The 56,448-nt window shown below is 56.2% G+C and carries 60 protein-coding genes, 1 other RNA gene and 1 pseudogene (1 of these 62 only partly in view); 43 read left to right on the top strand and 19 right to left on the bottom strand.

Annotated elements, in window-relative coordinates; all coding sequences use genetic code 11:
• The 20 genes from FTE24_RS20675 to FTE24_RS20580 all read left to right on the top strand — a co-directional run.
• A protein-coding gene (locus tag FTE24_RS20675) for a CapA family protein (protein WP_237401872.1) crosses the window boundary here: on the top strand, positions 1–705 show its 3' portion. Its footprint begins 744 nt before the window's first position; 705 of the gene's 1,449 nt are visible here — the last part of the coding sequence; its start codon lies beyond the left edge, outside the window; it ends in the stop codon at positions 703–705.
• Between the two features lie 177 nt (positions 706–882).
• A complete protein-coding gene (locus FTE24_RS20670) occupies positions 883–1,659 on the top strand; it encodes a glycerophosphodiester phosphodiesterase (protein WP_150231225.1) in 777 nt (258 codons plus the stop codon).
• Positions 1,660–1,718: 59 nt separating this feature from the next.
• Positions 1,719–2,339, top strand: coding sequence for a fumarylacetoacetate hydrolase family protein (locus FTE24_RS20665; RefSeq protein WP_150231223.1), 621 nt, complete (start codon positions 1,719–1,721; stop codon positions 2,337–2,339).
• Between the two features lie 40 nt (positions 2,340–2,379).
• Positions 2,380–3,201 (top strand): DUF92 domain-containing protein, encoded by an 822-nt coding sequence (locus FTE24_RS20660; protein ID WP_150231221.1) that lies wholly within the window; start codon positions 2,380–2,382, stop codon positions 3,199–3,201.
• The gene (locus FTE24_RS20655; protein WP_150231219.1) at positions 3,198–3,773 is read left to right on the top strand and encodes a TetR/AcrR family transcriptional regulator; all 576 of its coding nucleotides are present in this window, start codon (positions 3,198–3,200) and stop codon (positions 3,771–3,773) included. Before FTE24_RS20660 ends, FTE24_RS20655 begins: the two co-directional genes overlap by 4 nt.
• Before the next feature lie 86 nt (positions 3,774–3,859).
• On the top strand, positions 3,860–5,830 hold the full coding sequence (locus FTE24_RS20650) for an ABC-F family ATP-binding cassette domain-containing protein (RefSeq protein ID WP_150231217.1): 1,971 nt from the start codon (positions 3,860–3,862) through the stop codon (positions 5,828–5,830).
• 301 nt (positions 5,831–6,131) lie between these two features.
• Positions 6,132–6,620: an NUDIX hydrolase gene (locus FTE24_RS20645; protein ID WP_150231215.1), complete on the top strand. Its 489-nt coding sequence runs from the start codon at positions 6,132–6,134 to the stop codon at positions 6,618–6,620.
• Positions 6,621–6,762: 142 nt separating this feature from the next.
• Entirely contained in the window at positions 6,763–7,203 is a 441-nt protein-coding gene (locus FTE24_RS20640; protein WP_150231213.1) for a hypothetical protein, read from the top strand.
• A 137-nt stretch (positions 7,204–7,340) separates the two neighbouring features.
• Positions 7,341–7,814 (top strand): hypothetical protein, encoded by a 474-nt coding sequence (locus FTE24_RS20635; protein WP_150231212.1) that lies wholly within the window; start codon positions 7,341–7,343, stop codon positions 7,812–7,814.
• A gap of 173 nt (positions 7,815–7,987) precedes the next feature.
• Positions 7,988–8,317, top strand: a complete 330-nt coding sequence (locus FTE24_RS20630) for a hypothetical protein (RefSeq protein ID WP_150231210.1) — start codon at positions 7,988–7,990, stop codon at positions 8,315–8,317.
• Between the two features lie 314 nt (positions 8,318–8,631).
• Positions 8,632–9,039 (top strand): hypothetical protein, encoded by a 408-nt coding sequence (locus FTE24_RS20625; protein WP_150231208.1) that lies wholly within the window; start codon positions 8,632–8,634, stop codon positions 9,037–9,039.
• A 246-nt stretch (positions 9,040–9,285) separates the two neighbouring features.
• On the top strand, positions 9,286–9,531 hold the full coding sequence (locus FTE24_RS20620) for a hypothetical protein (RefSeq protein ID WP_150231206.1): 246 nt from the start codon (positions 9,286–9,288) through the stop codon (positions 9,529–9,531).
• Between the two features lie 186 nt (positions 9,532–9,717).
• Positions 9,718–10,341, top strand: coding sequence for a DUF3885 domain-containing protein (locus tag FTE24_RS20615; protein ID WP_150231204.1), 624 nt, complete (start codon positions 9,718–9,720; stop codon positions 10,339–10,341).
• A gap of 137 nt (positions 10,342–10,478) precedes the next feature.
• Positions 10,479–10,937, top strand: coding sequence for a CDI toxin immunity protein (locus FTE24_RS20610; protein WP_150231202.1), 459 nt, complete (start codon positions 10,479–10,481; stop codon positions 10,935–10,937).
• Positions 10,938–11,121: 184 nt separating this feature from the next.
• Positions 11,122–11,643: a GNAT family N-acetyltransferase gene (locus FTE24_RS20605; RefSeq protein WP_150231201.1), complete on the top strand. Its 522-nt coding sequence runs from the start codon at positions 11,122–11,124 to the stop codon at positions 11,641–11,643.
• A 167-nt stretch (positions 11,644–11,810) separates the two neighbouring features.
• Positions 11,811–12,263 carry a hypothetical protein gene (locus tag FTE24_RS20600; RefSeq protein WP_150231199.1) on the top strand — a complete coding sequence of 151 codons (453 nt, stop codon included), beginning with the start codon at positions 11,811–11,813 and terminating at the stop codon, positions 12,261–12,263.
• Between the two features lie 29 nt (positions 12,264–12,292).
• The gene (locus FTE24_RS20595) at positions 12,293–12,946 is read left to right on the top strand and encodes a hypothetical protein (RefSeq protein WP_150231197.1); all 654 of its coding nucleotides are present in this window, start codon (positions 12,293–12,295) and stop codon (positions 12,944–12,946) included.
• Between the two features lie 175 nt (positions 12,947–13,121).
• Entirely contained in the window at positions 13,122–13,871 is a 750-nt protein-coding gene (locus FTE24_RS20590) for a hypothetical protein (protein ID WP_150231195.1), read from the top strand.
• Positions 13,872–13,895: 24 nt separating this feature from the next.
• Positions 13,896–14,342, top strand: coding sequence for a hypothetical protein (locus tag FTE24_RS20585; RefSeq protein ID WP_202111944.1), 447 nt, complete (start codon positions 13,896–13,898; stop codon positions 14,340–14,342).
• Entirely contained in the window at positions 14,339–14,905 is a 567-nt protein-coding gene (locus tag FTE24_RS20580; RefSeq protein ID WP_150231193.1) for a GNAT family N-acetyltransferase, read from the top strand. The genes FTE24_RS20585 and FTE24_RS20580 overlap by 4 nt, the downstream gene beginning before the upstream one ends.
• A 345-nt stretch (positions 14,906–15,250) precedes the next feature.
• Here FTE24_RS20580 and FTE24_RS20575 read toward each other — a convergent pair whose 3' ends face one another.
• A complete protein-coding gene (locus FTE24_RS20575; RefSeq protein WP_150231191.1) occupies positions 15,251–16,102 on the bottom strand; it encodes an aldo/keto reductase in 852 nt (283 codons plus the stop codon).
• Between the two features lie 181 nt (positions 16,103–16,283).
• On the opposite strand from FTE24_RS20575, the pseudogene FTE24_RS20570 reads away from it, so the two are divergent.
• The 4 genes and pseudogenes from FTE24_RS20570 (at position 16,284) to FTE24_RS20555 (ending at position 17,897) form a co-directional block, all read left to right on the top strand.
• Positions 16,284–16,744 (top strand): annotated as a pseudogene (locus tag FTE24_RS20570) (MerR family transcriptional regulator).
• Entirely contained in the window at positions 16,701–17,009 is a 309-nt protein-coding gene (locus FTE24_RS20565) for a hypothetical protein (protein WP_150231189.1), read from the top strand. The pseudogene FTE24_RS20570 and the gene FTE24_RS20565 overlap by 44 nt, the downstream one beginning before the upstream one ends.
• A 40-nt stretch (positions 17,010–17,049) precedes the next feature.
• Positions 17,050–17,580 carry a hypothetical protein gene (locus FTE24_RS20560; RefSeq protein WP_150231186.1) on the top strand — a complete coding sequence of 177 codons (531 nt, stop codon included), beginning with the start codon at positions 17,050–17,052 and terminating at the stop codon, positions 17,578–17,580.
• Positions 17,581–17,582: 2 nt separating this feature from the next.
• Positions 17,583–17,897: a type II toxin-antitoxin system HicB family antitoxin gene (locus FTE24_RS20555; protein ID WP_337190074.1), complete on the top strand. Its 315-nt coding sequence runs from the start codon at positions 17,583–17,585 to the stop codon at positions 17,895–17,897.
• A gap of 110 nt (positions 17,898–18,007) precedes the next feature.
• On the opposite strand, the gene FTE24_RS20550 is transcribed toward FTE24_RS20555, so the two are convergent.
• From FTE24_RS20550 to FTE24_RS20525, 6 genes are all read right to left on the bottom strand, one after another.
• Complete coding sequence (locus FTE24_RS20550) at positions 18,008–18,895, bottom strand: hypothetical protein (protein ID WP_237401871.1); 888 nt, start codon at positions 18,893–18,895, stop codon at positions 18,008–18,010.
• The gene (locus tag FTE24_RS20545) at positions 18,882–19,919 is read right to left on the bottom strand and encodes a M42 family metallopeptidase (RefSeq protein WP_150231184.1); all 1,038 of its coding nucleotides are present in this window, start codon (positions 19,917–19,919) and stop codon (positions 18,882–18,884) included. Before FTE24_RS20545 ends, FTE24_RS20550 begins: the two co-directional genes overlap by 14 nt.
• Positions 19,920–20,154: 235 nt before the next feature.
• Complete coding sequence (locus FTE24_RS20540) at positions 20,155–20,562, bottom strand: LapA family protein (RefSeq protein ID WP_150231182.1); 408 nt, start codon at positions 20,560–20,562, stop codon at positions 20,155–20,157.
• Positions 20,563–20,644: 82 nt separating this feature from the next.
• Positions 20,645–22,447, bottom strand: a complete 1,803-nt coding sequence (gene pepF / locus FTE24_RS20535; RefSeq protein WP_150231180.1) for an oligoendopeptidase F — start codon at positions 22,445–22,447, stop codon at positions 20,645–20,647.
• 87 nt (positions 22,448–22,534) lie between these two features.
• Complete coding sequence (locus FTE24_RS20530) at positions 22,535–22,714, bottom strand: hypothetical protein (RefSeq protein ID WP_141449209.1); 180 nt, start codon at positions 22,712–22,714, stop codon at positions 22,535–22,537.
• Between the two features lie 6 nt (positions 22,715–22,720).
• Positions 22,721–22,954: a hypothetical protein gene (locus FTE24_RS20525; protein ID WP_150231178.1), complete on the bottom strand. Its 234-nt coding sequence runs from the start codon at positions 22,952–22,954 to the stop codon at positions 22,721–22,723.
• Between the two features lie 199 nt (positions 22,955–23,153).
• Here FTE24_RS20525 and FTE24_RS20520 point away from each other — a divergent pair, with 199 nt between their 5' ends.
• Positions 23,154–23,351 (top strand): cold shock domain-containing protein, encoded by a 198-nt coding sequence (locus tag FTE24_RS20520; protein WP_018975236.1) that lies wholly within the window; start codon positions 23,154–23,156, stop codon positions 23,349–23,351.
• A 115-nt stretch (positions 23,352–23,466) separates the two neighbouring features.
• On the opposite strand, the gene FTE24_RS20515 is transcribed toward FTE24_RS20520, so the two are convergent.
• A complete protein-coding gene (locus tag FTE24_RS20515) occupies positions 23,467–24,780 on the bottom strand; it encodes a multi antimicrobial extrusion protein MatE (RefSeq protein ID WP_150231176.1) in 1,314 nt (437 codons plus the stop codon).
• A 398-nt stretch (positions 24,781–25,178) separates the two neighbouring features.
• Between FTE24_RS20515 and FTE24_RS20510 the strand changes: the two genes are divergently transcribed.
• The 3 genes from FTE24_RS20510 to FTE24_RS20500 all read left to right on the top strand — a co-directional run bounded on the left by FTE24_RS20510 (position 25,179) and on the right by FTE24_RS20500 (position 28,259).
• Complete coding sequence (locus FTE24_RS20510; RefSeq protein ID WP_415663152.1) at positions 25,179–26,261, top strand: tetraprenyl-beta-curcumene synthase family protein; 1,083 nt, start codon at positions 25,179–25,181, stop codon at positions 26,259–26,261.
• A gap of 15 nt (positions 26,262–26,276) precedes the next feature.
• Positions 26,277–27,248, top strand: coding sequence for a 6-phosphofructokinase (pfkA, locus tag FTE24_RS20505; protein ID WP_150231172.1), 972 nt, complete (start codon positions 26,277–26,279; stop codon positions 27,246–27,248).
• Positions 27,249–27,395: 147 nt separating this feature from the next.
• Positions 27,396–28,259: a DUF72 domain-containing protein gene (locus tag FTE24_RS20500; RefSeq protein WP_150231170.1), complete on the top strand. Its 864-nt coding sequence runs from the start codon at positions 27,396–27,398 to the stop codon at positions 28,257–28,259.
• 167 nt (positions 28,260–28,426) lie between these two features.
• On the opposite strand, the gene FTE24_RS20495 is transcribed toward FTE24_RS20500, so the two are convergent.
• The 4 genes from FTE24_RS20495 to FTE24_RS20480 form a co-directional block, all read right to left on the bottom strand.
• Positions 28,427–29,800: an MATE family efflux transporter gene (locus FTE24_RS20495; RefSeq protein ID WP_150231168.1), complete on the bottom strand. Its 1,374-nt coding sequence runs from the start codon at positions 29,798–29,800 to the stop codon at positions 28,427–28,429.
• A 141-nt stretch (positions 29,801–29,941) separates the two neighbouring features.
• A complete protein-coding gene (locus FTE24_RS20490) occupies positions 29,942–31,144 on the bottom strand; it encodes a putative glycoside hydrolase (RefSeq protein WP_141449216.1) in 1,203 nt (400 codons plus the stop codon).
• A gap of 259 nt (positions 31,145–31,403) precedes the next feature.
• Positions 31,404–31,598, bottom strand: a complete 195-nt coding sequence (locus FTE24_RS20485) for a hypothetical protein (protein ID WP_141450535.1) — start codon at positions 31,596–31,598, stop codon at positions 31,404–31,406.
• Positions 31,599–32,036: 438 nt separating this feature from the next.
• Positions 32,037–32,852: a YitT family protein gene (locus FTE24_RS20480; protein WP_141450536.1), complete on the bottom strand. Its 816-nt coding sequence runs from the start codon at positions 32,850–32,852 to the stop codon at positions 32,037–32,039.
• A gap of 424 nt (positions 32,853–33,276) precedes the next feature.
• Between FTE24_RS20480 and FTE24_RS20475 the strand changes: the two genes are divergently transcribed.
• The 4 genes from FTE24_RS20475 (at position 33,277) to FTE24_RS20460 (ending at position 36,732) form a co-directional block, all read left to right on the top strand.
• Entirely contained in the window at positions 33,277–34,860 is a 1,584-nt protein-coding gene (locus FTE24_RS20475) for a DEAD/DEAH box helicase (RefSeq protein WP_150231166.1), read from the top strand.
• Between the two features lie 267 nt (positions 34,861–35,127).
• Positions 35,128–35,925 carry a YesL family protein gene (locus FTE24_RS20470; protein WP_141449218.1) on the top strand — a complete coding sequence of 266 codons (798 nt, stop codon included), beginning with the start codon at positions 35,128–35,130 and terminating at the stop codon, positions 35,923–35,925.
• Positions 35,926–35,961: 36 nt separating this feature from the next.
• Positions 35,962–36,151, top strand: a non-coding RNA gene (ssrS, locus tag FTE24_RS20465) — 6S RNA.
• A gap of 188 nt (positions 36,152–36,339) precedes the next feature.
• On the top strand, positions 36,340–36,732 hold the full coding sequence (locus FTE24_RS20460) for a DUF1499 domain-containing protein (protein WP_141450537.1): 393 nt from the start codon (positions 36,340–36,342) through the stop codon (positions 36,730–36,732).
• Between the two features lie 88 nt (positions 36,733–36,820).
• Here the strand turns inward: FTE24_RS20460 and tpx are convergent, their stop codons facing one another.
• Complete coding sequence (tpx, locus tag FTE24_RS20455; protein ID WP_141449219.1) at positions 36,821–37,339, bottom strand: thiol peroxidase; 519 nt, start codon at positions 37,337–37,339, stop codon at positions 36,821–36,823.
• A gap of 122 nt (positions 37,340–37,461) precedes the next feature.
• On the opposite strand from tpx, the gene FTE24_RS20450 reads away from it, so the two are divergent.
• Complete coding sequence (locus FTE24_RS20450; RefSeq protein ID WP_150231164.1) at positions 37,462–38,112, top strand: rhomboid family intramembrane serine protease; 651 nt, start codon at positions 37,462–37,464, stop codon at positions 38,110–38,112.
• A 167-nt stretch (positions 38,113–38,279) separates the two neighbouring features.
• Here FTE24_RS20450 and FTE24_RS20445 read toward each other — a convergent pair whose 3' ends face one another.
• The 4 genes from FTE24_RS20445 to FTE24_RS20430 all read right to left on the bottom strand — a co-directional run bounded on the left by FTE24_RS20445 (position 38,280) and on the right by FTE24_RS20430 (position 43,513).
• Positions 38,280–40,223 (bottom strand): serine hydrolase domain-containing protein, encoded by a 1,944-nt coding sequence (locus tag FTE24_RS20445; protein ID WP_150231162.1) that lies wholly within the window; start codon positions 40,221–40,223, stop codon positions 38,280–38,282.
• Positions 40,224–40,421: 198 nt separating this feature from the next.
• Positions 40,422–42,107 (bottom strand): histidine kinase N-terminal 7TM domain-containing diguanylate cyclase, encoded by a 1,686-nt coding sequence (locus FTE24_RS20440; protein ID WP_337190073.1) that lies wholly within the window; start codon positions 42,105–42,107, stop codon positions 40,422–40,424.
• A gap of 263 nt (positions 42,108–42,370) precedes the next feature.
• Entirely contained in the window at positions 42,371–43,051 is a 681-nt protein-coding gene (locus FTE24_RS20435; protein ID WP_150231161.1) for a zinc metallopeptidase, read from the bottom strand.
• Positions 43,052–43,081: 30 nt separating this feature from the next.
• On the bottom strand, positions 43,082–43,513 hold the full coding sequence (locus tag FTE24_RS20430) for a MerR family transcriptional regulator (RefSeq protein WP_141449223.1): 432 nt from the start codon (positions 43,511–43,513) through the stop codon (positions 43,082–43,084).
• Between the two features lie 296 nt (positions 43,514–43,809).
• On the opposite strand from FTE24_RS20430, the gene FTE24_RS20425 reads away from it, so the two are divergent.
• The 3 genes from FTE24_RS20425 to FTE24_RS20415 are packed head-to-tail and all read left to right on the top strand — an operon-like array spanning position 43,810 to position 47,097.
• Positions 43,810–45,237, top strand: coding sequence for an ammonium transporter (locus FTE24_RS20425; RefSeq protein WP_150231160.1), 1,428 nt, complete (start codon positions 43,810–43,812; stop codon positions 45,235–45,237).
• 31 nt (positions 45,238–45,268) lie between these two features.
• Positions 45,269–46,363 (top strand): DUF294 nucleotidyltransferase-like domain-containing protein, encoded by a 1,095-nt coding sequence (locus tag FTE24_RS20420; RefSeq protein ID WP_415663153.1) that lies wholly within the window; start codon positions 45,269–45,271, stop codon positions 46,361–46,363.
• Positions 46,360–47,097: an exonuclease domain-containing protein gene (locus FTE24_RS20415; protein WP_150231158.1), complete on the top strand. Its 738-nt coding sequence runs from the start codon at positions 46,360–46,362 to the stop codon at positions 47,095–47,097. Before FTE24_RS20420 ends, FTE24_RS20415 begins: the two co-directional genes overlap by 4 nt.
• 327 nt (positions 47,098–47,424) lie before the next feature.
• Here the strand turns inward: FTE24_RS20415 and cimA are convergent, their stop codons facing one another.
• Entirely contained in the window at positions 47,425–49,041 is a 1,617-nt protein-coding gene (gene cimA / locus FTE24_RS20410) for a citramalate synthase (RefSeq protein ID WP_150231156.1), read from the bottom strand.
• A gap of 202 nt (positions 49,042–49,243) precedes the next feature.
• Here cimA and FTE24_RS20405 point away from each other — a divergent pair, with 202 nt between their 5' ends.
• From FTE24_RS20405 to FTE24_RS20395, 3 genes are all read left to right on the top strand, one after another.
• Positions 49,244–50,485 carry a DNA polymerase IV gene (locus tag FTE24_RS20405; protein ID WP_237401876.1) on the top strand — a complete coding sequence of 414 codons (1,242 nt, stop codon included), beginning with the start codon at positions 49,244–49,246 and terminating at the stop codon, positions 50,483–50,485.
• Positions 50,486–50,628: 143 nt separating this feature from the next.
• Entirely contained in the window at positions 50,629–50,871 is a 243-nt protein-coding gene (locus tag FTE24_RS20400) for a ferredoxin (RefSeq protein WP_150231153.1), read from the top strand.
• Positions 50,872–51,003: 132 nt separating this feature from the next.
• A complete protein-coding gene (locus FTE24_RS20395) occupies positions 51,004–52,350 on the top strand; it encodes a L,D-transpeptidase (protein ID WP_150231151.1) in 1,347 nt (448 codons plus the stop codon).
• Positions 52,351–52,445: 95 nt separating this feature from the next.
• Here the strand turns inward: FTE24_RS20395 and FTE24_RS23090 are convergent, their stop codons facing one another.
• Positions 52,446–52,583 (bottom strand): hypothetical protein, encoded by a 138-nt coding sequence (locus FTE24_RS23090; RefSeq protein ID WP_202111943.1) that lies wholly within the window; start codon positions 52,581–52,583, stop codon positions 52,446–52,448.
• Positions 52,584–52,737: 154 nt separating this feature from the next.
• On the opposite strand from FTE24_RS23090, the gene FTE24_RS20390 reads away from it, so the two are divergent.
• The 4 genes from FTE24_RS20390 to FTE24_RS20375 all read left to right on the top strand — a co-directional run.
• Positions 52,738–53,829 (top strand): quinone-dependent dihydroorotate dehydrogenase, encoded by a 1,092-nt coding sequence (locus tag FTE24_RS20390; RefSeq protein ID WP_202111942.1) that lies wholly within the window; start codon positions 52,738–52,740, stop codon positions 53,827–53,829.
• Between the two features lie 30 nt (positions 53,830–53,859).
• Positions 53,860–54,675 (top strand): GTP pyrophosphokinase, encoded by an 816-nt coding sequence (locus FTE24_RS20385; RefSeq protein WP_141449231.1) that lies wholly within the window; start codon positions 53,860–53,862, stop codon positions 54,673–54,675.
• On the top strand, positions 54,662–55,156 hold the full coding sequence (locus FTE24_RS20380; RefSeq protein WP_150231146.1) for a DUF309 domain-containing protein: 495 nt from the start codon (positions 54,662–54,664) through the stop codon (positions 55,154–55,156). Before FTE24_RS20385 ends, FTE24_RS20380 begins: the two co-directional genes overlap by 14 nt.
• A gap of 176 nt (positions 55,157–55,332) precedes the next feature.
• Positions 55,333–56,448 (top strand): RsmB/NOP family class I SAM-dependent RNA methyltransferase (locus FTE24_RS20375; RefSeq protein ID WP_160441847.1); only part of this gene is annotated, 1,116 nt, incomplete at its 3' end.

Genomic DNA, 56,448 nt, shown 5'->3' with positions numbered 1-56,448 from the left:
GACGTCGTCAATCTGGCGAATAACCATACGCTCGACCAGGGCATACCGGGCCTGCTCGACACGATCAAGCATCTGGACAAGGCCAACATCGCGCATGTCGGCGCCGGAGCGGACGAAGCGGCGGCTTACGCGCCCGTGATCGTCGAACGCCAAGGCGTCAAGATCGCCATCGTCGGCGTCAGCCGCGTGCTGCCGGAAGCGGACTGGGCCGCCGGGAAGAAGCATCCCGGCGCGGCCAGCGCCTACGACCCCGAAGCGGCCGCGCGCGCCGTTCAAGCCGCGAAGCGGCAGGCCGACGTCGTCGTGGTCATCGTCCATTGGGGCAAAGAACGCGTCGATACGCCGGACGCCAACCAGACCGTGCTGGCGCACCGGATGATCGACGCCGGCGCCGATCTGATCATCGGGGGCCATGCGCACGTGCTGCAGGGCTTCGAATCGTACAAAGGCAAATGGATCGCGTATGGCACCGGCAATTTTATTTTCACCCGCTCGGCGACGGCGAAGACGTGGGAGACCAGCGTTTTCCAGGCCGAATGCACGAAGAACGGCGACTGCGACCTGACGCTCGTCCCTTATTGGGCGGAGCTTGGCCGTCCGGTGCCGATGAACAAGAGCGACGGTCAGAAGCTGCTGCGGCGGATCGAAAATCTGTCTCCGGGCGTCGAAATCTCGGCGAACGGCCGGGTGCAGGCGAAGCCGTAAGGCCGTGTTTTTAACGAAATTACGCTTGCGGCTTCGGCCTTTCATTTTCGACTTAGACTTTAGCTTTGCGGCTTCGGCCTTGAGTTTACCGTTTCAAAGGCTTTGCGTTCGCGGCCTGAACCCACCGAACCCACTCCAATCCGCGGCCCGGAGCGGGCCGCATCGGGAGATGAACCCATGTTGAACAATCCCTGCGCGGCCCACCGGGGCTTCTCGGGCGTCGCGCCCGAAAATACGCTGGCCGCGATCCGGCTGGCGATGAATCTGCCCGACGTGGACTGGATCGAGATCGACGTGCAGCTGTCGCGAGACGGCGTGCCGGTGCTGATCCACGATTTTACGCTCGGGCGCACGACCGACGGCCGCGGCGCGGTACGCGAACGCACGCTAGCCGAGCTGAAGCGGCTTGATGCCGGCCGCTGGAAATCGATGCGCTTCGCCGGCGAACGTATTCCGACGCTTGCCGAAGTGCTTGATGAAGTGCGCGGCCGCCTGAAGGTCAATATCGAGTTGAAAACGACGGCGCAGACGTATCACGGACTTGCGGCAGCCGCGGCGGAAGCCGTGCAGGCTCGCGGCATGGAAGACGAAGTCCGCTTCACGTCGTTCGAGCCGGCCGCGCTGCTCGAAGCCCGCGATGCCGCGCCGGGCATCCGGCGCGGGCTGATTATCGATTCCCGTCCGGCCGATCTGGAGCGCCGCTTGGAACTCGGCGGCTGTACGCTGCTGTCGATCGCTCACGGCAAAGTCGACCGGGAATTCGTCCGCCGGCAGATCGAACGCGGCGTCGACGTCATGGTCTGGACGGTCGATCCGATCCGCCGCATGCGCGAGCTTGGTTCGATGCACCCGCAGCTCATGCTGTGCACGAACCGGCCCGACCGCTGGATGCTCGCCAAGCGGCTGCCGGCCGTGCGCGAACGATCGGCATGGCGCCGCTGGATGCGCTTTTGAATCTGCGCCGGGCGCAAACCCCGGCTTCATCCACCACTAGACGAAAGAGGGGATTTTCCATGATAGCCGTAACGAATGTATACTGTGTAGGTCGCAACTACAAGAAACATGCCGAGGAACTGGGCAACGACGTTCCGACGGAGCCGATGATTTTCCTCAAGCCGTCCCATGCCGTCTGCGCGCTGGACGACGGCCTCGTCGAGCTGCCGCAGGATCGCGGCGAGATCCATTACGAGACGGAGCTTGTGCTGCGGATCGGCCGTTCGTACGCGCCGGGCATCAAGGTCGAAGAGATCGCGGCTTCCGTCGCGCTCGGCATCGACTTCACGCTGCGCGACGTGCAATCGAAGATCAAAGCCAAAGGCCATCCGTGGACGGCCGCCAAAGGCTTCCGCAATTCCGCGCCGCTGACCAGCGAGATCCGGTTCCCGGGGCTGGACGCGCTGGAAGCAGCCACGTTCTCGCTGCGCAAGAACGGCGAGACGGTGCAAAGCGGCAATATTCGCAATATGATCTTCGATCTGCAGACGCTCGTCGATTATATCGGGGAACATTACGGTCTCGGCGAAGGAGACCTGATCTATACCGGCACGCCGGAAGGCGTCGGACCGACGACGGCCGGCGACGTGCTGGAACTGTACTGGAACGAAGAGAAATGGGGCGGCTGCACCGTCGGATAACAAGACGGATGCCGTCTGCGTCGGGGAGGCGTATCATCAAGTGGATTGGATCATCGGAGCGGTCGGCGCCTGCCTGGTAGCGGGTGCCGCTTATGCCAAAAGGTCGCTGTCGGCTTCCGGAGCGATCGCGGCCGTCGTGATGGGCACGATTTATTACGGAGCCGGAGACCTGTTCTGGTTCGGGCTGCTGCTCCTCTTCTTCATTACGTCAAGCGTCCTATCCAAAGTGAAGCAGGCGGAGAAGCGTCAGGCGGAGCAAATGTACGAGAAAACGGGCCGGCGCGACGCCGTGCAGGTGCTCGCGAACGGCGGGATCGGCATGCTGCTGTGTCTGGGCAACTATTTCTGGCCTTCGTCTCTCTGGTTCGGCCTGTTCGTCGGCGTGATGGCGACGGTAACGGCCGATACGTGGGCGACGGAATGGGGCAGCCTTAGCCGGAAGCCGCCGCGTTCGATCGTGACCGGCAAAGTGCTCGCAGCCGGCACGTCGGGCGGCGTGTCGCTGCGCGGAAGCCTGGCGGCCGTCGTCGGCGCGGGCATGATCGGCACGGCTGCGGCCGTGCTGCTGCTGTGGATGGATAACGGGCCGGACTGGCCGCTGTGGGCATGGGTGGTCGCGGGCGGACTCGGAGGCACGTTCGGCGCGTTCGTCGATTCGTATCTCGGCGCGACGGTGCAGGTCATGTACCGCTGTCCGTCCTGCGGCAAAAGCGTCGAAAGCCGCGTCCACTGCGGCACGAACACCGTGCGCTACCGCGGATGGACGTTTATGAACAACGACGCGGTCAATCTGCTGTCTTCGGCCGCGGGCGGGGCGCTTGCGCTTGCCGTCATGGTACTGGCAGGGAGGTGGTTCGGATGAGCGAGGCGCAGCGAGAGAAACATGAAGCGATTCTGGATTCGGCGTTCGAGATTTTCGGCAAAAAAGGCTTCTACGAAACGAAAATCTCGGACATTACCGAACACGCCGGAATCGCCAAAGGAACCATGTACCTGTATTTTAAAAGCAAGGAAGAACTGTTTCTCGCGGTCACAAACCGGGATTGGGAAAAGTTTTTGCGCGACCTGAATTTTCGGATCAAGCACGCGGACGGGCTGATGTCCAAGCTGCAGCGCGTCGCCGAACATCATCTGGAGTATTATTACGAACGCAAAGAGCACGGCAAGATTTTTTTCCATGCGCCCAACAACGATTCGGAACTGATGCGGATGATGCACGGATTTTTGACCCGGTACATGGCGGCGGTGAAGGAAGTGCTGGAAGAAGCGGGCATGCCCGATCCGGACTTTTACGCCAAAGCGTTTATCGGCATGCTCGACCGGCTCAAAATGGACATTTTGTTCGAAGGCGAATTTACGCGCGACGAAATGGCACTGCGGGTCGAGCAGACTGTTCGGCTGTTCCTGCGGGGCAGCGAGCGGGAGTTGAATTGAAAGAACGTCCGGACTTCCGCGGGCTGCGGAGGTTCGGTTTTTTTGATAGAGGACAGGGTTGATCGACGAAAGGGGAGTGCACGGCAATGAATATTATGACCGTTGAACAATTATCGAAAAGTTACGGGGAAAAGGTGCTGTTCGACGGCGCCTCCTTCGGCATGGAAGATCAGGACAAAATCGGATTGGTCGGCGTGAACGGCACCGGCAAATCGACGTTTCTCAAAATCATCGCGGGCCTCGAACAGGCCGATTCCGGTCAGGTTGTCAAAAGTGGGGGCGTCCGCGTCCGCTATATGGATCAGAATCCGGACTTCGATCCGGAACTGACCGTCCTCCAGCAGCTGCTGCACGGCGAAGGCGAAGAACTGGCGGCCGCGCGCGCGTACAGCGAAGCGACCCTGCTGTTCGATACCGATCCGAGTTCGGAGAAATTCCAGCAGCTGCTGATGGATACGGGGCAGGAGCTGGACCGCCTGAATGCCTGGAGCCTCGAAAGCGAAGCCAAAAGCGTGCTGTCGAAGCTGGGACTCGATATTTTCGACGCCAAAATGGGTTCGCTCTCCGGCGGTCAGCGTAAGCGCGTAGCGCTTGCGGCCGCACTTGTGCAGCCGTCCGAACTGCTCATTCTGGACGAGCCGACCAACCATATCGACTCCGAATCGGTCGCCTGGCTTGAGACGTATCTCAAGAAACGCCGCGGCGCGCTGCTGATGGTTACCCACGATCGCTACTTCCTGGATCGGGTCGCCGACGTCATGCTGGAACTGGACTACGGGAAAATGCACCGCTATACCGCGAACTATTCCCGGTTCCTCGAACTCAAAGCGGAACGCGAAGAACGCGAATCCGCGACCGAAGACAAACGCCGCAATCTGCTGCGCAAAGAGCTGGCCTGGATTCGGCGCGGCGCCAAAGCCCGCTCGACCAAGCAGAAAGCGCGGATCGACCGCTTCGAACAGCTGCAGGACGACAAGCCGCAGCAGAAAAGCGACAATCTGGAGATGGCGAGCATGTCCACGCGTCTTGGCCGCAAAGTGCTGGAGATCGACCATATCAGCAAATCGCTGGCCGGCCGCCTGCTGATCGACGATCTGCATTACATGACCGTGCCCGGCGACCGGATCGGTATCGTCGGCCCGAACGGACGCGGCAAGTCGACGCTGTTGAACCTGATCGCAGGGGATCTGGAAGCCGACAGCGGCCGGATCGACCAAGGCTCGACCGTACGGATCGGCTACTTCCGTCAGGAACCGGCCGAAATGGACCCAAGCATGCGGGCGATCGATTATATCAAGGAAGCCGCCGAGACCGTCAAGACCGACGAAGGCACCGTAACCGCGTCGCAGATGCTGGAACGCTTCCTGTTCACGCCGACCGCCCAGTGGACGCCGATCGGCAAGCTGTCCGGCGGCGAACGCCGCCGCCTGTACCTGCTGCGCATCCTGATCACCGCGCCGAACGTCCTGCTGCTGGACGAGCCGACCAATGACCTGGACATCCAGACGCTGACTGTGCTCGAAGATTATCTCGACGATTTCCCCGGCGTCATGATTACCGTATCCCACGATCGCTACTTCCTGGATCGGGTGTGCGACAAACTGTTCGCTTTCGAAGGCGGCGGCAAAGTCGCGATCCACGCCGGCAATTACAGCGATTATATGGAACGCACCGGCGGCGACTCGCTGCAGGGCGGCATGTCTTCGAGCGGCAAAGGCGGCCTCGCCACCTCCGCCGACATGAGCGCCGTCAAAGCGCCGGCCCCCGCTGCAGCGGCTCCGGCAGCCCCTGCGGAACCGACTGCCGCTTCCGGTAAGAAGGTCAAGTTCACCTACGGCGAACAGCGCGAATACGACAACATCGACGCTTCGATCGAAGCCGCCGAGCAGAAGATCGCCGATCTGGCGATCCAAATGGACCGCTCCGCCAGCGACTCCGCCAAGCTGCAAGAACTCATCGCCGAGCACGCCGCTGCGGAAACCGAGCTTGAAGGACTGATGGAACGCTGGGCTTATCTGAATGAGCTGGCTGAGCAGATTGCGAAGCAGGGGAAGTAAGGATTTGGTGTGAAGGATAGATAGGTCGTTTGGGCAAGATGGGTAGGAGCGGAAGGAGTAAGGCCTTTAGATGGGTATCCATCTAAAGGCCTTTTTATGATATGGGAATGTGTATCCCTTCTTCCAGATCGATGATAAAATGGGGGAGTGAGCCACTGAGCTTGGGGGAATGGAATGGTTCGGGAATAAGACGTTATCAGAAATCAGCGTTAAGACTAAAATCTACAAGCATTTATCTTCAAGAAACAAAAAGTATAAGTACCATAGAAAATACATTTTACCTAAATAGGAGGTTGTGTAAATGGCATTTCCAACACACATTGTATCGGCTGGAGGAATTGTTGAAGATGAGCATGGAAACATTCTGTTAGTAAAGGCCCATGACGATGGTTGGGTTTATCCGGGTGGTATAACTGAAGTTGGTGAAAACTTGATTGATGGCGTAATTCGAGAGATTAAAGAGGAAAGTGGAATAGATGCTATAGTCAGCCATTTAATCAGTATCGTTTCGAATACAGCGATTCATAAGTGGTATGACGGTGTAACTGATGTTCCAACGAAAGTAATGTTTGATTTCGCATGCAAATCTTTAGGTGGTGAGTTATCTACCTCTGAAGAAACAAGCGATTGCAGGTGGGTTCCAAAAGAAAACGTACTAGATATGATTACTCTGCCTGCCATCCGTATGCGTTATGAAGCCTATTTGAACTTTAACGGATCAGTAAATTATATTGAATACGTTACTGCGACAACGTTAGAATGTAATATCAAACTTGAGAGACCTGTTTAATTGTATAAGACATAAATATGTATGTATCTCGAAGAAGACGCTGACATCTTATAACATAACATTTACGCTGCGGACATTCGTCCTTGGTCCGACATGCGTCGGATACTCGACATTCGTCGAGTCGTGAATACAGGAACGTTAGATGAAATATCAAGAAAGACGAAAGGATAAGACCATGAAAATCAGTATTCTAGCAAACCAAATACTTGAATTGAGAGAAATTAACTATATAGAACTGATTCAAGAACAGCATGATTTAACTGAACACAAATTCAATAATCTGTGCAAAGAGTATTTGGACAATCTAGAATTGAGTAATGAAAATGAAGAAATATTAAAGATCATCACTGAAGATTGGAATAGCTTGTCATTTCCAATATCACTTATGTTCAAGACCTACCAAAGAGCTATAGAAATAAAACCAACTGAAATAGCTTTATATAAAACGTTTGTTGATTATTTATTACTTTATGGCCCTGATTGGGAAGATGAAGCACTAGAAATCACTGAACACCTTAAACAAAAAGACTATATAAAAGCATTGAAAGAAGTAAATAAAGTAGATTATTATAAGATCTTTTAATAGGTTATTCGAAGAGGAGTGGTACTTCATCTAATATAATATTCACGCGGCGGACATTCGTCCTTGGTCCGGCATTCGCCGGGGCGTGAATACGGGAACGTTATCGGAAATTCCCAAAAGATAAGGAGGATTCAACCATGGTAACTTACTTACCCCCTTATTTTTGTGGGGAGAATGCTGAATTGAAATTAAAAACAGATTTGATTTGGCACGACTTAGATATACCTTGTGGAGAAATTTGCCGAGTCGAAGATCTTATCGGATATACCTATGTGATTAGCCCTATATCAAGCCAGGGGAAAATTAAGCATCGAATGAAAAATAGCATTATGGCTAATTATTTTGAAATCATAGATAAGGGGAATGAACCTTGGAATGAAGAGAACAAAGCAGCCATTCAGAAGGGTGCTCCAAAAAGAAAAATGATAAAAGATATTAAGATTTATATAAGTAGAAATGAAGTAATCATGATAGACAAAGGAAAAAATTATTACGGTTTAAAAAAAGAAAATGATAGAGAAATATATTGGGACTTGATTGAAGAAAACACTTTTGAGACTACATTAAGGGTCAAGGATAGAGAATATAAAGAATATTTTATTGAATGTTAGCTTAGCCAAGAAGCTTGGGAACATCCGATAACATAATATTCACGCTGCGGACATTCGTCCTTGGACTGGCATTCGCCAGATACTCGACATACGTCGAGTTGTGAATACAGGAATGTTATCGGAAACCCTAGAAAACCAGATAAATTCATTTGCAAAGCACAAGGGGCAATAAAATGACAATCAGTAAAAGAAATTCAAGAGCTATAAATATTAACGACGAGAATTTCAGATGGACGATCTCTCCAGGAAGTGGCTATTTAGTATTCGTTGCAGAGCATGCAACCGTAAAGGGACAAAAGATAGAGGTTTATATTGAGTCTGAAATCAATAAGTTGTGGATGAATTTTCCGTATGTTGAAGACATGAACCTAAGACTGGTACAACCTAATGGAGTGAGAAAAATAATTATACAAGCCATAACCTTGGGGTGGAACTACAAAGAACCTGGAAAACCAATAGTATTTGACTTGAAGAATGAAAACTTAGTTCAAAGACAGAATTAGATTTATAAATCATATGAAGGTCCTAGGGCATCCGATAACATAATATTCACGCTGCGGACATTCGTCCTTGGCCCGGTCGGCGTTCGCCGAAGCCCCAGTATACGCTTGGTCGTGAGTACAGGAACGTCATAAGAACGTGGAATTCGACGGAAGAACAAGAACAGGTAAAAATCGAAGAGAATAGGAAGTCGATCCTATGTAAATCATGCATAGGAACTGCTAGTACTTTGTTAATGCTAAAAGAGTTTTCGCCTAAAACTCTGACTAAGAGTTGACAAGGAATTAGAGGATTACAAAATGAGGAAGTGATGATTATGAAAAAATTCAAATTATTGTTGGCTTCAATGTTAGTCATAAGCGGCTTAGGAATCAGTGTACAGGATCGTGTTGAAGCCAAAAGTACACAAACAGTTTTTGCAGATTGGAAAGGAACGTGGGAACAATTAACTGCGTATTCAAGTTCAAGCCTGACCGTCGGTAAGGTGGTGAATAAAAAATTTGATTTTAGTAACGACACCTTGTACAGAGACCGTTATACGGGCGAAATATCAGGAACAGCTACGATCAAAGGAAATAAAGCCTATTCTTATTTGAATTATGAAGGAACCACTTGTGTAGTGGTTTTTGAAGTTAAAAATAAGAAGACGTTAGAAATGAGATCTAAAGGGTGTGGATTTTATCATGGCCTCAATGGTTTTATCGGAGGGATTTTCAAAAAGTAGAACATAATTAAACATTAAGTTTCTGATGAAGATATTAGCCAGTGCCTTGCCAACGCTAAAGTTTGGCCCATTTGAAACGCATCTAAATCATGCGCGTTTCAGGCGAACGTAGAAGTCTGGTTAAGAGTTGACAAGATACTAGCATAGAGCGGCAGAGGTAGATCCTTTACGGATCATGGATTAGAAGGTTAGAAGCATCAAAGGAACATTTCTATCCAAAAACTGACCGATCAAGAAGGGAAAAGAATGAATACATATTGGAATTACCGAATCATAAAAAAAGATTGGGGAAATGGTTTGATCTCATATGAGGTCTGTGAAGTTTTCTATGAGAATGATAAGCCAACCTCATGGATATGGGGGAAAAATGTACTCAATGGTGATAGCAAAGAACATTTAGAAGAACAATTGAGGTTTATCAAATACGCTTTTGAAAAACCGGTTCTAGAAATAGTAGGCAATGACGAGAAACTGATTGAAGCAAAGGAATAAAAAACACATTAAATCGTGTAGGTAAATCGAAGGTGCTGTAAGCGTTGGATGACCTAATATTCACGCTGCGGACATCTATCCTTGGCCCGGCATTAACCGGTCACCCGACATACGTCAAGTCGTGCATACAGGAACATTAAACGAAAGATCACCAAAAGAGTAAAAATAAAAATTATAGGAGATCGAATGAAAAAAGAAATCATAGAATATCTGAACAATAATTTTCCGAACTTGAGGGGTGAAGTACATCTTAGATTTGAACTTGGAGAACCTTTTCCAAACGGATCAAACCGAAGAATCAAACAAGTGAATAAAAGAGTGGTCACGATATTCGAAGAGATTTTTGACCAAGATGATTTTATTTTTTTATACATTAAAGACTGGGAAGATCGAGAAGATCCTATGTTTGGAAATACCACACCCGAATATCTCTACGATTTGCTTGATGGAAAAGTCATCGAAGAGGAGGTCGGCTTTGAACTAGATGAAGATGAGGACGAACAAGGAAACACGATTGAAATAAAAAATGAATGTCAAATTAAAATCTTAAATGGAGTGGTCTCTTCATTTCCTTATCGCAAAATCCTTGAAGGGATTAGTCATTACGAGCAGGGAAGAGAGCCATCACTAGGTCAAAGTGTATTTTTCATCAGCAAGAATAAGGGCATTCTATTTCACATGTATGATGATAGAGGTTGTATCATTCATTCAAACTCGAAGAAACATTTAAGACCGCTGTATATGAAATATAATGATTGGATTGTGGACTATTGGAGAGGTTACTTTGACGGAGTGTTCAAGGAAGAGTGATACAGCGTCTAACATAATATTCACGCTGCGGACATCTATCCTTGGCCCGGCATTCGCCGGACACCCAGCATACGCTGGGTCGTGAATACAGGAACGTTATGGGGAATTGACCAAAGAACTATTGTGAGGGATAAATCGTGAAGGATCTAAAAAGAAAGCGAAGACTTGAGGTATTACTTGAAAGAAACAAATCAAGAAATAAAGAGAAAGATACAAGTGTAGCACTTGAAGAGTGTCTGATCGCGCTAGGCAGCGACGTGATTGTTTGGAGTGATAAGAAAACAAAAGAAATCTATCAATCATTTGAAGATGAATTGAAAATCACTTCGTATGGACGCATAGAATGGGATCTCTATGCAGAGTTTGAAGAGATCGATAAAAACACGTTTGAAAATCGATATGCGAATGAAGAAGACAGTCAGTATTTATTATGGAACTATGGATCCGATCCTGTAATCGAAGCAAAGATGAGTCAGATTGTTAAAAGCTTGGATGAGGTAACTGCCGTGTGGCCAGATGTATGGATCTATCAAAAAAATAAACGGATTATTGAAATCTTTCATGATGGAATAATAAGAGTTCTAAATAAGATTTAAGGACAAAAAAGGATTCGAAGGTAACTCAAAGAAGAGGTCAACATCCCCTAACATCATATTCACGCTGCGGGCATACGCCCTTGGCCCGGCATTCGCCTGCCACTCGACATGCGTCGAGTCGTGAATACAGAAACATTGTGCGCAATACCCTGAATTCAAAAAAACATTAAAGGGGAAATTTATTATGAACGATCTTAGATTAACAAAACCTCAAATAGAATTAAAAAAGGAATATTTATCTTTTTATTTGGAATGGAAAGAATCCGGTGAGGATATGGTTCCTTGGGTTATTAATAAAGATCCAAGTGATTTCCAAGCTATGTTGAAATCGTTATGGGATAGTGAGAATGGGATTGATTTGCCGGATGGATGGGTCTCAGATTCAACATTTTGGCTTGTGAATAGCGTAGATAAAGTGTTAGGTGCAGTTAATATAAGGCATAGACTTACCGAAGATTTAATGAATGCCGGTGGTCATATTGGTTATGGGATTCGTCCATCTGAACGTCGTAAGGGTCTCGCAACAAAGTTATTAGAACTATCTCTTACTGAAGCAAAAAAACTAGGTATAGAAAATGTCTTGGTTGTCTGTGATGCAGGAAATATAGGGTCTGCCAAAACCATTATTAAAAACGGTGGAGAACCGGATTTAGATTTTATTGAAGAGGATGGAAACGTAATAAAAAGATATTGGATAAAAAACTAGTGTATGAAAGATAATTCGGGGAAGAGGGTACTGCACATAACAGAATATGCACGCTGCGTACACTCCTATTCGAACCCAAACCAGCCGCAGACCTCCACACGCCTAACCTTAAATCGAATAAAGTAATACCACTTAAAAAACCACCCCTACAACAGGAGAACTCCCTATTGAACCTAAACCACCAGCAGCTGCTATTCAGCCTATTCCACGACGGGACTCTATTCAATATCAGCAAAAGCGGCAGTGACTACTTGTTCTCCATAGACATTCCATACCTGGCAGAACGCCTGAATCCTGATTACAGTTTCTTCACCCTCAAGCTTTCCCAGACTCGGGAGTTCTTTTTCCAGCAGGATACGTCGAATCAAGTCGTAGAAGATCCCGATGAACTCAACCGAATGCAATTGGAAATTTTAAAAACAGACTCGACAGACAGCAAGATTAAAGTATTCTGTACAGATGTTCCAAATGAGCATTTTGGTTTTTTACATATTAAGACGGAAGACATTCAAATCTATGATCCGAAAAACCGGCGTTTGGAACTTGCCGAAGTCGAACAGGAAGCACGAAATTACTGGCAGGAGTTTGGCGAACGAAGCAGAAACGGAGGTACAAAGTGAACCTATTTCACAGAGCCAGACGGGTAATCTTGCAACCGAATCAGAGGCAGCCTGCCCTGCATACGCCTCTAGGGAGTCTCGCGTTCTCGCTGACGGTCTCCGGTCAAACGTATCTACCGAGTCACTATGGGGCGCTTCAACAGGGGGGTTCTTTTTACCACTATGAGTCCGATACTTTTGATTGCGAACTGGTTCTTTGCAGGCCTGCGCTTGATGCTCGTCTGTCGCTTGCCCTGCAGGAGTGTTGGGGAGCGGTGTTCCGAATCAAGCCGCATGCTCCTACGACAATCCGCGGATGCAGTTTTTCGGCGTTCTGGCAGGAAGGCTTCAGTTGGAGCGAATCTGGATCGGACACCGGGGAACATCTCGAAGCGGTCGTGTACGAGAACCCGGAATATCGGCTGCATTTGGGCACCCAAGACGGCCACATGTTGATGATAAGAAAACACCGGGGAGACCGGATTCCGCAATCGCTGAATTTGGAATCCGATTTCGAACAACATGGGTTGATTACAAGTTCCGAGCAGGGGATTGAAGTGCCGATGACAGAGATCGAGCCGCATGAGACGTGTCAGATCCATTTCGTTGCGGCCTGGACCCGGAATATGGAAGAGGACAATTCGACGTGGCTTGCCGTAGATCAGCCTGCGGCGAACATTTTGCACACAGAAGGACTTTTGTAGTTCTTTTCCAAGCCTGCATCAAAGAGCTGGTTCTCGTCTCCATCGCGGAAAATTGCATCGGTCAGAAGAAATTGAGCGTAACGAACAGAAGCGAGGCTGCGTCTACCTTTTAAGCAAAAAAGCCTTTCATGAAGCTTACCTATGCACTACCGAACGTAAAAAGGAGGTTCCATCCATGTCCAACCATATGACGGCAATCGGCTTCGACGTACACTCGGAGGAAGATTTTGAAGAGGTGGCCGAGTATGCTTACGAGACAGGCGAGAGTATCGAGACGGCGCGGGGGACTTACTTGCGGGCGCGGGCAGGTTCGGGGATCGAGATCTGGCTGCAAATGAATACGGAGCAGCAGGTGATCGGGCTTAATCCGCATTACGAAGGTTCTTCCCGCTTCAAGGTCAGGCTGACCGACGAGATTATCCGCAGCGAAGGCAGCGAGCTGGATGGGACTTTTCATGTGTGGGCGGAATTCGACGGGGAAACGGAGGAGTCGGGCTCGTATCCGTTTGTATTCGAGATGCCAAACCGGGCCGTGTACGGAGACGTACAGCTGCCTCGGAGCGTGAGCATTCAACTGACCGCTTTTGCGCATGAACTTAGCGTATTTGACAACGAGGAGCATTTTCACGCTTCCCAGCAGCAGGCAGAAGTGAAGTTTGCGGCGGAATCGTTTATTCCTACCGGGTTGTTCGGCGAAGCAGATGAACCGGGCTCGATGGCGATGTTCACGGGTCAAGTGGTGGAGAGCGCCTGGATCACGAACGAACAGACGGGCAAAGACTTCCATTGGGCGTTGGTGCGAACGTTGGGCGGCGAGATCGACGTGGTGGCGGATCGGGAGACGTTGGAGGCTGACATCCCGGTCGGCGGTATTGTCTCCGGTACGTTCTGGTTAAGTGCCAAAATCATGGAAGAGTCAGCCTAATCCGAAAAGGAGTGGGGATGCAAGATGAAAACATTATACAGGCCGGTCGGGCTTACCGAAATGCAGTTGATTCTGGATAAGGGTCTCCAGGGCTTTCCGCCGCGTCTGCCGGATCAACCGATCTTCTATCCGGTGTTGAACAAGCCGTATGCGGACCGGATCGCCGGGGAGTGGAACACGCAGGACCGCTTTTCGGGATTTGTCGGGTTCGTGACGGAATTCGAGGTGAAGAGTCCGTTTATCGATCGGTACGAAGAGCAGATCGTAGGCGCTAGGCAGCACGCGGAGCTGTGGATTCCGTCAGACGAATTGGAAGAGATGAACGCCAATATCGAAGGCGGAATCCGGGTCGTTGACGTTTTCTGCGGACCGCCTCATACAGAACTGACGCCATCAGCGCTGCCTCTGGACGCTCAAGCGCTCGCCGAACTCCTTGCCCGATTACACACGAACTTGGAGGGAAATCCATGAAGCGGATTGAAGCAGCTTTCCATCCTTTTCCTATCCTGGAGACTGATCGCACCCGGCTCCGGCCGATCTCCCACGACGATGTCGAAGACATGTATGTCTACTGCTCCAACCCGGACGTCGCGAGACATACGACCTGGGAAGCGCATCGGAGTCCGGAAGATACGCGGCAGTTTATCGATTTTATCGTCAGTCGCTACGAACCGGGGCAGGTCGGCGTGTGGGGCATCGAAGACCGGGCTTCCGGGCGGCTGATCGGCACCTGCGATTTCGTGTCGTGGAGCAGCGCGCATGCCCGGGCGGAAGTCGGCTACGCGCTGTCGGCGGAGTTCTGGAACCGGGGCATCATGACGGAAGTCGTGGGCCGGGTGCTGGAGTTCGGTTTCCACGAGCTGGACTTGGAGCGGATCGAAGCCAAATGCCTGATGGAGAACCCGGGTTCGGCCAAAGTAATGGAAAAAGCGGGCATGCGGTTTGAAGGGATTTTGAGGAAATACGCGAATATCAAGGGCGAGTTCAAGGATTTGAAGTTGTATTCGATTCTGAGGGAAGAGTTCGAGGCGTGAGCGCAGTCCAAGTCCATTTCGGGAAAAGAGGGCGGACATGAAAAAGAATAAAATGATCCTTAATTTGATTTTATCTTTTCTGACGGGACTGCTCGCTTTTTACTTGATCACGCGCACGATCACTCCCGTCGCCGTGTTCGCTTGTTTGGCTGCGGTAGGTGTGCTGGCTTTGGGTTACTGGCTGGCGCATGCTTTGAAAAACATGCGAAACGCAAAACGGAGTAAATCGAAAGCGTATCCGCCAAATAGATCAAAGGCTCCGGGCGTGGAACTGTCCCGGAGCCTTTTTTCCAAACCGATCTCAAAGCGTCTTCCTATGCTGAACCGGCCGTGTCGCCGCTTCCCTTACAGCTCGACCCGCAGCGTCCCCAGCATCTTGGCGGCTTCCGGATCGCGATGGGACAGGAACAGGCTTGCGTTCGTATCCAGCGCCGCAATCTGTTCCAGATCTTTCGCGCTGAGTTCGAAATCGAAAATGTCGAAATTCTCGACGATCCGCTCTCTGCGTACCGACTTCGGGATGACGACGATATTTTGCTGAATCAGCGAACGCAGTACGACTTGGGCGACGGACTTACCGTATTTATGCCCGATCGCGGTCAGCGTCTCGTTGGCGAACAGATTGTTACGTCCTTCGGCGAGCGGACCCCACGATTGATGCTGGACGCCTACGCTTTGCATGAACGCCGCATTTTCTGCCTGTCGATGGAACGGATGCGTTTCGATCTGGTTGACGGCCGGGATGACCTCGTTATGCACGATAAGGTCCATCAGGCGGTCGGGATGGAAGTTGCTGACGCCGATCGCTTTGATGCGGCCTGCGCGGTACAGCTCTTCCATCGCGCGCCAGGCCCCGTAGTAATCGCCGAACGGCTGGTGAATGAGGTACAGATCCAGATATTCGAGCTGAAGCTTGTCCAAAGACTTGGCAAACGCTTCTTTGGCGCTCTCATAGCCGGCATCCTGAATCCAGAGCTTGGTCGTGATAAAAAGTTGTTCACGCGGGATGCCGCTGCGTTTGATCGCGCGTCCGACGGCCTGCTCGTTCAGGTAACCGGCAGCGGTGTCGATCAGGCGATAGCCGGCCATCAGCGCTTCGTATACGGCGTTCTCGCACTCTTCGGCATCCGGAATCTGGTATACGCCGAAGCCGAGAATCGGCATCCGGACGCCGTTGTTTAACGTGACGGTTTGCATAATGAACTCCTCCATAAATCGGGATATTAAAGGTTCAACGGCCGCGGCCGGTACAGGGGTGGGAGTAGGGACGAAAGCATTTCTTCCGCGGCCGTTTTGCTTTACAATAAGCCTAGACCCTTCGTGTAACACGAAGGCAAGCGTTTTTTTTGGATTTTTTTAGGCCGGGGAGGAACTTCATATGTACACAGTCAAAGAAGCGGCCATGCTGACGGGACTGACCGAGCACGCCGTACGCTTTTATACGGATAAAGGCCTGGTCCCGAGCGTGCGTCGCAATGAACATAACGCGCGGCTGCGCGGCTGTTCGACGAAGAATCGGTCAACTGGCTGTATGGCGCAAGATGCCTCAAGCGTTCGGGGCTGCCGATCGAGACGATCAAACATTACGTCGAACTGTGCCAGGAAGGCGATTCGACGGTCCCCGAGCGATACATCATGATGCAGCAGTACCGGGAAGAAGCGCTCGTGCAGGTAGAAGAAGCCAAGCTGCGCCTTATGCATATGGAACAGAAGATTGCCCATTACGAGGAAATTATGGAGAATCAGGTTGCGGATATCACCAATCCGTCCACCTGGGAGAAAGGGAGGAATTTCAATGAACCAGCGTCTTCGGATCACAAGATCCATGCAGGAAAATAACGCAGAACCGGCGATCTCGTTGGAGGAGTGCCAAAAGTACTTCGCGGCGAAGCCCGAGTTTGTCTATTCCCATACACTGACGGTCCAGGGAGCGGACAGCACCATGTCGATCGAAGGAGATTTTTTCATGTGGAAGCGTGGAGAGACGGACACTCCTTTTCGGCTGTATCAGGGCGATTTGTACGCAGCCGTGTCGGACGAAGCGGTTGTGCCCAAGATGATCGAGATTGCGACGGACCTGCGGGCGGACATCGTGGAAGGGTGACCGGCGTAACCACGATCGGGCATAAGAAGGAGGAAGGACCATGACTCGTAACCGCCTGATCCGGGCGCTGGCCGTCGTGACGGCAATCTTGCGGAAAATCGTGAAGTTCGCGATTTTTGCCGTGGTGTTTCTTTTTCTTGCTTTTTGCTCGCTGTATATTATTTTTCCGGTGTGGAACGAGGCTCATATGTACACATTCGGCCAACAGTTGAGAAAAGCGCCGCTGCCGGAAGACACCGTCTTTGTCGAGATGCAGTCCGCGGTCGGCAAACTGAACGGTAACGGCAACGGCATCGATTTTTTCGCGGGGATGCTCGTTCGAAGCGATCTCAGCCTCAGCGAATTGATCGATTATTATGATTCGGTTTCTTTTGCGGGCGCCAAAGACGACGAACATACGGCCGAGATCCAGGTGATCAAAGCGAACAGCGACGAGCTGCACTCGAAGTACCTGGAACGCCGCGACCTCAAGTTCCGCAAACTGCGCTCGACCGAAGATTTCTCCGGGTATTACTTCGTGAACCTGTACGACGGCGGGTATGAAGCGGTGTTCGATTTGAGGGGGAATTGAGTGTGCCAGATTTTTTGGAAAAGGGAAATAAAAAAGACGTATACCGCTACTGGGCACTACTGGACAGCACTGAAGAAGGAGTTTCGGTAAGTTTTCCGGATCTGCCCGGATGCGTGACGTTCGGAGAGACCGCCGAGGAAGCTCATGCCGAAGCTCGCGAAGCGCTCGAAGGTTTTATGTACGAACTGGAAACGGATGGAGATCCTATTCCGAATCCTTCACTCCTTGAGACCATTCTCAAGCAGGCCGATCCGGGAGAGGCTGCCATCGAAGTTCAAGTCGATATGCCGGTTGTACGCGAAGCTATGGGATCTTAATTCCTCTTGATGTATCCCGCGAAAATCGATTCACGACAAAAAACCTTCACTCCGCCCGCGGCGGCAGTGAAGGTTTTTTTGGATAGCAGCTTTCCCGGATGCCGCGCAGCTTACTTCTCCGCCGACACCGCGATCATCTGCACGACCATCCGTCCGTCGCCCGGCAGCAGGACTTCGTCCGCGTTCATCTGCGAAGAACCGTCGCCGTCAAGGAAGATGCCTTCGCGTCCTTCGCCGGGAACGCCCGCCAGCAGCGCCCTCCGGAAATCCGCGGCTGTGCTGGGCTCCGGCGTCACGGCCAGCCACAGCTGCCCGGCGTCGTTATAGACGAGCGCGGAGCGCAGGCGTGGATCATCGGCAAAAGGCAGATGTTCCCGCGCGCTCTGCCCGGCCCAGCGGTCTTCGTCCGCGAGGTTCAAGCTGACGCCGCCCTGGGCGAAATAGTCGCCGCGGTCGCTGACCGCAAGCTCGTCCGCCGACGAGACCACCTGCACCGAGAACGCCCGCTTCGCGCCGTCCCAGACAAGCGTGCCCCGGGCGTATTTGGCGTTGAACCAGCCCGAGCCGTAAGCGCCGCGGCCGCCGTGTACCGGCTGGTCGTCCGTGACGGCGATCGAGAGCAGCGACTCTTCGTAAAAGAAACCGCCGTTGATCCCGTAAGCCGGAATCTGCTTGAGCGGAAGGTTGTCCGCGCGCAGCACGATGTCATCCGGCGACACGGCCAGCATATGCAGCTTGGGCAGTCCGGGCGCGCCGGCTTCCGCGTACGTATAACGCTTAGGCAGGCCGTCGAAGACGTGCGGCGGCTTCGCGGCGGGAGCGAGCCGCAGCCAGACGGCAGCGGCAGCCGACAAAGCAAGCAGCACAAGCAGCGTGAAGATCACGCGGCGGCGCAGTCTGCGGCGGTCTCCGGCACCCGGAGCGTGCAGATCCGTATTGGCGCGTGCCTCGTTCCCGCGTTCCCCGCGGGGCCCTTCTGCGTCGTTACGCCCGGACATACGCGCACAGCAGGCGCGCCGTGCCGATGACGGCGCGCGTATGCGTGCGCTCCATCGAGTGCGAAGCATGCACGCCCGGCCCGATCAGGGCGGCGCGGATATTGCTGCCGCCGCGCAGGGCGGCCGAAGCATCGGAGCCGTAGAACGGATAAATATCGACGGCGTGTTCGATCTGCTGCGCTTCGCACAGTTCGATCAGTTTGCCGGTCATGTGGTAATCGTACGGACCGGACGAGTCTTTGGCGCAGATCGAGACGTCGGTCTCTTTGCACGTCAGGTCGTCGCCCATGCAGCCCATGTCGACAGCGATCAGCTCGGCGATATCCGACGGGATATAGGCGGTGCCGTGGCCGACTTCCTCATAGTTGGAGATGAGGATCTTGACGCTGCGCTTCGGCTTCCAGCCTTCGCGCTTGGCGGACTCCAGCAGGCCGAACAGAGCCGCGACGCTCGCTTTGTCGTCGAGGTGGCGGGACTTGATATAGCCGCTCTCCGTCACGACGGCGCGCGCTTCGAACGAGATGTAATCGCCGGTGCGAATGCCAAGCGCTTCGACGTCTGCGCGCGAAGAGACGAGTTCGTCGATCCGCACTTCCATATGTTCTTCCGAACGCTTGAAGTCGCGGGCGTCGGCGTAGACGTGCACCGAAGGATGCTGGGTGAGGATCGTACCGGTATAGGTACGGCCGCCGCGCGTATGGATGACGCAGTATTCGTTCTCGATACTGGACATGGCGAAGCCGCCGAGCGACGTGAGCTTCAGCGTGCCGTGCGGCGTGATCGAGCGGACCATGGCGCCGAGCGTGTCCACGTGGCCGCTCAGGCCGACGGTGTAGTCGTCGTCTTCGCCTTCCATACTGATGATCGCGCCGCCTTTTTCGTTAAAGGTGACCGGGAACCCGAGACTTTCCGCTTCTTCGCGGATCAGGTCGATGATGTGATGGGTGTAGCCGGTCGGGCTCGGGGTGTCGAGCAGCTTTTTGAGCAGGGTGACTACGTATTGTTCGTCGATATGTACCGTCATGATAGACAGACCTCCAATAAGGATAAGATAGGTTGAGGATAAAAGAGGGTCGGGATAAAAAAAGCGCGGCGGCCCGGCGAATGACCGCGCACGGCCGCCGCTGCATAAGCAAGAAGAAAACCGCTCCCTGTAAAGGGCGGCGGTTTTCGGTTTGATGCGCTTCAACTCCGGATCCGATTACGGATCGAAGGTCATGTCCGGCGGCCTGCCCGGCAGCCCGGGAATCGTCCGCGGCTTACAGCTTGTTCAGCTTGTCCGAACGGAAACCGCGGGATTCGGGCTCGCGGTCCAGATCGCCCGAGATCGGCTCAAGCGGAGTCGGGTCCGCCGATACGGTCGGTTCGTTGTAAGCCGGCGGCGACATCGAAGAAACGACGGAAGGAACCGCCGGCTGCGTGCGCAGCTGTTCGTTCTCCAGACGGAGCTTCTTCACTTCGCGCTGCGTCTTGAACAGGCGGTATACGCCGAACATTCCGACCGCAAGTCCGCCGAACAGGGCGCTGCCGAGAATGAGCAGGACCAACGGCACGTCCGCATAACCGAACAGGAAGTTGACTTCCGCCGGGTTGACGTTAATGACCGCGAAGACGGCCACGATGACCGCGAAGATCAGCATCAAAATCAAAGACCATTGAGCTTTCATGATTGAGTAAGTCCCCTTTCGCTACGTTGCTTATTAGCATCATTAGCCGAAAGGAGGCGCTTTGACGCAGGAAGCTTTGCCCTTATTCGGACAGCTGTTCCATTTGCTCGATCAGCGCTTCGAATACGCTCATCGCTTCGCGTACCGGCTCGCGGGACGACATGTCCACGCCGGCTTTTTGCAGGATGTTGATCGAATAATCGCTGCCGCCGCTTTTGAGGAAGCTCAGGTAGCGTTCGACCGCCGGCGCGCCTTCGTCGAGAATCTGCTTGGAGAAGCTCGTCGCGGCGGAGAAGCCGGTCGCGTATTTGTATACGTAGAAGCTGTTGTAGAAATGGGGGATACGCGCCCATTCCATCTCGATATCGCGGTCGACGACCATGTCCGGGCCGTGGTACTGCACGTTCAGGTCGTAATAGATGCTCGAGAGATCCTGCGGCGTCAGCGATTCTCCGGCTTCCGTGCGCGCGTGGATGATCTTCTCGAACTCGGCGAACATCGTCTGGCGGAACACGGTCGTGCGGAACTGATCGGCGTAATACGTCAGCAGATACATTTTTTCTTTGGGATCGGTCGCTTTTTTGAGCAGGTAATCCATCAGCAGCGCTTCGTTGGTCGTCGAGGCCACTTCGGCCAGGAAGATCGTGTACTGCGCGTCGCGGTACGTCTGCGTATTGTCCGAATAATACGAGTGCAGCGCGTGTCCCATCTCGTGGGCCAGCGTGAACATGCTGTTCAGGTTGTCCTTGTGGTTGAGCAGCACGTAAGGATGCACGCCGTAAGCACCGGACGAATACGCGCCGGTCCGCTTGCCTTCGTTTTCGTAGATGTCGATCCAGCCTTCCTTGAAGCTGTTCTCCAGCACTTGAAGGTAATCGGCGCCGAGCGGCTGCAGGCCGTCGATGACGGTCTGTTTGGCTTCGTCGTACGTGATGTCCATTTTGAACTCGTCCACGAGCGGAGCGAACAGATCGTACATATGCAGCTCGTCCACGCCCATGAGCTTTTTGCGCAGCCGCATGTAGCGGTGCAGAATCGGCAGGCTTTCGTGGATCGAATCGACCAGATTGTCGTAGACGGACACCGGAACGTTGTCGCCGTACAGCTTCATTTCAAGCACGGACGGATATTTGCGCGCGCGGGCGTAGAACATATTCTTGTTCACGTTGGCCGTCAGCGAAGCGCCGATCGTGTTCTTGAGCTTGGCGTACGTGCCGTATACGGCCTGGAAAGCCCGGCGGCGCACATCGGCGTTCGCGCTCTCCAGAAATTGAATGTAGCTGCCGTGCGTCAGTTCGACTTCGCTGCCGTGCTCGTCTTCGATGTTCGGGAACTTGAGATCGGCGTTGTTGAGCATGCCGAAAATGTTCTGCGGCGCCTGCGACAGATTGCCGACCTGCGCGAGCAGCGCTTCTTCGGCGCCCGACAGGACATGCGCTTTTTCCCGCTTCATCTCCTGCAGCGTGAACCGGTAAGCCTTGAGCGATTCGTCGTCGATCAGACGGTCGAGTTCCGCGTCGTCGAGCGACAGAATCTCCGGCGTGATGAACGACATCGCTTCGCCGGCGTCGACCAGCAGCTTGCGGCCTTTTTGCGTCAGCGCCTGATACGTCGGGTTGGCGGTATCCTGGTCATGGTACAGATGCGTGTACACATAGAGCTGTTCCAGCTTCAGCGAGACTTCGTCTTCGAACTTGAAGCAGGCGCCGATATTCGAGGCATCGCTCAATTTGCCGCGGAATTCCTCGAACTTTTTCAACTGCGTCTTGGTCTCTTCGTAAGTATCGTCCCAGGCTTGCTGATCGGCGAACAGATCGGTCAGCTTCCATTGATGGTCGGGAGACACTTCGCTTCGTTTCGGCAGTGTTTTGGGCGTTGTACTCATTGTGTGGACCTCCTCGGGATCGGCAATCGGAATACGGAACGGGAAATCGGAAAAAGGCTCGGGACAAATCGCAGCAAAAAGGCCCGGTTAGGAGCCCATGCTGAACAGCGTATAAGCCGTCAGGACGAAAGAAATCAACAGCATGACGGCTGCCGCGGTCGCAAGGCCGCGCTTCAGCTTCGGGGGAATCGTGTCTTTATAAAAAACGACGACGCCGCCCAGCAGCAGGGTCAGGATCAGTAGAGCGGCGATATTGGTCGTGTTCATGCAAGTTTACACGGCCTTGAGGGCGTCGATGATGCTCTGGCGCTCTTCGTCGCTGCCTTCGAACTTTTCCGGGTTGAAGCGGCGCTCCGCCCAGTCCATCATGGCCGGACGGCTCAGGAACTTGTGCGTTTCTTCGCCCCATTGGTCGGAAATTTCGCGCAGGACGAGCTGGCGGCCGTGTACTTCGACCGTCATCATGTTCCAGTTGTCGGTTTTGTAAATAGTATACTTTTTGATCATGTTAACCATTCCTCGTTTCGAATCGTTTCTGAGCGAAATTCTGTCCAAATCTAACGTTTCCTATCTAAAATCATACCCTACCCGTCAAGGCAAAAGCAACGCCTTATAGAGGGGTGAGTTTTCAATTGCCAAAGTTTTTGGCTTGCAGTATAATAACGATACTCACCACAGATGGTGATATTTTTAGGAGGTTGTTCACTTGAAAGGTACAGTTAAATGGTTTAACGCAGAAAAAGGTTATGGTTTCCTTTCCGTAGAAGGCGGCGAAGACGTATTCGTACACTTCTCGGCAATCCAGGGCGACGGATTCAAGACGCTTGACGAAGGTCAAGAAGTCGAATTCGAAATCACCGACGGCAACCGCGGACCGCAAGCAGCTAACGTAATCAAACTGTAAGAATTTTTCTTACCCGATTTGATAACATAGCACACCCAGGCACAGCTCCTACACGGGGTTGTGCCTTTTTGCATGGGTAGCCAAGTGTGCGCAAGCTTGGCTTGCCGGGGCGGCTTCACGTCTTCGGTCCATCGAGTCTCGGCTCGCGTCCGATCCGGCGCAGGACGAGGAAGACGATGACGGCTTCGGCCAGCAGTCCGAGCGACTGGGCGAGCGCGCCGATCATGCCGTTCCAATGCGGGACGAGCGCGACGAGCAGCAGCAGCAGCGCGATCGTGCAGATCGCGTTGGCCAGCTGCGAGCGCAGCATGACTTTGGTCTGCCCGCCGAGCAGGATCAGGCCGTTGCCGTAGTCGAGCCACGGCATGACGAGCGGATACAGAATGAACGCCCGCAGCGTGCGCAGGCTTTCTTCGAGCAGGATGCCGTCGACGTTCATGACGTGCCCGAACACCCAGTAGCCGAGCGGCGTGTAGGCGATCGTTGCTACCAGCGCGAACGGAATAAAGCCGATCGCCAGCGAGAACTTGCGCACCATGACCGGATCGATCCGGTAATAATTGAGGACGATCTGGTGGATGTACATGAAGAAGCTGAGCATCAGCTGCATCAGGCTGCCGGCGACGGCGAACGAAGAAATGGCGAGCGCGACCCCGTCCGTTTTGCCGAGCATGATGTTGAGCGCGGGACCGATAAACATGGCGACAAACGACGAGTACAGCAGCGGTTTGTAGAACCGGAACACGTCGCCGCGCGTCTCGACCGTATGCCCTTCTTTTTTGACCGGCATGCGCCTTGCGATATTGCGTCCTTCGAGGAAGCTGACGGTCGCCTCGATGATCATGCCGAACAGGAAGATGACCGCGCCGACGACCCCGCTGCCGACGCCCGCGACGTGGACGAAGTACAGCGACATGAGATACATGCCCGCGAGACGGATAATCATGCCGATCGTCAGCCATTTGGTGCGGTTGTTCGTGATGATGATGCCCTGGTAGATGTTGCGGATGACCGAGAAGACACTCACGAACATCAGCACGCCGTACACGGCAAGCACGCTCGGCAGCAGCTCGCGGTCGACGCCGAACAGAATGCCGAAGATGCCGTGGCCGACCGGCGTGTAGGCGATGACGAGACCGATCAGCATAACGCAGACGAGAAACACATAAGTGACGAACGTCAGCGCCTTGAACGAGACTTTGTCGCGCACGAGCGCCGAACAGGTCTGTCTCAGCAGGGTGGACGGGCGCTCTGTGATGGCAAGCAGGCTGCCGGCCAGCGCGTAGCTGGCGATGACCGTCTCCGGCGAATCGGACGAAGCCAGCGTGCGGTTGATGATGACGTGCGACAGCGTGACGAGCGAAGCGGATAGGCCCAGCGGCACGAAAAACAGCAGCAGCCGCTTCCAGGAGAGCGGAACTTCGGACATAATAAGACTCCTTTCCCGAAAAATGTTCAATTTTCAGTATAGCATGACCCAAATCGTTTGCACGGGGCGACCGAAAAGTTTCCGAAAATTGAACGTTTTGGGCGGCAGTCGGCGGCCAATAAGGAAACAAGACGTGAGAGCATGCACTTTTTACAGAAAAAACGCTGAAAAAAGACCGGAATATGACGAAGGTTATTTGTACAAAGCCGACCCCTCATATTATAATGGTAGTGAATTTGGGTGCGGCGTAGGCACAAATGACCAATCGGCGGACGCTTTCCCCGAACGCGGCTTGTCCGCGTTGGACGGAAAGACGCATAACCGGAAAAAAGCAACACAAGAAGCCGATAAGTTTGCGAATGCGCCATAGACTTAAGACTGGCATTTGGAGGTACGCTTTGAATCGACTCAGAACCGCTCGCAACGTTCCAGAAAATCCCGTCAGCCTGATGCGCCTCGTGTATCGAACCGTCCTTCCGGACGTTCGGACTTCGCTCGGCGGCTGGAGAGACCGGGCGCAGACCATTCCCGACCCCGAATTGCGCACGCAGGCGCTGGCGAGTATCGCCGACAAGGAATTCCATTGTCAGGGCGGCTCGGTGTACGCGGCCATCAATGTGGACCGAAAAGACGTGCTTATTCCGCTGATCGTGGCGCTTCAGACCATCAGCGATTATCTCGACAATCTGTGCGATCGGAGTACGTCGCTCGACCCGGAAGATTTTCGTCTTTTACATAAGTCCATGCTGGATGCGGTCGATCCGTCCGCGCAGCCGGAAAATTATTACCGGTTCCGCGACGAGCAGGAAGACGGAGGATACCTGAACGCGCTGGTCACCACCTGCCAGGACAACATCCGGCAGCTGCCCGGTTACGTTCATGCCCAGCCTTATGTGCGCCGCCTCGTCGGCTTGTACGGAGACCTGCAGGTCTACAAGCATATCTCGCACGAGCTGCGCGAACCGTCGCTGACCGCCTGGAGAGCGGAACACGCCGATCTTGCGCCCGATCTGTACTGGAACGAATTCGCCGCCGCGACCGGGTCGACGCTCGGCATGTTTATGCTGTTCGCCGGAGCGAGCCGCGACGATTTCGATGCGCAAGACGCAAGAACCGTGTACGAAGCCTATTTTCCTTACGTGTGCGGTCTTCATATCATGCTCGATTATTTGATCGACCAGGAAGAAGACCGCGTCGGAGGCGACCTGAATTTTTGCAATTATTACGAGAGCGGGGAAGCGATGCTGCTGCGCGTCGAAGAGATCGTGAACAACGCGCGCCGCGACGTGCAGAAGCTTCCGCATGCCGCTTTCCACCGCATGGTCATCGAAGGACTGCTCGCGCTGTACTTGTCCGATCCCAAAGTCAGCCAGCAGAAGGATGTGCGAACCGTGTCTAAACGGTTGATGAAAAGAAGTCCGCTCATGCGTACGTTCTTTTTCGCCAACAGTGTATGGATCCGCAAACATAAGCAGGACTAACAAGGAGGATGCAACATGTCAGCAGTAAAAAAGATTGCCGTTTTGACCAGCGGAGGGGACTCCCAGGGGATGAACGCCGCGCTTCGCGCCGTCGTGCGCAGCGCCCTGTACCACGGAATCGAAATTTTCGGCATTCAGCGCGGCTATCAGGGCCTGCTCAATAACGATATTTTCTCGATGGATCTCCGCAGCGTCGGCGATATTATCCAACGCGGCGGCACCGTGCTGCAATCGGCCCGCTCCAAAGAATTCTATACCGAAGAAGGCCAGCGCAAAGGCGCCGAGATTTTGCGCAGCTACGGCATCGACGGCCTGGTCGTCATCGGCGGCGACGGCTCGTACCACGGCGCGAACAAGCTGAGCAAGCTCGGCATCAATACGATGGGCCTGCCGGGCACGATCGACAACGATATTTCCTTCACCGACTACACGATCGGTTTCGATACGGCGGTCGGCGTCGTCGTGGACGCGATCAACAAACTGCGCGACACGATGTCTTCGCACGAACGGGCTTCCGTCGTGGAAGTTATGGGCCGCCACTGCGGCGATATCGCGCTGCACGCGGGCCTCGCGTCGGGCGCGGAGACGATCCTCGTGCCGGAAGTGCCGTACGACCTGGGCGAAGTGGCCCAGCGCATGACGCACAACTTCGCCATGGGCAAACGCCACAGTATTATCGTGGTAGCCGAAGGCGCGGGCAAAGGCGACGATATCGCCAAGGAACTGTCGCAGCATTCCAAGCAGATCGACGCGCGCGTGACCGTGCTCGGCCATATCCAGCGCGGCGGCACGCCGACTCCGTTCGACCGCAACCTGGCCAGCCGCCTCGGCGATTTCGCCGTACGCTCGCTGATCCGCGGCGAAAGCGACAAAGCCTGCGGCCTTATCAAGGGCGAGCTGACGCTGACCGACATCGACAAGGTCGTCAACACGAAAAACGATTTCGATCACGAGATGTACGAACTGGCGCTGCGTTTGTCGCAGTAACCGGACCGTATGGGGCGGAGCGGTACGCTCCCGCAGATCGGCATAAGCCTTCGCATGGAATCGGCAGCGTCGTCTGCCCGCTTCCGCCGCGGAGGTTTATTTGTGCCTGGGAAGCGGGTAAGGAGGAAGCAAAAGGAGGTGCGGCGGATGATTACGATCGGGCTGACCGGTTGGGGCGACCACGATTCGATCTATACGACCCGCGAAGCGGGCAAGCAGAAGCTCGTGACGTACGGCAAACTGTTCCGGACGGTCGAGGTGGACAGTATGTTCTACGCTATTCAATCCAAGCGCAATATGGAAAAGTGGACGGCGGAGACGCCGGCCGATTTTCGCTTCGTCGTCAAAGCGTTCCAGGGGATGACCGGGCATTCGCGCGGCAAAATTCCGTTCGACAGCGAAGACGAGATGTACGAAGCGTTCCGGCTGTCGATCGGGACGTTCGAACAAACGGGCAAGCTGACGGCGGTGCTGTTCCAGTTCCCGCCCTGGTTCGACTGCTCGAAAGAGAACGTGGCCAAGCTGCGGGAGATCCGGGCGAGAATGGACGACGTGCCGTGCGCGCTGGAATTCCGGCACCAGAGCTGGTTCCAGCCGGTTATGCGGGAGCGCACGCTGAAGTTCATGCGCGAAGAACGCTGGATTCACAGCGTGTGCGACGAGCCGCAGGCCGGCACCGGTTCGGTGCCGATCGTCGAACAGGCGACGGACGACAGTCTGACGCTCGTGCGCATGCACGGGCGCAACGCATCCGGCTGGCAGTCGGCCAACCAGCCGAACTGGCGGGAAGTGCGGTATTTGTACCGCTACGACGCGGAGGAACTCCGGGAATGGGCGGAGCGGCTGCGGCGGCTGGAACAGCAGTCGAAAGAAGTGATCGTCGTGTTCAACAACAACTCCGGCGGAGACGCCGCGGGCAACGCCCGGGAGCTGATGGGTCTGCTCGGCCAGGACGTGCCGAAGCTGCCCGGCGAAGACGAGCCGCAGCAGTTGGACCTGTTCGAGTTCTGAACAGGAGGCGCGGAGCGGAAGCCGCGCTTCGAATCGCCGATCGAGTCACCGCTCGAATATAACGAAAAGCCGTTTCCCGGCGCCGCAGGCAGCGGCGGGGAAACGGCTTTTCGGTGTGCGCGGAAGCAGGGAGCGGCGCAGCCCGCAGCCGTGCAGCGGGCTTGGCTTTACGGCAGCGGCGCAGGCGATGCCGGCGGGGCGGCATGCAGCCGCTGCACTTTGAACAGGCGGGCCAGCAGCAGCGCCGCGCCGACGGCAAGCCCGGCGATCAGGCCGAGCCAGTAGCCGAACGGGCCAAACGGCGTATAGACGGCGAGTCCGTAGCCGACCGGCAGGCCGATGCCCCAGTAGGCGATCAGCGTGATGAAGAACGCGGGCGTCACGTCTTTGTAGCCGCGCAGCGCGCCCTGGATCGGCGTGGCCAGCGCGTCGGACAGCTGGAAGAAGATCGCGTAGCCGAGGAACTGGACGATCAGCGCCGTTACGGCCGGATCGGTCGAATAGATCAGCGCGACTTTGTCTGCGAACAGCAGCAGTACGATTGCGGTGACGACCGCGAGCAGCACGGCCGAAGTGATGCCGATCCAGGCGTACTGCCGGGCGTCCCGGGTTCGGCCTGCGCCTGCTTCGTAGCCGACGAGGATCGTCAGCGCCATGCAGATCGCGAGCGGAATCATGTACAGCGTCGAAGCGAAGTTGATCGCGGCGGAATGCGCGGCGACGGCGTTCGTGCCGAAGCGGTTCATGAGCAGCGTGACCGCGGCGAAGATCGACGTCTCGAAAAAGGTCGCGAACCCGATCGGAATGCCCAGCTTGAGCAGTTCGCCCTGCTTGGACCAGGAAATCGGATGCCATTTGCGGAAAAAGCCGAAGTTCGCGAACGGCTGGGCGCGGTGCAGCACGACGAGCGCGATCAGGAAAATCACCCAATAAGTGATGGCCGTAGCTACGCCCGCGCCGACGCCGCCAAGCTTCGGGAAGCCGAACTTGCCGAAGATCAACAAATAGTTGAGTACGAGCTGGACGGGCAGCGAGCAGAGCGTGATCGCCATCGACACGCGCGTCTGGCCCATCGCGTCGATGCAGCCGCGCAGCACGGTATAGCCGAACAGCGGCACGACGCCGAACGCGAGGCAGATCAGGAACTTGCGGGCCGTGTCCGCGACTTCGGCTTCGGCGTTCATGAAGCCGAGCGCGGGATCGAGCAGCAGCCCGCCGACGAGCAGCACCGCGGCCGAGAACAGCAGCGACAGCAGCAGGCCCTGGAACAGGTTGAAGCGCACGTCGCGTTCGCGTCCGCCGCCCATCAACTGGGAGACGATCGGCATGATGCCGTTCAAGACGCCGTTCAGCCCGGTCTGGATCGGAATCCACAAGCTGACGCCGATCGAGACGCCCGCCTGCGCGGCCGGACTGACGTGCCCGGTCATGCTCGTATCGAAAAAGGCCATGGCCGACAGCGCGATCTGGGTCACGAAGATCGGCAGGAATACGACGAAAAACTGCGAAAATTTTTGCTTAAATGAAGAAGTGGCATGCATGCGGTAAGCAGTTCCTTTCGGCGGGGCTGCGCGTCGCGCAGCATGCAGGCAAAAACCCGGCCATGGAAGGCCGGGCTGTCGCCGTGCATGCGTCCGCGCTCAAGCACCGCGGTCAAAGTGAAGCGGCCGCTTCGGGTCCGGTCAGTCTTTCGGGCCGTAGTTGCCGTCTTTGGTATAACGGTTGGATGCGTTCCAGAGCAGGTACTCTTCCACGCCCATATCGGCCATGGCTTTGATCTGGGCGTCCATTTCGGTCTTGCCGTACTTGGTGTAATGCCCGCTGCCGAGCCAGCTTGCCGTAAAGTCCTGAATCCACGGGCGCACGATCGGGCGCTGGGATTCGTCCTTGATCTCGTCCAGCTTCTTGAACGTGTCGACCATGGAGCCTTTGATCGTGACGTAAGGTTCTTTGTCCGGGTTCGTGGCGCCGAACCAGCCGGTCGAGTAATGGCTCGGGTAGACCATCGGCGCGATGACGTCGACGTTCTCGGAAATCTTGGTGAAATCCTGTCCGATGCCGTCCGCTGCCGGAACGGAAGCCGCGTAGCCGAAAATGTCGACCGAGACGCGGACGCCGAGCGGCGCGAGTTCTTTGCGCGCGTACTGCACGAATTCCGATACCGCTTCGGTGCGCGTCGCGTCGGTTTTCTCGTAGACGAGTTCGTCGGCGCGTTTCTCGAAGCCTTCCGCGAAGCGCACGTAGTCGAACTGGATTTCCTTGAAGCCCATCGCGGCCGCTTCTTTGGCGATATCGACGTTGTAATCCCACACTTCTTTGCTGTACGGATTGACGAAAGCGTCGCCGCCGCCGTTTTTCCATACGCCGCCGCCCGAGTTCGTGAACGAAAGTTCCGGATGTTTCTCGGCCAGGACCGTATCCTTGAACACAACGATACGGGCGATCGGGTAGACGTTATGCTTTTTGAGCTTGGCCATCAGCTCTTTGATGTCCGGGATAAACTTTTGGGCCGTGCCCATTTTCAGCAGTTCCTTGTTCTGCGTCTCGTACGTTATGTACCCCAGGTCGTCCTTGATGTCGATAACCATCGAGTTCAGGCCGGTATTGTCGAGCAGGTCGAGCAGTTCGGCCATTCGGGCTCCGCCCGCGCTGTACGCGGTAACGTAGACGCCTTTGACTTTGGGTGCGTCCGGCTGCGGATCGATTTTGACCGGCGGGTTGTTCACGTCGATGACGACGCTGTCTTTCTGCGCGGTCAAAGCGCTTTGGTTCCACGCCGATTGCACGGCGACCGTGATCGGGTTGGCGTTGATTTGTGCCGGAGGCACGGCTTCCGGGTTGTGGCTGCCTACGGTAAGAGCCAACAGGCTCCATAAGATATCCATTTTATTCTCTCCCTCGTCTGTGCGTGATTCTCGGCTGCAAGGCCGTTACCAGTATAGCCTGTTTAACAGTGGTCGAAGCAACAAATTTGTCACGAATATCAAAAAAATACACCCTGATCCTTTAACCGCACTGTCGTGCGCCGAATCCGTCCGAGCACGCAAGGGCCTTCGGAAAAAGAAGCGTCGGGCATATGTAGAGCCGCTCTTTCCCGAAGGATCAGAGCGGCTCATGGCAATCTTTTTGAAAGACCAAATGCCGTTACTGCAGCACTTCCGGCGACTGATGCTCCAGAATGCTGTGGTGAATAATGTCGAGCGCGTCTTCGGCTTCGAGAATGCCCATGCCGTCGCGAAGGACGATCACGGAATCGAGTTCCTGCTGCTTCAAAAACGCAAGCATGTCGGGGTACCATTTCATCACGATTTGTTCGAGCTTTACGGCTTCCATTTCCATAGTCGTCACCCTTTCTTTTCCGGAATCGTACGTCATTGTCTGACTCGAATACCTTAGAAAAGCAGCCATGCGCTATCTATGAAGCTGAAGCGAGAGCCTTGCAAAACCGGGATTCCGGGGAATTCCTTATACGGTACGCGTTCATTATATCACATCGAATTCCGATTCGCGAAACGGTCCTTCCCGCACTTTCCCCTACCCCAAAAAAGAAAGCGCCCGCGAGGGACGCTTTTGGGTGCACATGCGGATTCTGATGAAAAAACGAAGCGGCGCAGGTGAAGTCCAGTGAAGGAGCGAAAGCGTTCGCCTTTGAAATCGGGAAGCTTCCTCGCCTATTCAGATCCGGCTTCCCGATTTCAACGAGCGACCGGAACGGACTTCACCGCAGCCGCAGAGTTCGGTTTTGCGGATAGGACCGCCGTGAGAACCGAACCAGTGTCACACGGAGCGCTTTCGGAACGAGCCCATGACGCCTACCGTCTCCACGATATTGACGAACGCCCGCGGGTCCGCTTCCTTAATGACGCGCTTGAGCTCCGCCAGTTCGTACATCGTCGTCACCGTCATCAGCATATCCTTTTTCGTATGGGAAAAAGCGCCTTCGGCCTGAATCCGGGTTACGCCGCGTTCGATCTGAAGCAGCCGCTCAAGCAGCGCTTCCGTATCGTCCGTAATGATGAACAGCGTCACTTTGATATGGCTGATATGGATCATGTCGACCACTTTGCCGGTGATATAGATAGAGACCATCGACAGCAGCGCCAGATTCCAGTCGTTTTGCAGATAGCCCATCAGCAGGATGACGAGACCGTTCAGCGCGACGAGGATGTTGCCGACCGGAAAGTCCCGGTAGCGGGTAACGATCGAGCCGAGAATGTCGAAGCCGCCGCTTGAGCCGCCCACGCGGAACGAGATGCCCGCCCCGATGCCGACCAGCACGCCGCCGAATACCGAAGAGAGGATCGGATCGTTGGCGACCATTTTCTCGGGAATGAGCGCGACCATGATCGTGACCGCCGCAACGGACACGATGCTGAGCAGGATAAAGCGCCGCCCGAGCAGGAACCAGCCGGCGACCAGCATCGGGATGTTGTAGACGAAGTAGAGCACGCCGATGCTGATCGGCGTAAAGTAGCCCGTCAGCATCGACAATCCCGATACGCCGCCGCTGAGCAGCTGATGCGGAATGAGGAACAGGTTGAAGCCGGCCGAGATCAGCAGGGCGCCGATCACGATCGTAAAAATATGACCCATGCGAATAAACAAAACCACCACTCCTGAAAAACAGTATGAAAAAACCTATTATAAATGAAAACCGTGAAAAAATGTGACAATCCTTTGAAAGGTTTACTGGCTTTTTGATAGTCGCTTATGTTATAATGATTTAGATGTTCTTGAGTAGAACTTTCTCGTTTCCGTAATAACCGTTACAGGCAGAGCGGAAGAAGCGCGAGTAAAAGGTTAAACGGTATATAATAAAGCTTCGGCTTTTCGGCTTCGGCTTTGAAGAAGCTCCTCCCTTGGCCAAGTGTTGTGGTACAGAGAACTTGGCGTTAACAGCATATGAGGAACCCTTCGGTTATCGATCGGTTGCGGCTACTTAAGAATACAGAATCCAGAAGCGGCTTGTCCACAGATAAAGTGGCAGTTCGCCCCTAATAAAAGGAGCATGAATCTATTGGCAAATTTTGCAGACTTCGATTTGGAACCAAAGGTATTACAGGCAATTACGGAAATGGGCTTTGAAGAAGCGACACCGATCCAGTCGCAGGCGATTCCAATCGCCCTGAGCGGAAGCGACATGATCGGACAGGCGCAGACCGGTACAGGCAAGACGGCGGCATTCGGCATTCCGATGATCAGCAAGATCGCTCGCGAAGAAGAGAAGATCTCGGCTCTGATCATGGCACCTACCCGCGAACTCGCGATTCAGGTTGCCGACGAAATCGAGAAGCTCGCACGCTTCAAGGGACTTCGTTCCCTCGCCATCTACGGCGGACAAGACATCGTGCGCCAGATCCGCGCTCTCAAAAGAAAGCCGCAGATCATTATCGGTACGCCGGGACGTCTGCTTGACCATATCAACCGCAAAACGATCAAGCTCGACGACGTTCACACGGTTATATTGGACGAAGCGGACGAAATGCTGGACATGGGCTTCATGGAAGACATTCAGTCCATCCTGAAGCTCGTTCCGGAAGAGCGTCAAACGCTGCTGTTCTCGGCAACGATGCCGGCCAACATCAAGCGCCTGGCCGAGCAGTTCCTGAGAAACCCGCAGCACGTATCGGTCATTCCGAAGCAGCTTAGCATCCCGCTGATCGAGCAGGCTTACATCGAAGTGCCGGAACGTCAAAAGTTCGAAGCACTGACTCGCCTGATCGACATGGAATCGCCGGAACTTGCGATCCTGTTCGGACGCACGAAGCGCCGGGTCGACGAGCTGGCAGAAGCGCTGCAAAAGCGCGGCTATTCGGCTGACGGTCTCCACGGCGACTTGTCGCAGAACCAGCGCGACGCGGTTATGCGCAAATTCCGCGACGGCAGCATCGAAGTGCTCGTAGCGACCGACGTTGCGGCACGCGGCCTCGACGTATCGGGCGTCACGCACGTAATCAACTTCGACCTTCCGCAGGATCCTGAAAGCTACGTTCACCGGATCGGCCGTACGGGCCGTGCAGGCAAAGAAGGCAAAGCGTGGTCGTTCGTAACGCCTCGCGAGCTGGATCACCTGAACTTCATCGAGCGCGTTACGCGCCACAAAATCGCTCGCAAACCGCTCCCGACCATGAGCGAAGCGATCGAAGGCAAACAACGCATCCTGGCCGAGCGCCTGCTCGAAGTGGTACAGGACGGCGAACTGAACGAATACAAAGCGATCGCGATCCAAATGCTGGAGCAGTACGACTCCGTTAACCTGCTGTCGGCGGCGATGAAGCTGATGACCGGGGAGAAAAAAGATTCGAAGATCGAATTGACGCCGGAAGATCCGGTTCGCGCAAAACGTCGCAAGCCTTCGGGCAGCTACGGCGGCGCGCGCAGCGGCGGCGGTTACAAAGGCAGCGGCGGCGGTGGCTATAAAGGCGGCAGCAGCAGCGGCGGCCGTACAGGCGGTTACCAAGGACGCAGCAGCAGCGGCGGCGGCGGTTACAAAGGTTCGAAAGAAGGCGGCGGCTACCAGGGACGCAGCAGCAGCAGCAGCAAACCTTCGTACCAGGGCCAAAGCGACCGTCCAAGCCCAAAACGCGATTTCGATAACTAAGAACGAATGATTCGATCGCAATCGGCCCGGTATCCGGGTCGGCCAGCGGATCGGCTTTACTCTCGTTCGTCAGGGAACGGCGCATCCATGCGCCGTTCTTTTTTTTGCGCGCGGAAGGGGAGAAGGCAGGCAAACGTTTCGATCGCGTTTTTGTAAAGGGTGGTTTTTGCGGAAGGGAATCGGTATAATTGAACTTATCAATCGACATGAGGAATGCTTCCTTGCATTCAATGGACGATGACGCGATTTTTCGAGGAGGAATACCTGTTGGAATTTAGGGGGCTTACCGGGGGGATCTACCGCCTGACCGAGTGGATTATGCGCATCTCGGGAACGAATCTGCTTTGGGTGCTGTGTTCGGCGCCGTTCTTGTTTATTTTGTATATGCGTCTTGCGATCGATCCGCAGTTCGTCAACGAAGCGTTGACGCTCAACTGGGTGCTCGGGATTCTGGCACCGGTTACATTTTTCCCGGCGACGGCGGCCATGTTCACGGTGGCGCGCAAATGGGTCATGGGCGAGCCGGACGTCAAGATCATTCGCACTTTTTTCCGGGGATACAAAGAGAATTATAAGCAGAGTCTGGTAGGCGGCATTTTCTACACGATCCTGTTCGTCGTCATGTACGTGGACATTACCGTCTACATGGTCCAGTTCCGCAACATGCAGCTGTTCGGCATTTTGATGCTGATCCTGATGATTCTGCTGTTCGTCTCGCTGTTCAACTTCTTCTCGATGGTGACCCACTACCATATGAAGATCGGCGGCATTCTCAAGAACGCGATTCTGCTGACGCTGCTGCGTCCGTTCCGCGTCTTCTCCACATTGATCGGCGCGATCGCGATCATCTACATCTGCTGGCAGATGCCGGTGCTGTACGTCATTGCGGCGGGAAGCGTGCTGTCGTGGTTCGCTTTCTTCAACTTCTACGCCACGTTTATCAAAATGCAGGAGCAGGCCAAGAAGCGCGAAGAAGCGCAAAACGCCGACGGGGAAACGGAACTGATCGAGCTCGGCAAAGAGAAAAAAGAAAAGGGATCTTTTCTGAACAAAAAGAACCGGTAGAGTTTACAAGATCGGCCGCAAGCGCTATAATAACTCTACATCCTGCGATGCCCGTTTCGGTTTTTCGTTGTTTTGAACCAATGAATAAGTCTCGGGAGACCTATATTGAACGCCGCGATGAAACGCCCTGTCTATATGACATGGGGACTTCAAAGCCCGTTTTGCGGTCACCCACCTGCGATAGCAGGTTCGAGGCAATGTGATCGGACGGCAGAGCGGGATCCCTTTATGTCCATGAACGGCGTCGGTCGCTTGCAGCGGCTGACAGGCCCGTATGCCCGAGAGGGATATAACGTCCTTGCACCGGAAGTTTTCCGGAAGCAGGGACGTTTTTGCCTTGTTTTTCTTTTGTTCTGAATCGAACAATGCTACACTAGGAGTAGAAAGATGGGCAACGTTAAAGGAGGAAAGATCTTGTCGTTCAAACGTACATTGGTCGGCATCATTCGCAGTCAGGAAGGTACGAGCGACCGCGCGACCGACCCTAATATGAAAACGAGATATTACAGCCTTTCCAGAGATAAAGCGTGGGAAGAAGTCAGTTCGACGCTGAAAAAGATTCCTGGCTATAAGGTGCTGCACGAAGTGGCCGGCGTAGGCGAGATTACGTTGGAGAAACGCACGAAGTTCGGACGCACGATGGACATTACCGTTTCGGTGCTGGCTGTCAGTCCCGTGAAGAGCGCCGTCGATATTTATTCGGCATCGCGCGGATCTTTCGGCGACCTGGGCGCCAATTACCGCAACATCTTGAGCCTGTTCGCCATTCTCGACAAAAAACTGGCCGCTTACAAAACGACGAGCTGAAGCGGTTTTCGGCTTTATGTAAGCGCACCCGCTGCGCGGATCTCCGCGAGCGGGTGCGTTTTTTTATGTTCCGTGCTCCAAAGAGGGCTTAGCGCAGCGCTTTGACAGCGGCGATCGCCTGCTCGTAGTTCGGATGTTCGCTCATTTCGCCGAGGTATTCGACGTAAGCGATCCGGTCGTTTTCGTCGAGGACGAAAATGGCGCGCATGTCGAGCTGCAGCTCGTCGATCAGGACGCCGTACGCTTCGCCGAACGAACGCGCTTTGTAGTCGGACAGCGTGACGACCTGATCGACGCCGGCCGCGCCGCACCAGCGGGCTTGGGCGAACGGCAGGTCGACGCTGACCGTCAAGATGACGACGTGTTCGCCGAGGTCGGCCGCTTCCGTGTTAAAACGCCGCGTCTGCGCGTCGCACGTGCCCGTATCGAGCGAAGGGACGACGCTGATCAGTTTCACTTTGCCGGCAAAATCCTGCAGCGTCGCTTCTTCCAGCAGGTTGCGGTTCAGCTTGAAGTCCGGAGCGGCGTCGCCGACTTTGAGTTCGGGGCCGATCAGCGTAATCGGGTTTCCTTTGAACGTGGCTACGCCGGTTCTTTGTTGGGTCATCATCGTAGTACCTCCTCGTATTCTCGTACAGCAGCGGGAATTTGGATTTTCCCGTCCCGTTTCATTATAATATTCGGTAGAGATTGTTTGCAAAAAAGAGAATAGCGGAAAAGGGGAAAATCATGATTTTTGTACGGTACGAAAAATGGAACCAGTATCTGAAATTTTATCCGATCACGGCGCTTCTCGTGTTGGTCAACGTCGTGATGTTTATCGTTCTTGCGGTGAACGGGGCTTACAGCCGGGACGCTTCCGGCGTCGTGCTGCTCCAATACGGCGCTTTGTCGAACGTGGTGGGCGTGCCCGGAGTGGCGGACGTCGACTCGCCGTGGCGTTATCTGTCTTCGGTGTTCCTGCACGGCGGATTCGAACATTTGCTGTTCAACTGTTTTGCGATTCTCGTCTTCCTGCCGCCGCTTGAGCGCCTGCTCGGCCATGTCCGTTACGCGTTGCTGTATCTCGCCAGCGGCATCATCGCCAACCTGATCAGCATGGGCGCGTACAACCGGGCCGGCGAATATTTCATCTCCGTCGGCGCGTCCGGCGCGATCTACGGCGGATACGGAGCGTTTCTGTACATGGCACTGTTCCAGCGTCAGAAGATGGACAAAGCGTCGCGCCAGACCGTGTACATCCTGCTCGTCATGGGCCTGCTGCTCAGCTTCGCCACGCCAAACGTCAACATATGGGCGCATTTCGGCGGCGCGATCGCCGGGTTCTTCCTGTACGGGCTGCTGATGCGGCTTCCATTCGGGAAAAAAATCGGCGAGTAAGGGTGTGAGTGCGGAGGCGGGGGCGGGTTCGGGGAGGCGCTCCGCTGCTGCGACGCACGCGCGCAGGAGTGGGGAGTAAGAGATTCAAGAGACAGGATATATGAAGGTTGATGGAATAGATCAAAAGCCGCTTTCCCTTGGGGAAGCGGCTTTTTGCGTAAACGAGCTTAATAGTAGAACTGCCACACGGTCAGCAGCGCGATCAGGATCAGCCAGAGTACGGCGGAGACGATCAGGAAGATACGCTCGGTCCGGGTCAGGTGCGGACGACGGCGCAGCGAGAACAAGGTGAGGAGCAGCGCGATCAGGCCGATAGCGGCGAAGATCGGGTTCAGGATCAGCTGCGGAAGCACGTCGCGGTAAGGACGTTCGTTCTCGCTCAGCATGCGCAAAGCGAGCAGCACGTTGTTGGCTGCGAGCAGCGTGCCGCTGAATGAGAAGGCGAGCATCGACCTGCGCAGCATCGGAGGCAGATGGTGCAAGCGGCGCTTGCGGCCGAACGTAGCCAAGGCGAACCTAAGCGGCGGGACGATCAGAAAGAACAGCAGGGCGATAACGGCAGCGGCCGCTTGGGCGATCAGCAGCGGCATCGAGCGGCCCGCAGGCAGCGGCAGGTAATCGGTCGTATAGAGCGAAATCCGCTGCACCTTGCCCTGCTCTGTCTTAAACTGCAGCAGCGGCCACGCTCCGAGCGCGGCATCGCCGCTTACGCGTTGATACAGATCCGGGCGGATCTGCCGATATTCGCTCTCGAAGCCGACCAGCTTCACGGTCAGCGTATTCGGAGCTGATGAAGAGACGCGCATCAGCGACAAATACGGATAGACGCCCATAAATCCTTTTTCGGCGCGGCGTGCCGCGACGAAACTGCCGGTGAGCCGGGAAGAATCAGGCAGTACCTCGCTTGACGGCGGGATCGCCGGGTCGCCGAGCAGCGCCTGCGTCAGCCCGTGCACCAGATGGGCTTCGCTTGCCTGATTCGTCAGGACGATCACCGCGAAGCGTTTTTCCGGCACGATCTGCAGGCTGCTGGAGAATGCGATTGTATTGCCGCCGTGTCCGAGCGTGCGGTAAGCGCCGGGATATTCCCAGAAGCCGTGAGCGATACCGGGCATATACGGATCTTCGCCGTGCGAGCGGCTCAGCATGTCCGGCAGCGTCGAAGACTGGCGGAACAGGGGCGACGGCCGGCCCGATTCCGGCATGAACGCCATGGCGAAGCGCGCGAGGTCTTCGGCCGTGCCGTTGGCGCCTCCGTTCGGATACATGGACATGTAATTCCAGGCGCCTCGGACGACGTTCCCATTCTCCGCGCTCAGGTAACCCGACGCTTTGCGCTGCAGCAGATCCGGGCGATTTTGCAAAACGGAAGAGATCGCGGTCTGCTTCATGTCCAGCGGCGCCAAAATATGTTCGTCGACATATTGGTCGTAAGGCTCGCCGGCGGTCCGTTCCACGATATACGCGGCCAACGAGTTGCCGTAATTCGAATAGGCGACATGTTCGCCGGGCCGGTAGATCTGCGCCGGTTCGGCCAGCCGCAGACCCTCTTCAAGCGTGCGTACCGGCTCTGGCGAATCGTAGGCCATATCGAACATATACTGCTCGAAGCCGGCCGTATGGTTCATAAGATGCAGCAGCGTAATCGGTTGTTCGTACGCCAGTCTTTTCAAAAATCCCGGCGGCAGATATGTACGGATATCCGTCTGCAAATCGAGTCGGCCCGCTTCGACCAGCTGCATGACCGACGTCCAGACGAACAGCTTGCTGATCGAGCCGAGTTCGAACACCGTTTGCGGATCGGCGGCGGTCCGATGTTCGACATCGGCGTACCCGTAAGCTTTGGACAGGACGATCTGTCCGTCCTGCACGACGGCGATCGAAGCGGCAGCCGTCGATTGGCCGATATAAGGTTCGACGAAACGGTCGACGTAGGCTTCAAGTTCCGAGAGAGCGATGCCCGAAGGCGTCGTGGCGCCGCCGGTGTTGGCCTGCGCCTGCGCCGCGGATGAGGAAGGCGCGAATACCGCCAGCAGCAGGCACAAGATCAGGACGATTGACGTGCTGCGCAGGACGGGAACAGAAAGCCTGGATAAGGGAAAAGCGAACATGGATAATCTCCTTTGGGTCCGAACCGCCGGCGGCCGGAACGGGATAGGTTAATTACTTATGTAACAAACCATATAACCCAGAGACGAGACTGTCAAGCCCGATGTTGAACAGGAGCACGGCAAAAAGCGGCAGCCAGGGTCGAAAGTGTCGACCCCGGCTGCCGCGTCTGGGTGCTCGGACAGAGCGTGAATATGGAGTTATCCGGGAATTCGGCGCGTGTCGGACAGCTCGATCCGGTTGCGGCCGTTTTTTTTCGCCTGATATAATGGTTTGTCGACTTCCGCGAACAAATGCGTCAAATATTCTTCGAGATTGTCCGGCACGTGTTCGTGTTCGAAGTCTTCGATCGACAATACGCCCAGACTGACCGTGACGCTGACCCGCTCTTGGGTCGGCTCCAGGGTCACCTCGTTTTTCTCCACGGCGTCCCGTACCTGTTCGGCGATTTTGTGCGCCATTTTGCGGTCCGTGCACGGCAGGTACAGAATGAATTCTTCGCCGCCGTAGCGGGCCAGCACGTCGGTGCTGCGAATAGACTGCTGCACGATGCGGGCGGTCCGGTACAGCACTTCGTCGCCGGCGACGTGGCCGTACCGGTCGTTGATCGTTTTGAAAAAGTCGATATCGAACAGGATGAACGAGAACGGAATACGCTGCTCCACGTTGGCCGTCATCTCCCGGGTCAGGCGCTGCGTCAGGTAATGCCGGTTGTAGCAGCGGGTGAGACTGTCGGTGAGCGCCATTTCCTCAAGCCGGAGATTCGCTTTGGACAGCTCCTGGCGTGTGCGGTCAAGCGACAGGTTGCGTTCGTGCAGCACATCGTTTTTGCGATTCAACTCCTGCACGAGCTGGCGTTCCTTGGACACGTCCTGAAACGTCAGAATATGGCCGATCGGCAGCTGGGCGGCGTCGAAGATCGGGGAAGCTTGAAGCACGAAGCGCAGTCCGCTGCCGGAAGACAATTCGATCTGGAACAAATCCCGCTCTTTGCGCTTGTACGGTTCGAGAAAATGGCGTCTGTCTCCCACGACATGGACGGAAGACAAGAAGACGTCGATATCGAACCGTTCGCCGACCCCGATACCGAGAAACAGGCTCAGCGCCCGATTGGCTTCGACGACTTCTTCCTGATCGTCCAATACGAGAATGCCGTGCGGAATCGTGTTGAGAATATCCTCGTGCGCGATCGTGACCAGGTCGAACACTTTGTACCGGGTGATGACGAAGACAAAAAATAAGTCCGCGATGAAAATGCCGAGCGAAGTAAGGCCCGGAATGATCGGCAGAAAAGATCGCAATCCCACGTTGAGCAAAATGTCGAGCGCCGCAAAAGAGGCCAGAACGAACCCTCCCCACAGCACGATGCGGATCTGTTTTTTGAGGCTGGCGGAAGAGGAGGGCGATCGCAGGGAACGCAGCAGAACGAACAGGGAGGTTAACAAATAGCCAATGATAACAACCATGACGAGCCAGAACAGCGGCCCGTAGGAGCGATCCACGTAATTGTCGGTCTTCGGGCTGGTAAACAGATGCAGCGGATTGAAGATCGCGAGCAGGGCGGAGAAGACCGCGGGTACGAACATGGAGACGACGGATTTGGAACTCAGCCGCTTTTCGCTGCCGGTCAGGAAAAGGGTGAACAACAGCCAGCCGCTTGCCAGCAGCGAACAGGCGGCGAAGGACAGTGTCACGTACAGCAGTTGGACCCGGGGTTCCTGCACGATATGGGTAGCGAATTGACAGAGCGGCCACAGCATCATGAAGAAGTGGAACACGAAATAGACTTTGTGCAGGTTCGTGATCCGAACCGCAAAAAAGATGTAGACGAGCAAGGCGGACAACAAGGCGAACAGGAAGAGATCAGACCACACTGATAGGCTCACAAAGCTTCTCCTTTTGTATGCGAAAGCTGCGATTTTCTGCAATATCAAAGTAGGTGTATAGTACCATAAAAACAAGATAATTAGCCAGCCATTCTCTTCCACCGGCGGCGAATACCGGTCTTTTGGACATGGGGCTTGAGGCCGCTGTGGCGAATCCGATTTCGGTATACGGTCAAAAAAACGTAAAAAAACCAGCGCGGTGTATGCACCGGCGCCGGTTTTCGGTCAGGAATCGATAAAACGGGACTGCTGCGATCGATGAATCAGTTGCGGTTGTTGAAAATGCCGACGAGACGGATCAGTTCAAGCAGCGAGATCAGAGCGGCGGCCACGTAAGTCAGCGCGGCGGCGTTCAATACTTTGCCGACTCCGCGTTCTTCCTCGTTCGTGATATAGCCTTCCGATACCATTACTTCGCGTGCCCGGTTGCTGGCGTTGAATTCGACCGGCAGCGTGATCAGCTGGAACACGACCGTAACGGCGAAGAACAAAATGCCGAATCCGATCAGGTTCGTGTAATCGAACAGGAAGCCGCCCAGAATAAGGAAAGGCGCGACGCCCGACGCGAAGTTGACGACCGGGAAGATCCGGTGGCGCAGCGACAGCATCGGATACGACTCCTTGTGCTGGATAGCGTGGCCGATCTCGTGGCAGGCGACCGATACGGACGAGATGCTGTTGCCGTAGTAGACGTCTTCGGACAGCGCGACCGTCCGGTTGACCGGATTGTAATGGTCGGACAGCATGCCCGGCACAGGCACGATCTGCACTTCCTGCAGGCCGTTCGTATCGAGCATGTGGCGAGCGGCTTCGTAACCGGTCATGCCGCTGTGTACCGGAACCTCGCGCCATTTTTTGTACGTGCTCTTGACCCGGAACTGGGCCCAGATCGTCAAAATGAACGCGGGAATGATCAACATGTACATAAAACCGTTAAAACCCATAAGCGTTTCCCTCCATTTGTAGTGAAAACCTTACATCATTGGATTTTGTCCGAGGAGAAGCTTGATGGCTTCCATACAAGCGATGCCCTGGGGAACAAGTTGAGAAAACGTTTTGCGGGCTTGAGCCGGATCGAGATCCTGCAGCATCGGCTGCAGTTCTTTCAATTCTTTCTCGACTTGCGCCAGGTGGCTTTCGAGCAGGGTCAACTTTTCGGATACCCGATCGTCCTCGGTCGCTTGGCTCCATTTATCGAGCTTCTCCCGAATTTCTTCTAATGTAAACTTTTCGTTCTTCAACTCATGAATACGCGTCAGCCGAAGCAAAGTTTCAGGTCCGTACAATCGGTAATTGGTCATCGACCGGTCCTGGGGACAGATCAAGCCCAATTTGGTGTAATAGTCGATGGTACGCTCGCTGGTGCCCGCGGCTTTGGCCAGTTCGCCGATCCGGAATAACTTCATATCCCCATCGCTGACTCACCCTTTCCTAAACCGTAATAAAGTAAGCAGATATAAAAAGAAAGTCTTGACAAATTCAATTATATCCAATCCAAAGCGTACAGTCAAACGTTATGGTTTGCATGAAAACGCCTACTTTGCCGCGTTAACGCAGGTAGATCTTTTACGTTGAAAAAAAGCTGAAATAAATCCGTTTTTTTTCTAAAAATACACTTGTCAGCTTTCTTGCCGCGGTTTATAATGACAACAAGAGTTTCACATAATGTTAGATAAAATTACATGAAGAGGGTGTGGGGAATTTGAAAAAGAAGTGGTGGTTGGCTCTTGGAGCCCTGGCGGCAGTGTCGGCTTTTCCGGTAAGCGCGTCTGCGGCGGAAGCGGTAGACGGCGAAGCGTTGACGAACGGCGTGAACATGGTATTCGTGTTTATCGCGGCGGTGCTCGTCATCTTCATGCAGGCAGGATTCGCGCTGCTTGAAGCCGGTTCGGTCCGCATGAAGAACGCCGGCCACGTGGCGGGCAAGACTATCCTGTCCTTCGGCGTCGCAAGCGTGGCGTTCTGGGCATTCGGATTCGCTTTCGGCTTCGGTAACGGCAACGGATTCTTCGGCTTCGAAGGCTTCTTCTTCGGAGGCGACGAACAATCGGCATCCTTCAACTCGGTCAACGGCTTCGGTCTTCCGGTGTCGCTGATGTTCCTGTTCCACCTCGCTTTTGCGGGCGTCTCGCTTGCGATCGCCGGCGGCGGTCTGGCGGAACGCGCCAAGCTGAGCGTCTACATCGTATTCGGCGCACTCTTCACGATTATTATCTATCCGGTTATCGCGCACTGGGTATGGGGCGGCGGCTGGCTCGGTTCGATGGGCATGCAGGATTTCGCCGGCTCGACGGTCGTCCATCTGACAGGCGCTACGGCGGCACTGGTCGCGACGATCATGCTCAAGCCGCGTCTGGGCAAATACGGCAAAGACGGCAAACCGAACAGCATTCTCGGACATAACCAGGTTCTGTCGGTACTCGGCGTCATCATCTTGTGGGTCGGCTGGTTCGGCTTCAACCCGGGCAGCGCCCTGTCGGTCATGGACGGATTCTTCGCTTACGTCGCCCTGACGACGAATATCGCGGCGGCGGCAGGCGGCGTAGCGGCTCTGCTGATCTCGTGGGTCGTCTTCGGCAAAGCGGACATTCCGAGCATGATCAACGGCGTACTGGCCGCACTCGTGGCCATCACCGGTTCCTGTGCGTTTGTCGCTCCATGGGCGGCGGTCGTTATCGGTCTGGTCGCAGGCGTACTGACGTTCTTCACGGCGCAGTGGTTTGAAAAAGCGGGCGTCGACGATCCCGTCTTCGCTTTCTCGGTACACGGCGTAGCCGGTATCTGGGGCGCGCTCTGCACAGGATTCTTCGCTATGCCTTCCCTGTCCACCGACAAAGGTCTGGGACAAGCGGGTCTGTTCTACGGCGGCGGCCTGCATCAGCTGGGCGTTCAGGCGCTGGGCGTTGTCGGTACGCTGGCCTTCGTGGCAGGCGTTACGTTCATCATCTTCTACATCATGAAAGTGACAATGGGCATCCGCGTGACGGAAGAAGAAGAAATGATGGGTCTGGACATTAGCGAACACGGCAACTACGGATATCCGGAACAGATGAAAATGGCGGGCGACACGACTTTCAACGGTCCGACCAATCCGGAATCGGGCGTCAAGCGCAATCCGGCCAAAGCCTGATCGGCATGCAAGCGCAGAAAGGGGGGATCCGGTGAAACGTACCGATTCGTACACGGAATACGCACAACGGGCAGTCGAAGATTTATCGCAGATCGGTTCCCCCGAAGCGCTTCGTGCAGCCCGGATCGCCATGCAGCGCAGCTTGATGCAGGCACGGGAAGAGATCGGCGGGGATATCCTCGCCTGGAACGAGGCGATCAACGAGATGCACGACCGGCTGATGCGGCATGCGGTCGAATTATGCGAGCGGGAGATGGGGGAGGCGGGCTTCGGTCCGCCTCCCGTCTCTTATTCGTTCGTCGTTTTCGGCAGCGCGGGCAGGCGGGAACAGACGCTGTGGAGCGACCAGGACAACGGCTTGATTTTGTCGGACACCGAACATGCAGGCAAAGAAACGTATTTCGAGGAGTTCGGCCGCCGCCTCACCGATATTCTGGAGACGGCCGGATACGAGAAATGCGAAGGCAAAGTGATGTGTTCGGAGCGCAGGTGGCGCCGCACGTCGTCCGAATGGTCGGCCCAACTGCACGCCTGGCGCAGCGACCTGAGCTGGGAACCGGTGCGGTATTTGATCATCGCGTCCGATTTTCGGCTGATCGCGGGCGACGCGGCGCTGGCCGAACATTGGCTGCGAAGCTTCCATGACGGGCTGCGCGGCAATACGGAACTGCATGCCGCCATTTTACGCAACACGGTGCGGCACAAAAAGACGCTCAATGTGCTCGGTCAGGTCATGACCGAACGCTTCGGCGACCACGCCGGCGATTTCGACGTCAAATACGGCATGTATATTCCGCTCGTCAACGCCGCACGCTTCCTCGCTATCCAGCACGACGTCGAAGAATCGTCGACGCTGCGCAGGCTGCAGCGGCTGATCCAGTTCGAAGCGGCTTCGCTGCCGCTGCTCGAACCGGCCTACGAAGCGTTCCTGACGGCGCTGCGCCTGCGCAGCCTGACAGACGCGTCGGACGACGGAGGGCTGCTGCACAGCAGCGGGTACCTGTCGAACGAAGAATTGAAGAAAAAGGAACGGTTCTACGAACTGCGGGACGGGCTGATCTTGGTACGCAAGCTGCACCGCGTGCTTCAGCGTCAGCTCAGATTCGCGGAAAGGAGACGCGCATGAAGGAACCGGCTGGGTCGAGAAGCGGATTCTGGAACATGCTGCGCAGCGGAGGGGTTCCTTCCGCGGTAGCCTCGGTATTCGGGGGACAAAGCGCCCATCAGATGGCCTTTATCCGTTCGCTCAGCCGGGAACAGCGCAGACCCGAAGCGTTGATTACCCCGCTGGCGGAACTTGAGACCGTCGTGTTCGATCTGGAGACGACGGGCTTCAACTGCCAGAAGGGCGACGAGATTTTGTCTTTCGGAGCGGTCAAGATGAAAGGCGACCGGGTGCTGGAGAACGAGACGTTCTACACGCTCGTCAATCCGAGGATGGACATTCCTCCCCATATTACCGATTTGACGGGCATTACGGGCGAGATGGTGGAAGAAGCTCCTTCGCTGATCGAAGCGCTGCACGATTTTATGACGTTTATCGGGCATTCCGTGCTCGTGGCCCATGCCAGCGCGCACGACAAAGCGTTTCTTAATACGGCGCTGTGGAAAACGTCGAAAGCGCATCTGAACCATCGCGTCATCGATACGATGATGATCGCGAGGCTGTTGAATCCGTCCCGCCCCGGGTACGGACTCGACGAGCTGCTGGAAGAAGAAGGCATCGAGATCAAGGAACGCCATCATGCGCTGGGCGATTCGCTGATGACGGCGAGATTATGGGGCGGTTATATGAACCGGGTGCGGGACAATCAAATCTCGACGCTCGGCGACCTCTATGCGCGTCTCAGCCATACATGATTCCGGGCACGAAAAAGCGCGCCGCATCCGTCAAAGGAGGCAGCGCGCTTGCGTATCGGGCAGGGCTGTAAAGGTTCGCTTGGGCCGGCGGCGCGATGATCGAATCTTGAACGCGGCCGCCGGCGCGGTGCGGCGGGCCTGGCGCTACGATGGATACCGGAGTCCCATGCCGGCTTCCATGCCGCCCGCCGCGCTTTACCCCGCAGACTTTGCACCGGGAGCGGATACCCGCTCCCCTCGAAGACTGCTACCCATGTTTACCCCTCTCATACTGGGCTTTCCGCTGCGGCGGGAAGTCATTTTTTTTGTTTACGGGTCGTTTACCGGTTAATGATTGAGCAGGCCCGGACGCGGTTCGGCAGCTGCCGCCGCTGCGGCCGGTTCCTGGCCGAGCAGCGCATACCGCATACTGTCGACGAGCGCTTCCCAGCTCGCTTCGATCACGTTGCCGGAGACGCCGACCGTGCTCCAGGCGTTGGCGGCGTCGCGCGATTCGATCAGCACGCGGACTTTGGAAGCGGTCGCTTCTTGGTCGTCGAGCACGCGGACTTTGTAATCGCTCAGATGCATGTCCGTCAGCTGCGGATAATACTGCAGCAGCGCCTTGCGCAGCGCGTTGTCGAGCGCGTTGACCGGGCCGTTGCCTTCGCCTGCCGTATAGAGACTTTCGCCGCCAACGCGCAGTTTGACGAACGCTTCGGAGACGACCGGTTTGCCCGCGGATTTTTCGACGAGCATTTTGAACGATTCGAACACGAACAGTTCCCGCACTTCGCCGCCCGCTTCGCGCAGCAGCAGTTCGAGCGAAGCGTCGGCGCCTTCGAATTGGTAGCCGCGGTGTTCGAGGTCTTTGATGCGGCCGATCGTGTCCGCGGCCTGCGGACTTTTGGGATCGAGTTCGATGCCGAGTTCCTGCGCTTTGGACACCAGATTGCTCTGTCCGGCAAGTTCGGAGACGAGCACCCGCTGTTTGTTGCCGACAAGTTCCGGCGCGATATGCTCGTACGTACGCGAATCGCGCAGAATCGCCGAGACGTGGATGCCGCCTTTGTGCGCGAAAGCGGCGCTGCCGACGTAGGGCTGGCCGGCCGGCATATGCACGTTGGCGATCTCGCTGACATAACGGGCGGTCGAAGAGAGCTGAGCCAGCTTGTCGCCTGGCAGGCAGCTCAGCCCGAACTTGAGCTGCAGGTTCGGAATGACCGAACACAGATTGGCGTTGCCGCAGCGTTCGCCGTAGCCGTTGATCGTGCCCTGCACCTGAAGCGCGCCCGCGGCGACAGCGCTGAGCGAATTGGCTACGGCCAGCTCGCAGTCGTTATGCGTATGGATACCGAACCTAGCCTGCGGCATCTCGGCCACGAGGTCGGCGACGAGGCTGCCGATCTCCTGCGGCAGCGTACCGCCGTTCGTATCGCACAGCACGAGCCAGTCCGCGCCCGCTTCATCAGCGGTCTTCAGCACGGAACGGGCGTAATCGGGATTGTGCTTGCAGCCGTCGAAGAAATGTTCCGCGTCGAAAATAACTTCGAGTCCCCGGCGCTTCAAATAGCGGATCGAATCGTCGATCATCGCCAGATTTTCTTCGAGCGTCGTCTGCAGCGCGGTATGCACGTGGAAGTCCCACGACTTGCCGACCAGCGTCGCCGCCTGGGCGCCGGATTCCGCGATCCGCTGCAGGTTCTCGTCCGTATCGGCGGACCCGCCTTTGCGCCGGGTGCTGCCGAACGCGGTAATCTTCGCTGTGAGGCCGAGTTCGCGGACGCGGCGGAAAAATTCGATATCTTTGCCGTTGCTTCCGGGATTGCCTCCCTCGATATAATGTACGCCGAGCTCGTCCAGCTTGACGGCGATCTTCAACTTGTCGTCCGCCGACAGACTGATGCCTTCCCCCTGCGTGCCGTCTCTGAGCGTCGTATCGAAAATGGTGATGGACCGTGTCATGGAACTGCTCCCTTCCGTCCGTATTAATTGTCGATTATAGCATGAACGCGTTAAACCGGTATAGTGGGCAGGTTAACAATTTTGCGTTAAAATAAGGAAACAAACGTTTGCCTGCGAGTCGACACGGAGAGGAGGAACGAAAGTGAACGAAGACGTCGAGCGGTATTACCCGGCCAAAGGGCGGGTCATTTTGCATGTGGACATGAATGCCTTCTACTGTTCGGTGCACGAAGCGGAACATCCCGAGCTGTACGGCGGCAAAATGACGGCGGTCGCCGGAGACAGCGAGAAGCGGCGCGGCATCGTCGTCACGAGTTCCTATCCCGCCCGCCGCCGCGGCGTGCGCACCGGCATGACAGTGCACCAGGCGCTCAAGCTGTGCCCGTCGCTCATTCTGATCAAGCCGGATTTCAGGTTGTACCGCGCCTACTCCCGGGCTTTTCGCGAAATTCTGTACAGCTATACGCCCCTGATCGAAGCGACTTCCATCGACGAATGTTATATGGACATTACCGGCTCGAAGCAGTTCGGCACGCCGCTGGAGATCGCGGAGCAGATCATGGAGCGCATCGGGCGGGAGCTGTCGCTGCCGTGTTCGATCGGGGTAGCGCCCAACAAGCTGCTGGCGAAGATGGCTTCGGACATGAAAAAGCCGAACGGCATCTCCGTGCTGCGTATCCGCGACCTCGCCCATACGCTGTGGGGCCGGCCGTGCGGCGAACTGTTCGGCGTCGGCGCCAAAACGGCGGAGAAGCTGAACCGGCTCGGCATCCGCACGATCGGGGAGCTGGCCGCCACGGACGAGAAACGGCTGCAGGCTTCGTTCGGCGTATTCGGCATCTGGATGAAGCGCGCGGCGAACGGCCAGGATTACGCCGAGGTCCAGTCCGTGCCCGAGCCGAGCAAGTCGGTAGGGCATACGACCACGCTGCCCTGCGACGTGACCGAAGCGCCCGAAGCGCTGCGGGTCATTCTCAATCTGAGCGATCAGGTGGCGCGGCGCATGCGCAAGCAGCATCTGCTGGCGAGCACGGTGCAGATCACCATCCGCACGCCCGAGATGAAGACGATCACCCGCTCGCGCACGCTCGCGACGCCGACGGAAGCGGCGGACGACATTTACCGCGAAGCCAAAGCGCTGTACCTCAAGCATTGGAGCGACGGCCGGCCGGTCCGCCTGCTCGGGGTAGCCGCACAGGGGCTGACCGACAAAAGCGAAGCCGCGATCCAGCTCGATCTGTTCGATTACGAACGGCAGCCGAAGCGGGAGAAGCTGACGGAAATCATGGACAAAATGCGCGACAAATTCGGCGAGGATGCGCTGATGATCGCCGGCATGCTGGAAGAAGACGGCACGAAGCGGATGAAAGCGGGACGGACGCCGGGCATTTCTTTTCACGGGGAACGGGGTTCGAATTCGGAAAACGGTCGCGAAAAGGATTGAAAATGAAGCGTAAGGATCATTGAAATCAAAAAAAGTTTATATTATAGTTAGAGGGATGAAGACTCTTACGAGAATGTGCTTCTTGACAAGAGAATCGGCCCAGCCGATAGAAAGTATAAAAAGACAATCAGGAGGGAATACCGATGAGCAAGTACACCTGGGTTGACAAAGATACCTGCATCGCCTGCGGCGCGTGCGGCGCGACCGCTCCGGATATTTACGATTACGACGACGAAGGCCTGGCGGAAGTCATCTTCGACGGCGACGCCAACCACGGGATCAAAGCGATTCCGGAAGACATGCACGAAGACATGATCGATGCATGCGACGGCTGCCCGACCGATTCCATCATCATCGCGGACGAACCGTTTAACAAGGAAGGCTGATTCGACTCGCAAGTGCCGAATACAGGACGGATCCGGGAAAAAGCGTCTCTCTCCTGAACAACCAGGCGGGAGGCGCTTTTTTTACGAAAACGTTCTGTACGGCGCATTTTTTCAGCAAAGGAGCGAAGAGTCATGAAGCGCTTTCCCCATCTGAAAAGTTATGTGCGCGAGCATCCCGACAACAAGATGGCCTGGTATTTGCTGGGCAAGGAATATGAAGCCGACGGGCAGCCGGGCAAAGCGAACTACTGCTTTAACCGGGCGCAGGAAGTGTACGAAGCGTACGAGCACGCCCATGTGCCCGAAGACATTTTGGCCGAATACGAACAGAAATTGCACGAAGCCGCGCAGCGCCGCGAGAAAAGCCGTTCCAAACGCCGTGCTTGGCTGCTGGCTGCTGCCCTGCTGCTGCTGATCGGCTTCCGCTATGCGGAGGCGCCGGGCATCAGCGCGCCGCGCCTCTCCGCCGAGATCGACGTAGCGTCCGAGCCGCCGACCGAAGTGTTCACGGCCGCGGAAGCGGACGAACCATCTTCGATTGCCGCAGCGGCGGCCGGTTACCTGCAGGATGGCCGCGACGTCAAAGCTTCCGTGCTCGGCATGGAGCGGCAGGGCAAATGGCTCATGTGGCGGGAAGGCCTGCCGATCGCGGCGGAAGTCGAACCCGGCGAAGCGGCGGGCGAGAGCGTGCTGCGCAGCTACGATCCGAAGACGTGCGACTGCGAAGCGAAGCCGACCGGCAAGCAGCGCAAAGCGGCCCGGGCGTGGATGCGCGAACAGGAAAGCCTCGCGGCGCTTGCCAGCGCGATCGGCAGTTACCGGGCCGGCGGCGAAAGCATTCCGAAGCAGATGGCCGAGCTGAACCGGCCGTTTCCGGACAATGTATTGTCCGGCTCCACGCCGGTCATGCGCCGCTCGTTCCCGGCGCTCGCTTCCGCGCTGAAGCGCAAAGCTTACGGACAGGCGGCGAAGCCGATCGCTTCGGGTTCGGGACGTCCCGTCTCGCCCACGACGCTCGGCGGCGCGCCGTATTTGAACGAGCCGCTCGAGATCGTCGTCGACCGGAGCCGGCACCGCCTGGCCGTCGTCAGCGGCAGCGTGCTGCTGCGCAGCTACGAAGTGGGCCTGGGCGGCGCCAAGACGCCGACGGGGACGTTCGTCGTCAGCGACAAGGTCGTCAATCCGAACGGCAGGTCCGACGGCGAGTTCGGCAGCCGGGGCATGCAGCTGTCGGATACGGACTATGCCATTCACGGCACGAACGAGCCGGGCAGTATCGGCGGAGACGAATCGCACGGATGCGTGCGCATGAACAAAGCGGACATCGAAGAGCTGTTCGACCTGGTGCCGGCCGGCACGCGCGTGACGCTGGCCGACGACGTGCTGCCGGAAGAGATTGTCGTGCCGAAGCAGCGGTTCAAGTCGGAGCAGCGCCAGGATCAGACGAACGACCGGAAAGTGTATAAATGGTTGAACTAAAAGCCCGGCTCCGGCGGCAAGCCGAAGCCGGGCTTTGCCCGGAAGCGGGGGTCCAGGCGTGCCTGAACCCCTTGTAGAAACGCCCGGAATCGGGCTCAGCTCTGCGACAAGGCGATCAGCACGCTGACCACGATCACGAACAGCGCCAGGCTGCCGCCGATCCAGAGCGCGGCCTTGCGGTTGATCTCTTCCTTTTTCTGCTGAAGGGCGGGAGGCTTGCGTTTGGCGGTCATAATCGTCGGCTCCTTTCGGGGAGGGGGATACTTTGTATTGTAAATCTCTTTGCGCCGGATTGGAAAAGGTTTTTACAGGCCGGGAATGCTTTCCTTTTAACCGGCTTCCGGGTAAAATTAATAACGTTAGCTGAGAAGAATGGGAGTGAACCGCTTGCTGTATGAACGATTTGCCAAACCGCTGTTTTTCCGGATGGACCCCGAAAAAGCCCACCATCTCGTGATCGACGGTATCGGTTACGCGGCCGGAACGCCCGGCGGCCTGACGCTGCTGCGAAAAATGTACGGCGTGCGGCGCGACGAAGCCCTCGTATCGGAAGTGGCGGGCCTGACTTTCCCGTCGCCGGTCGGACTTGCCGCGGGGCTGGACAAAAACGCCGAGGCGGTTCCCGGATTTTCTTCGATCGGTTTCGGCTTCGTCGAGGTCGGCACGGTAACGCCGCTTGGCCAACCGGGCAACGAACAGCCGAGGCTGTTCCGCCTTCCGCCGGACCAGGCTCTCGTCAACCGGATGGGCTTCAACAACAAAGGTGCGGAAGAAATGGCGGCCCGCCTCGCCGCGCTCCAGAATCGTCCGGTGCCGATCGGCGTCAATATCGGCAAAAACAAGCTGACCCCCAACGAAGAAGCCCCGCTCGATTACGAGCGCTGCATCCGGATCCTGTATCCGCACGCGGACTTCTTCATCGTAAATATCAGTTCGCCGAATACGCCGGATTTGCGCGATCTCCAGCATGGCGACGAGCTGCGCAAGCTGCTGTCCGCCGTCACGGCGGAACTTGAACGCCAAGCCGGCGGCGCGGCTCCCAAGCCGGTCTTCGTCAAGATCGCGCCCGACCTGAGCGACGCCCAACTGGACGAGACGGTGGACGTCATCTCGCGCAGCGGCGTGTCCGGCGTCATCGCGACCAACACGACGCTGTCGCGCGAAGGGCTCGAACACGGTCATCGCAGCGAAGCCGGCGGACTGAGCGGACGCCCGCTGACCGGCCGTTCGACCGAGATCGTCCGGCGCGTCTACGCGCGCACGGAAGGACGCCTGCCGATTATCGGCAGCGGCGGCATCTTCACGGCCGAAGACGCCTATGCCAAGATTCGCGCGGGGGCCAGCCTGGTCGAGATCTACACCGCTTTGATCTACAAAGGACCGGAAGTCAACCGCCAGCTGCATGCGGGCCTCAAGCGCCTGATGCGCACGGACGGGTTTACCCATATCTCCCAAGCGGTCGGTGCCGACCACCGCTGAAGGGTGCACGAATACGAGGAGGCACATAGCATGGACGGTAGAAACTGGGAAACTTTTTTGCTTCCGTACGAACAGACGGTCGAAGAGTTGAAAGTCAAGTTCAAAACGATGCGCTCCGAACTGAAAAAGCGTGAAGAATACGCGCCGATCGAGTTCGTTACCGGGCGGGTCAAACGGATCACGAGCATTTTGGAAAAAGCCGAACGGCTGGACGTCTCGATGGACAACCTGGAAGAAGGCATCGAGGACATCGCCGGCATCCGCATCATGTGCCAGTTCGTCGAAGACATCCGCCGGGTCGCCGAATATATCCGCGCGCGCAAAGATCTCACCGTCTTGTACGAGAAAGACTACATTACGAATTACAAGGAAAGCGGCTATCGCAGCTTCCACATGATTATCCGTTATCCCGTGCAGACGGCGCTGGAACAAAAAATCGTGTTGGCCGAGATTCAGATTCGGACGCTCGCCATGAATTTCTGGGCGACGATCGAGCACTCGCTCAACTACAAATACCGCGGCGGGCTGCCGGGCGATATGCGTCTGCGCCTGCAAAAGTCCGCCCAGGCCGCGTCCGTGCTCGACAGCGAAATGTCCAGCATCCGCGAAGAGATTCTGGACGCGCAGAAGCTGTTCGAAGACGACGCGAATATCGTCTCGACGCTGCTCAAGATGATTCACCGGCTGTATTCCTATCATCTGGTCGGGGAAGCGATCGCGTACCAGGCCGCGTTCGGGGAACTGTTCGCCGAGCGCAATTACGAAGGCATGAAAGCGATGCTGGAAGAGATCAAAGCGATCATCGCTTCCAAGCACGAGGAAGATCTGGAAGATGACTTTTTATGAGCCGAAGTACGTCGCGTTCCTGATCTATTTCAACCGGGACCGCGATTACTTCGAATGCCACGAGGTGCTCGAAGAGCTGTGGCTGGAGCGGGGTCGCGACCCGCTGTACTCCGGGCTGCTTCAGGTCGCCGTGGCGCTGTACCATTTCCGCAACGGAAGCGTGACGCCGGGTTACGACAAGGTTGAAGGGGCGCGCAAGATGATGCGCAGCGCTCTGGCCAAGCTGTCCGGCTATCCGGGCGATACGCTCGGCATCCGGCTGGATCGGCTGATCGACGACGCGCGCCTGTATCTGGAACGTCTGGAGCGGCATGAACAAGAGCCGTTCGCGTTTCAGCCGATCGAGATCGAAATCTTCGATCCGTCGCTGCGCGAACAGGTGCGCCTTGCAGCCGAGCGGATTCCGCCGAACGTGCCGCAGCGTACCGGATACGCGCGCGGCCCCAAAGCGAAGCCGGAGCACGGCGGAGACGCCGGATAGGACGGCGTCCCGGGCGTCAACGAACTCGCCCCCGGACTTTCCGCCGCAAGAGTGCCGAAGCGTTTTCCTTCCATTCAGACAGCAGGCCCGCTCCGCCGGGCCGCGGCGAACAAGCCGCGCGGCGGGGCGGGCCGTTTTGCGCCCGTACGCGGGCAGACCCAGACAGGAGGTATCCCATGAGCATACAGCTTCCGCCGCTGTTCGAGTCGCGCATGCAGCGCTGGCTCGGCAGCGAATACGAATCTTTTATCGCCAGCTACGACCGGCCGCGCTATGCGGGCATCCGCGTCAACACGCTCAAAATCGACGCCGACGAGTTTCTGGCGGCCAGCCCGTTCGGGCTCAAGCCGATTCCGTGGTGCGACACCGGGTATTATATTGACGAAAATGAGCGGCCCGGCAAGCATCCGTATTATCACGCCGGCTTGTATTACATTCAGGAGCCGAGCGCGATGGAGCCGGCCGAAGCGCTGCGGCCCGAGCCGGGCGACCGGGTGCTCGACCTGTGCGCCGCTCCGGGCGGCAAATCGACGCAGATTGCCGCGAAGCTGCGCGGCGAAGGCGTGCTCGTGACGAACGATATCAGCGCCGAGCGGACCAAAGCGTTAGCCAAAAACATCGAAATGAGCGGCGTGCGCAACGCCGTCGTCCTGAACGAGACGCCGGAGCGGATCGCGGAGAAGTTCCCCGCTTATTTCGACAAGATTCTGATCGACGCGCCGTGCTCGGGCGAAGGCATGTTCCGCAAAGACCCGGACGCGGTCCGGCAGTGGGAGAAGCATTCGGTCGAAGTGTGCACGGTCATGCAGCGCGACATTCTGGACACGGTAGCTTCGATGCTCGCTTCGGGCGGGCGGATCGTCTATTCGACGTGCACGTTCTCGCCGGAAGAGAACGAAGCGATGATCGCGCTGTTCCTCGCGCGCCATCCCGACTTCGTCGTCGGCGAGCTGCCGCATTCGCCGCTGTTCGCGCCGGGCCGGCCGGAATGGGCGGCCGGGCTGGTCGAGAGCGGCGGCGGGCTGTCGCCGCTGCTGCATGAAGCGGCTCCAGGCGGAGAGCCGCTGCTCTCGCGGCCGGGAGCGCTCGCGCCGACGGCGCGGGCGGCGCGCATCTGGCCGCATCTCGCCGAAGGCGAAGGGCATTTCGTGTGCGTGCTGGAGCACACGGGAGAGAAGGCGGCGCGGCCTTGCGCCGCCGGCAGTGCCGGCCCGCTCGTCGGGGCCGGCGAAGAACGGCCCGCCGAGGCCCCGGCCGGCGGGCGCAAAGACCGCGGCCCCAAAGCGGCGGGC

It is taken from the genome of Saccharibacillus sp. WB 17 (assembly GCF_008634075.2).
Taxonomy (GTDB): domain Bacteria; phylum Bacillota; class Bacilli; order Paenibacillales; family Paenibacillaceae; genus Saccharibacillus; species Saccharibacillus brassicae.
The sequence above is the reverse complement of the archived record's forward strand: the minus strand, read 5'-3'. Positions and strand labels throughout refer to the sequence as shown.

Excerpts from the sequence above, each read along its gene's own strand:
- FTE24_RS20670 (WP_150231225.1), top strand. The coding sequence starts at position 883 with ATGTTGAACAATCCCTGCGCGGCCCACCGGGGCTTCTCGGGCGTCGCG.
- FTE24_RS20665 (WP_150231223.1), top strand. The coding sequence starts at position 1,719 with ATGATAGCCGTAACGAATGTATACTGTGTAGGTCGCAACTACAAGAAA.
- FTE24_RS20655 (WP_150231219.1), top strand. The coding sequence starts at position 3,198 with ATGAGCGAGGCGCAGCGAGAGAAACATGAAGCGATTCTGGATTCGGCG.
- FTE24_RS20650 (WP_150231217.1), top strand. The coding sequence starts at position 3,860 with ATGAATATTATGACCGTTGAACAATTATCGAAAAGTTACGGGGAAAAG.
- FTE24_RS20645 (WP_150231215.1), top strand. The coding sequence starts at position 6,132 with ATGGCATTTCCAACACACATTGTATCGGCTGGAGGAATTGTTGAAGAT.
- FTE24_RS20640 (WP_150231213.1), top strand. The coding sequence starts at position 6,763 with ATGAAATATCAAGAAAGACGAAAGGATAAGACCATGAAAATCAGTATT.
- FTE24_RS20635 (WP_150231212.1), top strand. The coding sequence starts at position 7,341 with ATGGTAACTTACTTACCCCCTTATTTTTGTGGGGAGAATGCTGAATTG.
- FTE24_RS20630 (WP_150231210.1), top strand. The coding sequence starts at position 7,988 with ATGACAATCAGTAAAAGAAATTCAAGAGCTATAAATATTAACGACGAG.
- FTE24_RS20625 (WP_150231208.1), top strand. The coding sequence starts at position 8,632 with ATGAAAAAATTCAAATTATTGTTGGCTTCAATGTTAGTCATAAGCGGC.
- FTE24_RS20620 (WP_150231206.1), top strand. The coding sequence starts at position 9,286 with ATGAATACATATTGGAATTACCGAATCATAAAAAAAGATTGGGGAAAT.
- FTE24_RS20615 (WP_150231204.1), top strand. The coding sequence starts at position 9,718 with ATGAAAAAAGAAATCATAGAATATCTGAACAATAATTTTCCGAACTTG.
- FTE24_RS20605 (WP_150231201.1), top strand. The coding sequence starts at position 11,122 with ATGAACGATCTTAGATTAACAAAACCTCAAATAGAATTAAAAAAGGAA.
- FTE24_RS20590 (WP_150231195.1), top strand. The coding sequence starts at position 13,122 with ATGTCCAACCATATGACGGCAATCGGCTTCGACGTACACTCGGAGGAA.
- FTE24_RS20585 (WP_202111944.1), top strand. The coding sequence starts at position 13,896 with ATGAAAACATTATACAGGCCGGTCGGGCTTACCGAAATGCAGTTGATT.
- FTE24_RS20580 (WP_150231193.1), top strand. The coding sequence starts at position 14,339 with ATGAAGCGGATTGAAGCAGCTTTCCATCCTTTTCCTATCCTGGAGACT.
- FTE24_RS20575 (WP_150231191.1), bottom strand. The coding sequence starts at position 16,102 with ATGCAAACCGTCACGTTAAACAACGGCGTCCGGATGCCGATTCTCGGC.
- FTE24_RS20565 (WP_150231189.1), top strand. The coding sequence starts at position 16,701 with ATGAACCAGCGTCTTCGGATCACAAGATCCATGCAGGAAAATAACGCA.
- FTE24_RS20560 (WP_150231186.1), top strand. The coding sequence starts at position 17,050 with ATGACTCGTAACCGCCTGATCCGGGCGCTGGCCGTCGTGACGGCAATC.
- FTE24_RS20550 (WP_237401871.1), bottom strand. The coding sequence starts at position 18,895 with ATGTCCGGGCGTAACGACGCAGAAGGGCCCCGCGGGGAACGCGGGAAC.
- FTE24_RS20545 (WP_150231184.1), bottom strand. The coding sequence starts at position 19,919 with ATGACGGTACATATCGACGAACAATACGTAGTCACCCTGCTCAAAAAG.
- FTE24_RS20540 (WP_150231182.1), bottom strand. The coding sequence starts at position 20,562 with ATGAAAGCTCAATGGTCTTTGATTTTGATGCTGATCTTCGCGGTCATC.
- pepF (WP_150231180.1), bottom strand. The coding sequence starts at position 22,447 with ATGAGTACAACGCCCAAAACACTGCCGAAACGAAGCGAAGTGTCTCCC.
- FTE24_RS20530 (WP_141449209.1), bottom strand. The coding sequence starts at position 22,714 with ATGAACACGACCAATATCGCCGCTCTACTGATCCTGACCCTGCTGCTG.
- FTE24_RS20525 (WP_150231178.1), bottom strand. The coding sequence starts at position 22,954 with ATGATCAAAAAGTATACTATTTACAAAACCGACAACTGGAACATGATG.
- FTE24_RS20515 (WP_150231176.1), bottom strand. The coding sequence starts at position 24,780 with ATGTCCGAAGTTCCGCTCTCCTGGAAGCGGCTGCTGCTGTTTTTCGTG.
- pfkA (WP_150231172.1), top strand. The coding sequence starts at position 26,277 with ATGTCAGCAGTAAAAAAGATTGCCGTTTTGACCAGCGGAGGGGACTCC.
- FTE24_RS20500 (WP_150231170.1), top strand. The coding sequence starts at position 27,396 with ATGATTACGATCGGGCTGACCGGTTGGGGCGACCACGATTCGATCTAT.
- FTE24_RS20495 (WP_150231168.1), bottom strand. The coding sequence starts at position 29,800 with ATGCATGCCACTTCTTCATTTAAGCAAAAATTTTCGCAGTTTTTCGTC.
- FTE24_RS20490 (WP_141449216.1), bottom strand. The coding sequence starts at position 31,144 with ATGGATATCTTATGGAGCCTGTTGGCTCTTACCGTAGGCAGCCACAAC.
- FTE24_RS20485 (WP_141450535.1), bottom strand. The coding sequence starts at position 31,598 with ATGGAAATGGAAGCCGTAAAGCTCGAACAAATCGTGATGAAATGGTAC.
- FTE24_RS20480 (WP_141450536.1), bottom strand. The coding sequence starts at position 32,852 with ATGGGTCATATTTTTACGATCGTGATCGGCGCCCTGCTGATCTCGGCC.
- tpx (WP_141449219.1), bottom strand. The coding sequence starts at position 37,339 with ATGACCCAACAAAGAACCGGCGTAGCCACGTTCAAAGGAAACCCGATT.
- FTE24_RS20450 (WP_150231164.1), top strand. The coding sequence starts at position 37,462 with ATGATTTTTGTACGGTACGAAAAATGGAACCAGTATCTGAAATTTTAT.
- FTE24_RS20445 (WP_150231162.1), bottom strand. The coding sequence starts at position 40,223 with ATGTTCGCTTTTCCCTTATCCAGGCTTTCTGTTCCCGTCCTGCGCAGC.
- FTE24_RS20435 (WP_150231161.1), bottom strand. The coding sequence starts at position 43,051 with ATGGGTTTTAACGGTTTTATGTACATGTTGATCATTCCCGCGTTCATT.
- FTE24_RS20430 (WP_141449223.1), bottom strand. The coding sequence starts at position 43,513 with ATGAAGTTATTCCGGATCGGCGAACTGGCCAAAGCCGCGGGCACCAGC.
- FTE24_RS20415 (WP_150231158.1), top strand. The coding sequence starts at position 46,360 with ATGAAGGAACCGGCTGGGTCGAGAAGCGGATTCTGGAACATGCTGCGC.
- cimA (WP_150231156.1), bottom strand. The coding sequence starts at position 49,041 with ATGACACGGTCCATCACCATTTTCGATACGACGCTCAGAGACGGCACG.
- FTE24_RS20405 (WP_237401876.1), top strand. The coding sequence starts at position 49,244 with ATGAATGCCTTCTACTGTTCGGTGCACGAAGCGGAACATCCCGAGCTG.
- FTE24_RS20400 (WP_150231153.1), top strand. The coding sequence starts at position 50,629 with ATGAGCAAGTACACCTGGGTTGACAAAGATACCTGCATCGCCTGCGGC.
- FTE24_RS20395 (WP_150231151.1), top strand. The coding sequence starts at position 51,004 with ATGAAGCGCTTTCCCCATCTGAAAAGTTATGTGCGCGAGCATCCCGAC.
- FTE24_RS23090 (WP_202111943.1), bottom strand. The coding sequence starts at position 52,583 with ATGACCGCCAAACGCAAGCCTCCCGCCCTTCAGCAGAAAAAGGAAGAG.
- FTE24_RS20385 (WP_141449231.1), top strand. The coding sequence starts at position 53,860 with ATGGACGGTAGAAACTGGGAAACTTTTTTGCTTCCGTACGAACAGACG.
- FTE24_RS20380 (WP_150231146.1), top strand. The coding sequence starts at position 54,662 with ATGACTTTTTATGAGCCGAAGTACGTCGCGTTCCTGATCTATTTCAAC.